The following is a 42,529-nucleotide window of genomic DNA, read 5'->3' as shown; positions in this document are numbered from 1 at the left end:
AAACCGCCGCCGCCCCTGACCGTGTCCCGCGTACTGCGGGGCTCGATCTTGGCCTGACGGATTTCGCGGCGATCACCTACAGCGACGGCACCAGGGAGAAAGTCCCCGCGCCACGCTTTGACCGGAAGGCGCAACGGAAACCCGCCCGCGCCCAACGGGAACTGTCCCGCCGCGTGAAGGGCTCAAAAAACAGGGCGAAAGCCCGTGCCAGGGTCGCGAAAATCCACGCGAAAACGCGTGACCTGCGCCAGGATTTCACCCGCAAGATCGCCGTCAGGCTGGCCCGCGAAAACCAGGCGGTCGCAGTCGAAACGCTCAACATCACGGGGCTGGCACGTACCAGACTCGCAAAATCGATCCACGACGCCGGGTGGGGTGTGTTCATCAACGAACTTACCCACGCGGGACTGAAGTACGGTTGCACCGTTCTGCGCGTCAGCCAATGGGAACCCACCAGCCAGGTATGCTCCGCATGCGGGATCAGGGACGGCAAGAAGCCGCTGTCGGTCCGTGTCTGGGCCTGCGGTGGTTGTGGCACTGTCCTCGACCGCGACTACAACGCAGCAGTGAATATCATGCTCGCCGCAGGACTTGCGGAGAGCCTAAACGACTGTGGAGGGGACGTAAGACTCCGGCTTGCCGGAGCGGTCCCTGTCGAAGCAGTAACCACCCAACTGGCTGCCGCCTGACGGCGGCGACCAGCCACGGGAATCCCCGTCCTTCAGGTCGGGGAGGATGTCAAGAAACCAGCCAGCCGGTCCCGCTTGACGGCCTCAAAGGCTCGCTGCGGCTGACCAGTACACCAAACTGGGGGTATCAGCTCCGCCGCGGGCTGGTGGAACTGACCCTCGAAGATGCCGCGCTCATCCGATCCGCGCTCTGCCAGGGCGGTACCCCGGTCTAGCCAAGGCAGTATGCGAAGCGACGACATAGGGGAGCCCGGACGTGCCTACTTCTTCCCGAAGAGGCCGCCCAGCAGCCCGCCGCCGCCGCCGTCGTCGTCGTCGTTCTTCTGGTCCTCCGGCTGGCTGCCAGGCAGATCGACGTCGATAAGCTCACCCGGCCGCGGCGCGCCCCCGGCCGGCTGGCCCTGGGGATAGGACCGGGGCTCGAGTCCGGCTTCCTGCGCCACCGGGTGCGACGACGGCTGGCCTCCGCCCCGGCCGCCACCGCTACCGCTACCGCCAAGCAGGCCGCCCAGGAGATCGCCGAGTCCACCGCCGCCCCCGGCAGCGCCACCTCCGAGGAGGCCGCCCAGGAGGCCTCCCAGATCGACCCCACCGGCACCCGCACCCGCACCGGCACCGCCCGGGCCGCCCGGGCCGCCGCGGCCGCCGAGCAGCCTTTTCGCAAGATAGGACATCACGATCGGGGCCAGGATCGGCAGGAGCTTCTTGACCAGGTCCCCGCCTGCGCCGCCCAGTTGCGCGGTCCCGGCCAGCTGGCTGGCCACCTGGTCCTGCTGTCCGCCAAAGACGTGGCTGACGATCTTTTCACCGTCCGCGGTGTCCACCCGCGAGACGTCGACTCCGCCGTCGACCAGCCCGTTCGGTGCTGGCCGAGCGCGGATTCCAGCGACGCTGCGCCGTCGGGGGCCTGGGCGTTGTTGTGCATGCCGGCCAGGAGCGTGGGCACCGCGGCCGCCACCGCGGCGTTGGCGGTCTCCTGGTCCGTGCCGAGCAGCCCTGCGATCTGCCCGACCGGAATGTGCCCGAGAATGTCCTGGAGCTCAGTCATGGGTACTCCTTCAGCCGCGCCGGGAGCGGCGGCGGCGTCGCAGGAAACGGCGCCCGGACCGGCACCGCCGAACTGCTGCCCGTGAATCGTAGTCCGGGCGCCCGGCACGCGGAAGGCCGCGGAAGACCGCTTCCGGCCGCCCGGCCGCACCGTCCCGGACGCGCCGTGAATGCGGGTAATCTTAGAGAGTTCCGGAGCCGGCACCGTCTCCGGAAGAGTTCATGGCAGGCAGCAAAAGGCGAGGTTCATGGTCCACATCTGGAACGATCCGTCCGAAGTCCCGGCGGACTTCGGTCCTACGGTCGTCACATTCGGCAACTTCGACGGCGTGCATCGCGGACACCAGCAGGTGCTCTCGCAGCTCGTCCGCATCGGCCGCCTGAACCATGCCCGTGCCGTCGCCATCACGTTCGACCCCCATCCGGCGCAGGTGCACCGGCCCGAATCCGCTCCTGAACTGATCATGGGGCTGGAGGACAAGCTGGTGGCACTCGGCGAGCTGGGCCTGGACTCCGTGCTGGTGCTGAAGTATTCACTCGAGCTGGCCGGCCTCACGCCGGAGGAATTCGTGGCCGACATCCTGATCGGCAGCCTCAAGGCGAGCCACGTGGTGATCGGCCACGACGCCCGCTTCGGCCGTGGCAATTCCGGCGACCTGGCCACCATGCAGGAACTGGGCCGGAAGCTCGGCTTCGAGGTGCTGGTCATCAGCGAATTCGGTTCCGAAGGCTTCCCCCTGCACGATGAAAAACTGCACAACGCGGTGCACGACGACGGCGGCACGGACCGCCGCTGCTCCTCCACCTGGGTGCGCGAGGCACTGCGATCGGGCGACGTCGCCACCGCCGCCGCGGTCCTGGGCCGCCCCCACCGGATGCGCGGTGAAGTCGTGCACGGCGCCGCGCGCGGCCGGGACCTGGGCTTCCCCACGGCCAACCTCGCGTTCACGGCGAGCGGCTACATCCCTGCGGACGGCATCTATGCCGGCTGGCTCGTGGACCAGGCCGGCACCCGGTGGCCCGCCGCCATCTCCGTGGGATCCAATCCCACCTTCGACGGCGTCAGCCGGCAGGTCGAGGCACACGTGATCGACCGTCCGGCCGAAGACGCCGACGCCTTCGATCTGTACGGCCAGACAGTAGTGGTGGAATTCGTCACGAGGCTGCGGGGCATGGTGGCGTACCGTGGGCCTGAAGCGCTGGTGGAGCAGATGCGCCTGGACGTGGTCCAGGCGCACGATCTCCTGGTCGCGCACCGCGGAAGGCACTGAGCCGCGGAAATCACCGAACCGCGGAAGGCACACTGTGGGCATTGAGAAAAACACGAGGGAGCTGGACCCGGACATTGTCCGCGACTTCAGTTCCCGGATGAGCTACGCGTCCTACCTGCAGCTGCCGACCCTGCTCAGCGCCCAGCAGCCGGTCAGCTCCCCCGAACACCACGACGAGATGCTGTTCATCATCCAGCACCAGACCACGGAGCTGTGGCTGAAGCTGGTCCTGCATGAGCTGCGCAGTGCCGCCGCCTGGCTGCGCACCGATGACCTCGGCTCGGCGCTGAAGGCGGTCGCCCGGGTCAAGCACATCCAGAAGACCCTGACCGAGCAGTGGTCCGTGCTCGCCACCCTCACGCCCACCGAGTATTCGCAGTTCCGCGGCTTCCTGGGCAACTCCTCCGGCTTCCAGTCCAGCCAGTACCGGGCAGTGGAGTTCCTGCTCGGCAACAAGAACCGCAAGATGCTGCCGGTCTTCGAGTCCGATCCCGGGGCGCACGCGATGCTGAAGGAACTCCTCGAAGAGCCAAGCATCTACGACGACTTCCTGGCCTACCTCAAGCGGCAGGGCTTCGACATCCCCGCGTCGGTGCTGGACCGCGACGTCAGCGAGGCGCACGAGTTCTGCCCCGGGCTGGTGCCGGTGTTCAAGTACATCTACGAGAACGCGGCCGACAACTGGGGCGCCTACGAGGCCTGTGAGGAACTCGTGGACCTCGAGGACAACTTCCAGCTCTGGCGCTTCCGGCACCTGCGCACGGTCCAGCGCACCATCGGGATGAAAGCGGGCACGGGCGGTTCCAGCGGCGCTGCCTTCCTGCAGAAGGCCCTGGAACTGACTTTCTTCCCGGAGCTCTTCGCCGTCCGGACGGAGATCGGCCGGTGAGCATCCCCGCCAGCACCGAAGCAACGGACTTTCTGTGGCAGCGGGCCCTCGAACTGGATGCCGCGGATCCGCTGGCCGGCTACCGCGAGCACTTCATCGGCACCGACACCGCACTGTCCTACCTGGACGGGAATTCCCTGGGCCGCCCGCTCAAGCGCACGGTCACCGACGTCGGCAGCTTCATCCGGGACAGCTGGGGCGGCCGGCTGATCCGCGGCTGGGACGAGGAATGGCTGGAACTGCCGCAGGTCATCGGCGACCAGTTGGGCCGGGCCGTCCTCGGCGCCGCCCCGGGCCAGACCATCATCGCCGACTCCACCACCGTCGTGCTGTACAAGCTGATCCGCGCCGCGCTGGCCGCCGTCCCGGACCCGGCCCGCACGGAAATCGTCCTGGACACGGACAATTTCCCCACCGACCGCTACCTGGTCGAGGGGATCGCGCGCGAAGAGGGTCTCACCTTGCGCTGGATCGACGCCGATCCCGCCTCCGGCGTGACCGTCGACCAGGTGCGGGCCGCCACCGGGCCGGCCACCGCCGTCGTACTCCTGAGCCAGATCGCCTACCGGTCCGGATTCCTCGCGGACCTCCCGGGGATCACCGCCGCGGTGCACGACGCCGGCGCGCTGGTGGTCTGGGATCTGTGCCATTCCGCCGGGTCCATTGAGATCGGGCTGGACGCGGCCGGCGTCGACTTCGCCGCGGGCTGCACCTACAAATACCTGAACGGGGGACCGGGCTCGCCCGCGTTCGCCTACGTCAACGCCCGGCACCTGCCCGGGCTGCGGCAGCCCATCTGGGGCTGGATGGGCCGGAAGGACGCCTTCGACATGGCGGCCGGCTATGAGCCCGCCGCCGGCGTCCGGGGTTTCCTGAGCGGCACCCCGGCCATCTTCGGCATGCTCGCGATGCGCGGCACCCTGGATCTGCTCGAGGAAGTCGGGATGGCCGCCGTCCGGGAAAAGTCCCGGCTGCTGACCGCGTTCGCCGTCGAACTCCACGACGCCTGGCTCGCCCCCGCGGGAGTGACGCTGGGAACCCCGCGGGACCCCGGGCTGCGCGGCAGCCACATCACCGTGGACCACCCCGCCTTCCGGGAAATGACCGCCGCCTTGTGGGAGCAGGATGTCATTCCCGACTTCCGTGCGCCGCAGGGCATCAGGATCGGGCTCTCACCGCTGAGCACGTCCTTCGCGGAGCTGTACCGCGGCGTGGCCGCGATCCGGGAGCGGCTGGAAAGCGGCGGTTTCGACAACCTTGGCGACAAGCCGGTAAACTAAACGTTGGATCCGGCTGCAGTCCGTGGCGGCTGGCTCTTGTTGTGTAGTGGAAGCCTTGCTTGTGGAGAGGGTTTCCGGCACCGGCACCCCGGCAGTGGAATTACTGTTTCGGGCCTCACGGCACATCTCTAGGAGTTATCGTGGCACTTGAAGCCGCTGTAAAGCAGTCCATCATCAAGGATTTCGCAACGTCCGAGGCCGACACCGGTTCGCCGGAGGTCCAGGTTGCAGTCCTGACTCAGCGGATCAAGGATCTCACTGAGCACATGAAGGTGCACAAGCACGATTACCACACCCAGCGCGGTCTGCTGGCCATGGTCGGTCGTCGCAAGCGCATGCTCACCTACCTCAAGAACACTGACATCGCCCGCTACCGTGCGCTCATCGAGCGTCTCGGCCTGCGCCGCTAGTCAGCTCTAAGGGGCGGCCCCTTCCGGAACGGAAAGGGCCGCCTTCTTCAAATACAACTCAACAGGAGGATCAACCGCATCACGCATTCGCGGTCCTCGGTAGTGATCCCCGGGAACGGTTTCGAAGAATGAAACCCCCGGCCCGTGGGTCTCGATCGATGACCGGGTGCAGTGCAGGCCAGTCGACAGATGCTGGCTTGGGTTGATGCGGCTGGGCTCCGTGAACCATGAAACGGAGGTGACTCTCTATGGAGGGTCCCGAAATCCAGTTCTCAGAGGCAGTCATTGACAATGGCCGCTTCGGCAAGCGTGTAATCCGCTTTGAAACCGGCCGGCTTGCCAAGCAGGCAGCCGGCGCAGCGATGGTCTACCTCGACGAAGAGACCGCACTGCTGTCCGCCACCACCGCCGGCAAGCACCCGCGTGAAGGTTTCGACTTCTTCCCGCTGACGGTCGACGTCGAAGAGCGCATGTACGCGGCCGGCCGCATCCCGGGCTCGTTCTTCCGCCGCGAAGGCCGCCCGTCCACCGAAGCGATCCTGGCCTGCCGCCTGATGGACCGCCCGCTGCGCCCGGCCTTCGTCAAGGGCCTGCGCAACGAGGTCCAGATCGTCGTCACCGTGCTCTCCATCAACCCGGACGAGCTCTACGACGTGGTCGCGATCAACGCTTCCTCGATGTCCACCCAGCTCTCCGGCCTGCCCTTCTCCGGCCCGATCGGCGGCGTCCGCGTTGCCCTCGTTGCCGACGAGAACGGCTCGCAGTGGGTTGCGTTCCCGAAGCACTCCGAGCTGCAGAACGCCGTCTTCAACATGGTCGTCGCCGGCCGGGTTGTGTCGGGTGCCGACGGAGACGACGTCGCCATCATGATGGTTGAAGCCGAAGCCACCGACAACTCCTGGAACCTCATCAAGGAACAGGGCGCCACCGCCCCGACCGAAGAGGTCGTCTCCGAAGGCCTCGAGGCTGCCAAGCCGTTCATCAAGGCCCTCTGCGAAGCCCAGGCCGACCTGGCTGCCCGCGCCGCCAAGCCGACCGTCGAATTCCCGGTATTCCTGGACTACCAGGACGACGTCTTCGCCGCCGTCGAGGCCGCCGGAGCCGAGAAGCTCGCCGCTGTCTTCCAGATCGCCGACAAGCAGGAACGCGACACCGCTTCCGACGCGCTCAAGGACGAGGTCATCTCGTCCCTGGCCGGCCAGTTCGAAGGCCGCGAGAAGGAGCTGTCCGCAGCATTCCGCTCGGTCACCAAGCAGGTTGTGCGCCAGCGCATCCTCAAGGACCAGATCCGCATCGACGGCCGCGGCCTGACGGATATCCGCCAGCTCACCGCCGAGGTTGAGGTCCTGCCCCGCGTCCACGGCTCGGCCATCTTCGAACGCGGCGAGACCCAGATCATGGGTGTCACCACGCTGAACATGCTCAAGATGGAACAGCAGATCGACTCGCTGTCTCCCGTGACGCGCAAGCGCTACATGCACAACTACAACTTCCCGCCGTACTCCACCGGCGAGACCGGCCGCGTCGGTTCGCCGAAGCGCCGCGAAATCGGCCACGGCGCCCTCGCCGAGCGCGCCATCATGCCGGTGCTGCCCTCCCGCGAGGAATTCCCGTACGCGATCCGCCAGGTGTCTGAGGCCCTCAGCTCCAACGGTTCGACGTCGATGGGTTCCGTCTGCGCCTCCACACTGTCCCTGCTCAACGCAGGTGTGCCGCTGAAGGCCGCCGTCGCCGGTATCGCCATGGGCCTGGTCTCAGACCAGGTCGACGGCCAGACCCGCTACGCCGCCCTGACCGATATCCTCGGCGCCGAAGATGCCTTCGGTGACATGGACTTCAAGGTTGCCGGTACGTCCGAGTTCGTCACGGCCATCCAGCTGGACACCAAGCTCGACGGCATCCCGGCCTCCGTCCTGGCGGCCGCCCTGAAGCAGGCCCGCGAAGCCCGCCTGCACATCCTGGACGTCCTGAACTCCGCGATCGACACCCCGGACGAGCTCTCCGAGTTCGCGCCGCGCGTCATCGCGGTCAAGATCCCGGTTGACAAGATCGGCGAGGTCATCGGCCCGAAGGGCAAGATGATCAACCAGATCCAGGAGGACACCGGCGCCGACATCTCGATCGAGGACGACGGCACGGTCTACATCGGCGCCACGAACGGCCCGTCTGCCGACGCAGCACGGTCCGCGATCAACGCCATCGCCAACCCGCAGATCCCGGAAATCGGTGAGCGCTACCTGGGCACGGTCGTCAAGACCACGACCTTCGGCGCCTTCGTGTCCCTGACTCCGGGCAAGGACGGCCTGCTGCACATCTCCGAGCTGCGCAAGCTCGCCGAGGGCAAGCGCGTGGACAACGTCGACGACGTCGTCTCCGTCGGCCAGAAGATCCAGGTGGAAATCACCAAGATCGATGACCGCGGCAAGCTCTCCCTGTCCCCGGTCGTGGCTGACGCGGAAGGCGCCGGCCAGACCGAGCGTGTTCACGCTTCGGCTCCGGCCGAGGGCGCTGACTCCGAGTAGCCAAGTAGCCGGCAACACGGAACGCAGCGGCGGGGCCGGTGGATCATCCACCGGCCCCGCCGCCGTTAAAGGGTAGGATGGCAGGCAGATTTGGCTCGTGTTTACTGAAAGGCCTTGATGACTGTCGTACCCCTGCCGCTAGAGCAGAACCAGCATGCTGACACCCTGATCCACGGAGCCGACGGCGGTTCCGAGGTGCGCCGCTCGGTCCTGCCCGGCGGCGTCCGCGTGCTGACCGAGGCCATGCCGGGCCAGCGTTCGGCCACCATCGGTTTCTGGGTCGCCGTGGGCTCCCGCGACGAGGCCCCCGGCCAGCATGGCTCCACGCATTTCCTCGAACACCTCCTGTTCAAGGGCACGAAGCGCCGCACCGCCCTGGAGATCGCCTCGGCCTTCGACGAGGTCGGCGGGGAATCGAACGCGGCCACCGCGAAGGAAAGCACGTGCTACTTCGCCCGGGTGCTGGACACCGACCTGCCCATGGCGATCGACGTCATCGCGGACATGATCACCGGCGCCGTCCTTGACCCGCAGGAGATGGAGCAGGAACGCGACGTCATCCTCGAAGAGATCGCCATGGACAGCGACGACCCCACCGACGTCGCGCACGAGCACTTCGTTGCCGCCGTGCTCGGAACGCACCCGCTCGGCCGTCCGATCGGGGGCACCCCGGCCGCCATCCGCGCCGTCGCCCGGGACTCCGTCTGGGACCACTACCGCCGCTACTACCGGCCCGACGAGCTGGTCGTCACCGCGGCCGGGGGACTGGACCACGACGTCGTCTGCGGGCTCGTGGTCGAGGCCCTCCACGCCGCGGGCTGGAGCCTTGAGCCGGCCGCCACGCCGGTGCAGCGCCGCCCCACCGAACGTGCGTCCATCACCGGCACCGCGGGCCTGCATGTGGTCAAGCGTCCGGTCGAGCAGGCGAACATCATCATGGGCTGCCCCTCGCTCGTCGCCACCGATGACCGCCGCTTCGTGATGAGCGTCCTCAACGCGGTCCTCGGCGGCGGCATGTCCTCCCGGCTGTTCCAGGAGGTCCGGGAGAAGCGCGGCCTCGTCTACTCGACCTACTCCTTTGCGTCCTCCTACGCCGACGCCGGCTACTTCGGCATGTACGCCGGCTGCACGCCGTCCAAGGTCCGGCAGGTCGTCGAACTCCTGGGCGCGGAGCTGGACAAGCTGGCCGAGGGCGGCATTTCCGAGGAGGAGCTCCGCAAGGCCGTGGGGCAGCTCTGCGGCGGCATCGTGCTGGCCCTCGAGGACACCGGATCCCGGATGTCCCGGCTGGGCCGTGCCGAGCTGGTGTCCGGCGAATACCAGGACATCGACGAGACCCTGCGCCTGATCAAGGCCGTGACCGCGGCCGAGGTCCAGGAACTTGCCCGCGAGCTCGCCGCAGCCCCCCGCACGGTCACCGTCGTCGGCCCGTTCGACGAAAGCGAAACCTTCGGACTCTGACGTGCACCTTAGCGGTACGTAGGGCCACCCCCCGGGGGAGCAACGGTTAGCCCTAAGGGAAGTCTGACGGATCTCGAGTGCCCGCTTGTAGCAGAAATGGGTACGATCTCTGCTCCACCTGGTTGCTAAGTGGCAATTGCGCTTGAGAAAAGCGCTGCCGCCACCAGCGCTAAAACGGAGGGAATTAGACCGAGTGAACTGCTCCAGTCCCCGAGGAAGCATGCATCTCGGGGTTACTCGCTGTGTCAAGCATGTTTTGTTATAACCACGTGAGGTTCCCGGTGACTGCCCCGCATGCCGTCCGCGTCACGAAGTAGTTAAGGTCCGATTATGGCTACGCCGATGGGGCGCCTAGGGCACGCCTTCTTTACAAGAACGCCCAGCCACCGCAATGAACCGTGGCTGGGCCCTTCTTGCATCCGGACCGGGCTACTTGGCCGGATACTCCCATTCCCATCCACCGCTGATCATTCCGGCGCCGTCATAGGCGATGCTGCCGGTGGGCGTGGTGACCTCGAGGACCACGATGCCGGTGGCTTTCTCGCCCATGCCGATGCTGTTGGGCAGCAGACGGCTCTCGTCCGCCAAGCAACGTTGGGCGGCAATCGTGTCGATCTTGTTCATGCGGGTCCCGTTGGCGGCGTACCCCTTCCAGTAGTGGGCGTCGAAACTGGTCAGGCCAGGCGCGCCGTTGACGTTCAGGCCGCCCTTGAAGTCAGCGGATGTTTCGACCTCGATGGCCACCGCCAAGGCGGTGCCGACTGGCTTGTCGGAGTACGGGGCGTCGCACGTGATGGGCTGGATCGAAGTGGGTTTGAATTTCAGGGCGGCATCGGTCATCGATGTTCCGCCGGCCCCGCCCAGCTCTCCGACCTTCTTCGGGATGTTGCCGTGGGCGTTGGTGACGAGACTGGAGCTGGGCGAGGGCGTGGGCGTAGACGTCTGGGCTGGCGCCACCGAGAGCGTGGGCTGGGCTTCGGCCTGGGCGCTGCTAGAGCAGCCGGCGAGCAGAAGTGCTGAGGCAGCGAGCAGCGGGAGGGCATAGCTTAATTTCATGGGTCCCCATTGGTAAAAGTGCGAGTTGACACCCAATCGTATGGGCGGATCTGGCAGCGGAGCGTCGGGGGCCGTAACACGGGCCGACTGGGCGTTCAATGCCTGCGACGTAGGGACACCACTCCTGCACAAAGGATCCTGACCGGAGAGCTCACCGACCTCGGTTTCGCCTGCCGGTTGCCAGCAGCGTGACCATTACCCCGGCGAGGACACGGAGGCCAGGTCCGTATGATCCGGCCCTGAACTGGCGCCCGCTGCTTCCGGTGCGCCATCGCCCGGCCCGGCGGGTGACGTGACATCAGCGCTGGCTGGTGCCCATTTCCGGGCCCTGAATACCTGAATGGACACGGCGAGTGAGGCAACGAGCAGGAACACGATAATGAGGACCAGGAACCCTGACGCTCAGAGCGTAGCGGTATCCGGGTACCTCCTGATCGACGTTTTGGTAATCGACGACGGTAAAGAACCCATCGTGGACTGAGGACTCAAAGGCGAATGGGGCCGATGTCGGGGGGGGGGGGGGGGGGATATTGGCCGCGGGTCGGGATGCCTGCGGGTTGGCGTGCTTGAGTCATGCCCTTCTATGAGTGGCAGAAGCGAACTTCCGTGAAGTGTTGACAAGGCCATCGCGCACGAGGACCCTCATCCACGACAACTCACTCCGTTCTGGCCCGTAGTGCCGGGACGACGAAGGAATCGAGGGTGGACATGGAAATCTTAGAAGCCGAAGAAAGAGAAGTCCGGATTGAGCTCTCCTCTGGCCCCGCGGGTTCCGCCGACCTTGTCAGGAGCGGTATGTTCCTTTACGGGAATGCATGGGTGGGTCCATGGATGGGCGGTAGGCCGCTGGCGGTCAAGGCGACGTTCGCCGACTCGCCCTTCAAGGTGCCGAGCCCCCGGGTCGTTCTATTGCAGCCGAGGCAGTTCGACAACAACGATTTTAGATATCCGGACCAGTTCGCCGTGATGGTTAACGAGACGGCTGAAAGCTATATCCGATTTACGGTCACTCGGATCGATACGTTCCAAAGAGGAGCAGGGTGGGGGCAGAACCTCATGGTCGATGTTTTTGTTGTCGACGACGGTACCGCGCCCACGGTCGACATGGGTTGAGCGAAAGCGGACCTGGCCATCTGCCTGCGGCCTAGACCGGGCCTAGCCCTGGCCGGTCGCCCCGATGACCGTGGCGCCCGGGTTGTCCCGCAGGCCCCAGTAGCCGTCGGCACCCGAGAGGATAAGACCTGCAGCAAGGTGCCCCCGGTGCCAGGCTTCGTCGGGGGTGCGCTTGAGCAGCTTGCGTCAGTGCTCCTGGTCTTCGAAGGAAAGTCGTCGTAGGTGGAATCCTTCGTCTCCAGGGCCCGGATCATCGCCCATTCGTGCCAGAAGTGGAAGGACCCGCGGCGCTGGGCGTTGAAGACACCCCGGGAGAGGTGCCCGCTGGCGTCCTCCCGGAACACCCACTCGGGCGGGCGCGGTTCCGGGCAGAGGGCGTGGCGGCCCAGGAAGCCGTCCCCAGACAGGGTGGTGAGGGAGACGCTTGGTTCGGTTTGGATCTGTGCTGCGAACTGGTCTCCGTCGGAGGTGCCGGCCGGCTCGTGTTTGGGTTCACCTAGACAGCGCACACAGCCCGGCGTGATGATGGTGGCGGGGTCATTCGGGAGGAACCATGGACCGGCCGTTGCCAGGCAGTGCACACGAGGCACTTGAGGCTTTCCTGGGACGCTGGGCCGGCACTACGGAGTGGGCGGCCTCACCGTGGGGCCCGGCACGGACAGCAGCGGTCGAGGTGACGTTCAGCCGCGCCGCCGCCGGACTGGCCGTCACTCATGGCTACCGCCACATCGACGCTGATGGGACCCTCTCCGAGGGGCATGGTGTCTTCACTGTGGACCCGGACCGCCCGGACATCCTCTGGTATCACGTTAATAGCATGGGGCTGCCGCCCGAGCGCCCCGCGCGCGCCAGCTGGCAGGGCGGTACGCTCACACTGGAACGGCGCAGCGATCACGGCACCGCGCGGCACACCTTCCGGGTGGACGACGGCGTGCTAACGCACTCCGCCGGGCTCCGGCTGGGCAAGGCGAGCGAGTTCAAGCCCTTCATGACGACAGTCTGCCGCCGCGTCTAAGTGTGCGGACGTCGATTTGGGCCGGATTCCCGTCGAGGGACAGTGCCGCCTCCTGGCTGCGTGTCGGCAAAGATCAGGCCCGGCACGGCATCCGCCAACCAGTCAATGGCCTGCTCCGGTGTCCAGCCCCTGTCTTCCACCAGGCCCAGGTACGTGCGGGGGCTTAGCATCACCAGGAGGATGTCCACAGCCTTGGCCCCGTCGACATCCGCGCGGAGCTCACCCTTGGCCAGGATGCTGTTCAGAAACTTGACGTAGGACTCGGTCCGGAGCCGCTCGACGCGGCGGAAATTGGCCTCGGCATCCGGATCCGATCGGGCCGCCGCCCGGACCACGTCGTTCAGGGCGCTGGCCCCGGCCATGATCGTGCTGCTCCCACGAATGAAATGGCGCAGCGCATCGCGGGCGTCGGGTTCGGCTTCGGCCGCAATGAACCAGTCACTCAGAGGCGGCGGCACGGAATCCTCTCCCTCCACGCTGTGGTCGACGACAGCGCCCAGCAGCTCGCCTTTGGTATGGAAGACGAAGTGGACCGTCTGTACGGCCACGCCCGCGCGTGCCGCGATAGAAGCCATCGTGGCACCGTGGTAGCCGGCGGTTGCGAATTCCTCTTTGGCAGCACGCAGGATCGTCACGCGCGTGGCCTTGGCGCGGTCGCGGCGGCTGGGCTTCTCGTGGCTATTGACTTCCTCCATGATGTGGATCACATTATCAGTATCACTCACTAGTGAGTGTCACTAATGAAATTGACTAGTGGGCCAACCATTTGAAATTCACGGAAATCGGCGGCAAGCCGGGCCGCCAGCAAGGAGAGGGCAATGTACGCAGTCGATGCAATGTGGAGTGTGCCGGGTGGCCAGGCGGAGTGGATGGCCGGTCTGGAAGCGAGTGTCATACCGTTCATCACGACTCTGCCCGGGTTCGTCAGCGCGCGCTTCACGCGAAACCTGAGTGAGCAATGCAACCACAGCTCGCTCGTGTTCGAGACCAAGGAAAACGCCGAGCGGTTCATCGAGGTTTCCTATCCGGCTCCGGAACGCACGGAGGCCAGGGATGACGCCGGGGTCAAACTGCTCGGGAAGATGGCCATCCACGAGGTCCTGGTTGAGGTCACGGCCGTGACGTCGGGGAGCGCCGGCTGACGCTCCGGAGCAGTGCCGAGGTCTGTTACAGAAGCTCAAAGGCCAGTTCAATTGCCACAGGCCCACGGACGTCCAGAGTGGTCCGGCGTGCTCAGGCTGCCGATTCCAGGATTCTGGTCTTCGGAGATCCCTGGAGAGCAGGGGCGGCCTCGGGGGAGTTCCAGACCTTGGACTGAAGGTTTTCCAGGAGGGCCTCCGCCTGGCTGCGCTGATCGAAATCGAGTTCAACGAGAACATAGTTTGGATCGTCCACCGGGCGGCTGATGCGGTGCGCCAGCACCCCCGAGGCAGCGCGGTTGACGGGATCCCGGTCGAAGGCCGCTTTCCACGTCCCGAAGTCCTTGATTCCATGCTCAATCTGCAGGGTGAACATGCCCTTGTCTCCTTCTGGCTGACCGTGCGTATCATGCTTGTGCTGCGCAGACACTGCCATGGTAGGCCTGCGCTGCCTGGCACGGTATAGCTGGGCGCCTTAGCCGCCGGCAAACGGCGGCAGGACGTCGACGACGTCGTCCGGCTTCAGCGTGGCTGTTTGGCCACGCACGGCGACCTCGTTGAGCAGGAAGCTGGAGCGGGACAGGATGCGGGCCAGCGGCGGTGTCCCGGCCGGGGGTTCGGGCCGATCGACGGCGAGGATCGCCGCCACGAGCGAGGCCATGGTGGCGCCGTCGGCCAGGTCGAAGAGTTCCTCTTCCTTCCCGGCGGCAGCGCGCGCGGCAGCGAAGTAACGTACGTGCACAGGTGTTTCAGCCTCCGATGGCGCTCATGCTGCGGTCCGGCTGGACGAAGTCCGGGGCATCCAGTCCGACGTGGTCCATGCCGTGGGCCTTGGGCTTGATCCACATGGCATCCTGCCAGCGTCCGGCGAGCTGTTCGTCGCTGGCACCCTCGCGCAGCAGCCCCAGCAGGTCGACCTCGTCGCGCGAGAACAGGCAGCTCATGATCTTGCCCTCCGCCGTGATGCGGGTGCGGCGGCAGTCCGAACAGAAGGGCTCGGTGACGGAGGCGATGATCCCCACGGTTCCCAGCACGGGACCGGTGGTCCCGGCGGTACCGGGCATCCGGCGTCGGACCTCGAAGCGTTCGGCGGGGGCGCCGTCGCGGGCCCGCGGATCCGGGCCCAGCACGAAGTCGGCGGAGAGCAGTTGGCGGATCTCCGCGGCGGTGATCATGTTCCGGCGGGTCCAGCCATGGTCGGCGTCGAGCGGCATCTGTTCGATGAAGCGCAGCTCGTACCCGCGGTCCAGGGCCCACGCCAGCAGGGCCGGCGACTCGGCGTCGTTGATCCCGCGCATCAGCACGGCGTTGAGCTTCACGGGACCCAGCCCGGCGGCCCAGGCGGCGTCCACGCCGGCCAGGACCTTGTTCAGGAAAGGCCGTCGGGTCAGCTGGGCAAATGTTTCCTCATGCAGGGAATCCAGCGAGACGTTGATCCGCGAGAGGCCCGCGGCCTTGAGCCCGGCGGCCTTCTTGTCGAGGCCGACGCCGTTGGTGGTCATGGAAATGGGCAGTTCAGGGTGGGCCTGGCGGAGGGCCGCGATGATGTCCAGCAGGTCGGCCCGGACCAGCGGTTCGCCGCCGGTCAGCCGCAGCTCCCGCACGCCCAGCATATCGACGCCGATCCGCACGATCCGGACGATTTCCTCCGCCGACATGACTGCCTGCTTGGACAGCCACTCCAGGCCTTCGGCCGGCATGCAGTAGGTGCAGCGCAGATTGCATTTGTCCGTGAGTGAGAGCCTCATGTCCGTGGCACGGCGTCCGTAGCGGTCCACAAGCCCGGCGGGTAGGCCGGCCGGGCGCCCGGACTGCGCGGAGGCGCCCGTTCCGGGGATGGCTGTCCCGCGGGGATGGGGCATGCCGAGCTGAACTGTCATGAATTCAGGCTACGCCACCTCGGCCCAAGCATCACGCCCGGGGGCCGGGGATCTGGCGGATGCCGCAGGGAATTCCCGACTTTCCCGTCCGGTGCCCGGAACCGTGCCCGAGAGCCGGCCGCGGAGCCCTGCCGTGGAGGCGCCGGTGAACCTATGCTGGAATCGTGAACACTACCCAGACAGCCCCGGCCACCGCGCCGACGGAAAACCGGCACGTCCTGGCGTGGGCGGCGGCTGCCGGGGTGGTGTCCGTCGGCACCGGGGTGGTGCTGGGAGAACTTGCCGCCGGGCTGGTGAGCCCCTCACTCTCACCCATGACCGCGGTGGGCGGCGCCGTGATCGACGCCGTCCCGCCGGGCGTGAAGGAATGGGTCATCTCGCTCTTCGGCACCGCCGACAAGGTGGCGCTGCTGGCCGGCATGGCGCTCGTCATCGCCGCGCTGGCGGCCCTCTCCGGGATCGTCGAGCTGCGGCGCCGTTTCGCGGGAGTTGCCATCATCGCTGTCTTCGGTGTGGTGGGCCTCGTGGCCGTGCTGGGCCGGGCCGAACTGACCGCGTACGCCATCCCCGTCCCGCTGCTCGTTGCCGTGGCCGGCATATCGCTGCTGCGCTGGCTGATCCGCCGGCTGGGGGAGTGGCAGCCCGTCCCGGGCGGGCGGGACGCCGGAGCAGCGGGGCAGCCCGTTGCGGGCGGGCAGGACGCCGGAGCAGAGGGGCTGCCCGTCCCGGGGCAGGCCGTCCCGGGGCAGCCCGGCCCTGCCCGGCGCCGCTTCCTGCAGATCCTCGGCGGAACGGCCGCCGTTGCCGTCCTGGCCGGCCTGCTCGCCTCGATGCTGCGGGGGGCGGCCGCCGCCGTCACGGAGGTGCGCAGCAAACTCGCGCTGCCGGCTGCCGCCTCACCTGCGGCGCCGGTTCCGGCGGGCGCCGAGATCCGGCTGGACGGCCTCGGCCCCCTCGTGACCCCCGACAAGGACTTCTACCGGATCGACACCGCGCTGCGCGTCCCGCTGGTCGAGCCGGAGAAGTGGACCCTGAAGGTGACCGGCCTGGTGGAGCGCGAGATCGAACTGGATTTCGCCACGCTGCTGGCCAAACCCCTGACGGAGCGGTACGTGACCATCGCCTGCGTCTCCAACGAGGTGGGCGGGGACCTGATCGGCAACGCCCGCTGGCTCGGCTGGCCCGTCCGCGAACTGCTGGCCCTCGCCGGCCCCAGGCCGGAGGCGGACATGGTGCTGTCCCGCAGCACCGACGGCTGGACGGCGGGCACCCCGCTGGAGGCCCTCACGGACAGCCGGGACGCGTTGCTGGCGGTAGGAATGAACGGCGAGCCGCTGCCGCTGGAGCACGGCTTCCCCGTCCGGCTGATCGTTCCCGGGCTCTACGGCTACGTCTCGGCCACCAAATGGGTCACGGAGCTGAAGGTGACCCGCTTCGCGGACGACGCCGGCTACTGGACGCCGCGGGGCTGGTCCGAGCGCGGCCCCGTCAAGACGTCCTCCCGCATCGATGTGCCCCGCGACGGGCGCAACGTGGCGGCCGGGACGGTGGCGTTCGGCGGCGTCGCCTGGGCCCAGCACACGGGCATCGCCAAGGTCGAGCTCCGGGTCAACGGCGGGCCCTGGCAGCAGGCCGGGCTCGCCCCGGGGATCTCCAAGGACACCTGGTACCAGTGGAAGCTGGCGCTGGAGCTGGCACCCGGGCAGTACGAGGTCCAGGTCCGGGCCACGGACCTCGGCGGCGTCCCGCAGGTGGAGGACCGTGCCCCGGTTGCCCCCAGCGGGGCCACCGGCTACCACACGGTTAGAGTTAGCGTGAAGTAGCCCCCGGAAGCAGCCCGCCGAACCAAAGGTCACCCAGCCATGCACCGCACCCAGACACGCCACGTCAGCGTGGAAGAGCACCGCGACAAGGTCCGCGGGCTGCTGGCCCCTCTACGCACCCCGGACCGGGTGGAGCGGCTCCCGCTCCTCGCGGCCCTGGGCCGGGGGCTCGCCGCCGGGATCACGGCACCGCTGGACCTCCCGCCGTTCGCCAACTCCCAGATGGACGGCTTCGCCCTCCGCAGCGCCGACGTGCCCGACGGCGGCGCGGAGCTGCGCGTCGTCGCCCCCGTTCCGGCCGGTGCCGCCCCGGCGGAACTCGCCCCCGGCACGGCCGCCCCGATCATGACCGGCGCCATGCTGCCCCCCGGCGCCGACGCCGTCGTACCGGTTGAACAGGCGGTGCCGGATTCCTTTCCCCCGCCCGGGCAGCCGGCCACCGTCCGCCTGCCCGCCGCCCCGGCCGGGAACTTCGTCCGCGACGCCGGCAGCGACCTCCGCGCCGGGGAACCGGCGCTCGCCGCCGGGACCTTCCTTGGTCCGGCCCAGCTGGGCCTGCTGGCGGCCCTGGGATTCACGGAGGTCCCGGTCCACCGCGCCCTGGCGATCCTCCTGGTCACCACCGGCGACGAGGTCGTGGAACCCGGCAGTCCGCTGGGGCCGGGCAAGATCTATGACTCCAACGGCACCCTGCTCGAGGCCTCGATGCGCCAGGCCGGCCTGGCGGTCACGAGGACCGGGATCTCCACCGACCGGCCGGAAGAGCTCGCCGCCCTGCTGCGCCGGCACGCCCCGGCCGTGGACCTGATCGTCACCACCGGCGGCGTCAGCAAGGGCGCCTACGAGGTGGTCCGGCAGGCGATGGACGGACACGACGTCGAGTTCGCGCCCGTCGCGATGCAGCCGGGCGGCCCGCAGGGCATCGGCAGCTTCGACGGCGTCCCCGTGCTGGGCTTCCCCGGAAACCCGGTCAGCTGCCTGGTCTCCTTCGAGATGTTCCTGCGCCCCGTGCTCTCGGAGCTGTTCGGCTCGCCCGCGCCGCGTCCCGTGGTCCGGGCGCGGCTGGCGGAACCGCTGGCGTCCCCGCCCGGCAAGCACCAGGTCCGGCGCGGCACGCTGGGCCCGGACGGCACCGTCCGGCTGGAAGGCGGCGCCGGTTCGCACCTGGTCCACGCCCTGGCGCACTCCAATGTGCTCATCCAGGTCCCGGAAGGAACTGCGGCGCTCGCAGCGGGCGCCGAGGTGGAAGTATGGATGTTGTGAACGAAGCAGAGAATCAACACGGTTTGACCCACCTGCGCCAGGACGGCACGGCCCAGATGGTGGACGTGTCCAACAAGGCGCAGAGCACGCGGGAGGCCACGGCCACCGCGACCGTCCAAAGCACGGCCGAGGTCCTGGGCCTCCTGATGGACGGGGAGCTGCCCAAGGGCGACGCCCTGGCCGTGGCCCGCGTGGCCGGGATCATGGCCGCCAAGAAGACCCCGGACCTCATTCCGCTGTGCCACCCGCTGCCGCTCGCCAAGGTGACGGTCGACTTCGAACTCGACACCGATTCGGTCACCGTGTTCGCCACGGTCAAGACCTACGGCGTCACCGGCGTCGAGATGGAAGCGCTGACCGCAGCCTCCGTCGCGGCACTGAGCGTGTACGACATGATCAAGGCCGTGGACAAGCACGCGGTCCTGACCGACATCAAGGTGCTCGCCAAAAGCGGCGGCAAGAGCGGGGACTGGAGACTGTGAGCATGCCCGAACCACACCGCCACGGCGAAGCGACGGGCCGGAAGGCCGGCGTCGTCATCGCCTCCACCCGCGCCGCCTCCGGCGTCTACGAGGACCTCACCGGCCCCGTCATCATTGACTGGCTCACCGAACACGGCTTCGAGTCATATCCGGCCATGGTGGTCCCGGACGGGGAGCCCGTCGGCGCAGCCCTCCGCGCCCTCCTGACCCAGCAGCCGGCCGTGATCATCACCAGCGGCGGCACGGGCCTGAGCCCCACGGACGCCACCCCTGAGCAGACCCTTCCGCTGCTGGACCGGGAAATCCCGGGCATCATGGAGGGCATCCGGGGCGCGGGGACCGCCAAGACCCCCATGGCCATGCTCAGCCGCGGCCATGCGGGGGCGGCCGGCCAGACCTTCATCGTCAATCTCCCGGGCTCCCCGAAGGGCGTCATGGACGGCCTGAGCGTGCTGGACCCGGTCATCGGACACCTCTGCGACCAGCTGGACGGCAGCCATGGGCACTGAATCAACCTTCGAAGTGGTGCACGCGGTACTGAGCGCCGAGCCGATCTCCGTGGACCAGGCCATTGCCGCGGTGGAGTCTGACACCGCCGGGGCCGTGGTCAGCTTCAGCGGCATCGTCAGGAACCACGACGGCGGCAAGCCGGTGGAGCGGCTCAGTTACAGCGCGCACCCGACGGCGCACCAGGTGATGGCCGACGTCGTCGCGGCCCTCGTGGCCGAGCACACGCCGGCCGGCGGGCCGGGCGGGGCGCCGGACAGTGAACGGGACAGGCCGGGCGGCGGTGGGAAGAGCCAGCCGGTGCGGATCTGGGCGGCCCACCGGATCGGCATGCTGGAGGTCGGGGACCCCGCGCTGGTCTGTGCCGTCTCGGCGGCGCACCGGGGCCAGGCCTTCGAGGTCTGCTCGGAGCTGGTGGACCGGATCAAGGCCCAGGTGCCCATCTGGAAGGAACAGTTCTTTACCGACGGAACCGTCGAATGGGTGGGCGCGGGCGAGTAGGGCCTGCCGGCGCCGGCGGGTGTGGCCTGCCGGCGGGTAGGGCGGGCCGCCGCCGTCGGCGCCGGGCTGTAACGCCGGGCCGCCGGTTCCAGGCCGCAGCGGCCCCGGCGGTAGGGTTGATGCCATGACCGAACAACTCGCAGTCGCCGTGCTGGGCGCGAACGGGCGCATGGGCGCCGAAGCGGTGAAGGCTGTCGAAGCCGCCGCTGACCTGAAGCTCGTGGCGGCCCTGGGCCGGAACGATCCGCTCGACACGCTGCTCTCGTCCGGCGCCCGGATCGTGGTGGACCTGACGGTCCCCGGCAGCACCGAGGCCAACGTCCGCTTCGCCGTCGAACACGGCCTCCACGCCGTCGTCGGCACCACCGGCTGGGACGCGGACCGGCTGGCACGGCTCGCGGATCTCCTCGCCGGCAAGCCCGGCGTCGGCGTCCTGATCGCGCCCAACTTCGCCCTCGGCTCGGTGCTGGCCTCGGCCTTCGCCGCCAGGGCCGCCAGGTATTTCGAGTCGGTCGAAATCATCGAACTGCACCACCCGGACAAGGTGGACGCCCCCTCGGGAACGGCCGTGCGCACCGCGCAGCTCATCTCGGCCGAGCGTGCCGCCGCCGGCGTCGCCCCGAGCCCGGATGCCACCAGCACCGGGCGCCCGGGCGCGCGCGGCTGCGACGTCGACGGCGTCCGCGTCCACAGCGTCCGCCTGCGCGGCCTCGTGGCGCACCAGGAAGTCCTGCTGGGCGGCCCGGGGGAGCAGCTGACCCTCCGGCACGACTCGTTCGACCGGGCCTCCTTCATGCCCGGCGTGCTGCTGGGCGTCCGCAACGTCGCCGCGAATCCGGGCCTCACCGTGGGCCTGGACGGCTACCTGGACCTGGGACTCTGAGCGCCATGGCGAATGTGCTGGCCACCCTGAAAACCAAGCGCACCAAGATCTGGGTCGGCGCCGTCACCCTGCTGCTGGTCTTCTACCTCGTGGTGTCCTTCCAGCGCTCGGTGCTGCTGATGTCCGACCCCAACCCGGTGGCCAAGGCCATCGGCGTCGCCTACCTCCTGCTGCCCGCCATCGGGGCCTGGGCCCTGGTCCGCGAGCTGCTGTTCGGCGCCCGCACCGAGCGGATGGCGAAAATTCTTGAAGCCGAAGGCGGTCTGCCGGAGGACAACCTGCCGCGGACGCCCGCCGGACGGATCATCCGCGCGGCCGCCGACCTCGAATTCGAAAAGTACCGGACCGAAACGGAAGCGGCCCCGGAGGACTGGCGCTCCTGGTTCCGGCTCAGCTGCGCCTACGACGCCGCCGGCGACCGCAAGCGCGCCCGCGCCTCGATGCGCGACGCCGAACGGCTCTTCCGCGCCAAGGCGCCGGCGGCCTGACCCCCTCGCCTGCCCCCGTCTTGCGCGGCCCCCTCTCTGGGCTGGCCCCGTCTCAGCGGAGGCGGGCCGGCTGGTAGCGGCCGAGCCGGTTGGCCGCATGCGCCGGCCATTCCAGCGGCCCGCGCCACCTGAGCGCGGCGATTGCCGTGCCGATCACCACGACGGCGGCGGCCTGGGCCCAGTAGACGGCCTCCACCGTCCAGCCGGCCGGCAGCGGCTGCCCGTACAGGGCCGCCATGACGCACAGGTGCGCGGTATACAGGCTCAAGGTCATCGCGCCGGCGCCGCGCAGCGGGAGCAACAGATCCAGCTCGACCCATTGGCCGAGCCTGCCGAGCAGCAGGCAGGCACCGATAACGGCCGCCGCGACACCGGAGGTGTGGAGCAGATCCAGCGTGGTGCCGGAATGCGGGGCGGCGGTCGCCAGCCACCACCATGACCCCGACTGTTCAATGCCGGCCAGGTTGACCTGAAGCAGGCTGTCGAGCGGGTACGCCGGGTCCGCGAACCGTGCCTGGAGGGCTGCCAGGCCACCCCAGTCCTCCATCATCACGATGCCGAGCCATTTGGCCAGGACCGCCACCACGGTCCCGCCGGCCAGCAGCAGGACCTGCACCACCGCCGTCGACACGGCCAGCCGGCCGACCGCGAGGCCGATCAGCAGATACGCGATCCACTGGAACACCGGATAGTAGCCGGTCAGGAAGAGGTCACCCAGCATTCTCGCGGGGGTGGACAGGTCCTCCCACCCGGGGTTGTGTCCCAGCTGCAGGGGCGGCCTGGCGGCCAGCAGCCAGGGCCGCAGCAGGTAGGCCAGCACCGGGGTGACGAGCACCCAGGCGGCCGCGAGTCCGAACAGGCGTTTCGCGCCGAGTCCGATGAACGGCAGGACGCAGAGGAACAGCGCGGCGTAGTGGACCAGGATGATGGCGATGTTGACTTCCAGCCCGCCCAGCGACAGTCCGACGGCGCCCACCACCAGTGCCCGGCACGCGATGCCCCGGCGGGCCGCCGCCAGCCCGGATCCCTCGAGCGGCTGCTGCTTCCCGGTGGACAGCGCCAGCCCGACGCCGGCCAGCACGGCGAAGAGCGCCGAGGCGCGTCCGGAAAATACCAGCCCGACCCAGGTCGGGGTGAGCTGCGCGTCTGATTCGAAGGTGGGCAGCACATGGGTCGCCATCATGCCCAGCAGGGCCAGTCCGCGGGCGGCATCGATGCCGGCCAGGCGGAGGCCGACTGGTCTGCCCTTGGCGGGCTTGGCGCCGCTGGCGGCCTTGCCCTTGGCGCCGCTGGCGGCCCGGCGTTTGGCGGTCCGGGCAGTGGAAGCCAATCCGCGCGGGGTCATCGTCCGATCGTCTCATATCCGGCTGTGCGGCGGTCCCGGGCTACTTTGAAGTCCCAAGCCACGGAAACCCGGCCCGGCGACGGCGTGTCGGCGCCAAAGCCCCCCCCGGACCGCGGGGACCAGATATGCAGACGGCCCCGCGCGCGCTGAAATTCCCCGGCTTTGACTTCGCGACCCCGGAAATCCCCGGTGCTTCCGGTGGCCGCGGTCCGAAGATGCCGACGGCCGTGGTCCGGGGCTACTTTGAAGTCCCAAGCCACGGAAACCCGGCCCGGCGACGGCGTGTCGGCGCCAAAGCCCCCCCGGACCGCGGGGACCAGATATGCAGACGGCCCCGCACGCGCTGAAATTCCCCGGCTTTGACTTCGCGACCCCGGAAATCCCCGGTGATTCCGAGGAACGCGCCGGACCAGCCCTTCAAAGGTGGGGGGCATGCCTATCCGGTTAGCTCAGCTCTTGTGATGTTGGCCCGGTCCGACCGTGATTATTTGGATGTAGGCGGTCGCCGATTCGTTAGCGCCGAGACCCAGCAGGGTCTGGAAGGCGGCCATGGGCACCGCGGGCGCCGAAGGCCTTCCGGCCAGCGACAAGCCGCCAGATAAGCCCGCCAAGCCCCATCATCGGGGAACCGGTGCTGAACTCCACAATCGACCGCGGAAAATCAGGACGAACCATAAATCCTCACACTCACTGAGTTAACCGGATAGGCATGGTGGGGAATTCCCGTGACGGAAGGGGTGTCGCCCCCGGTCTTGTATTCGAATATATGTTCGAATACCATGGGGCCATGGACAACGCATCAGAGCCTGCTATTCCGGACCCTGCTTTTCGGGACCACGCCTCTCCGGACCACGCTTCTCCCCGGGATGCATCCGGCGTGCTGAAGGCGATGAGCCCGGGCGTGGTGGATTTCCTCTTTCGGCGGCTCGTCGCTGGGGAAGCGGCGGAGGACGTCCACTGGCACAGGGAAGGCACGGCGCTCTCCGCCCAGACGCCCGGCGCCGAGCTTGCCCGGAGGCTGTCCGAGACAGACCTCGAGGCGCTCACGCCCGCCGAGCTGTTCCACTACGGGCGGGCCGCGCAACGGCTTGCCGCCTGGGCGGAAGCCCTGCGGGAGGGTGCGGTCGGCCGATACTGCGCGGCGCCCCCCGGCGGCGGCCCTCCGCCTGCCTGACTGGCCCCGGGGCGGCCCTCCGCCTGCCTGACCGGCCCCGGGGCGCCCCGCGCCTTGCCTGACCGGCCCCGGGGCGCCCCGCGCCTTGCCTGACCGGCCCCGGGGCGCCCCGGGCGCCCCCGCCTGCCTGACAGACTCCGCGCCTTGCCTGACAGGCCCGCGGGCGGCATGCCGGGTGACACCCCGCTGTAGGGCCTGCTGCCCGGGCCACGGCATGCCTAGGATGGCAGCATGACCACCGCGCTGACGCTCTCCGCGATCCAGTACCAGGCCCTTGGCGGCGGCCTGGCCGCCAACGTGCCCGAGCACATCCGCCTCATCGAGGACGCCGAATCGCACGGCGCCCGGCTCGTGATCTTCCCGGAACTGTCCCTCATCGGCTATCAGCTGGACCTGTTGGCGGATCCCCGGCAGTGGGTGACCACAGCGGACAACACGCTCGGCGGCCTCCGGGAGATCTGCCGGCGGACCGGCATCACCGCGGTCGTGGGCGCAGCCTTCAAGGAACCGGACGACACGCCGCGGCTGGCCTCGCTCGCCGTCCATCCCACCGGCGTAGTGGAGGCCGGCTTCAAAGCCAGGCTGCACGGACCCGAGCAGCAGCATTTCAGCGCCGGGGAGCGGGCAGCCGTACTGGACCTCGACGGCTGGAAGATCGCGCTGGCCATCTGCTTCGACGCAGCCCATCCGGACCACGCGGGGGACGCGTCGGCGGCGGGCGCGGATATCTACGCCGTCTCGGGCCTCTACACGGCCGGGCAGGACCACCGGCTCGCCCTGCACCTCGGGGCCCGTGCCATGGACAACCGGATGTTCACCGTGCTGGCCAACCTGGGCGGCACCACGCCGCTCGGTCCGTCCTGCGGGCTGAGCGGTTTCTGGGGCCCCGACGGGCTCCCGCTCCGCCAGGCGGGCGGGACGGGGACGGAGGTGCTGACCGCGACGCTGCAACACAGCGCCCTGGAACGCCGGGCCCCGGACGGAGTGCCCAAGGGTGCCGCGGCCGGACCGCAATGACGCGCGGACCGCCGACTTTGACGCGCATCACGCCGCCGCCATTGTCCTAACACGCCGTGGACAGGGTAACGTTTTTACCATGGCTGACTCTGACATTCGCTCGTACACGTTCGGAACCCTTGTGACCGCCATGGTCACGCCTTTCACCACCGACGGGCAAGTCGACTACCAGAAGTCCGCAGAGCTGGCCAGCAAGCTCGTCGACGATGGCAATGACGCCCTCGTCATCTCCGGCACCACCGGCGAAACATCGACGCTGGAGGACGACGAAAAAGAGCGGCTGTTCCGCGTCATCGTCGACGCGGTGGGGGACCGGGCCAAGGTTATCGCCGGCACCGGCACCAACCACACCTCGCACTCGATCGAGATGGCCAAGCGCGCCGCCAAGGCCGGCGCCCACGGGCAGCTGATCGTCACCCCGTACTACAACAAGCCGAGCCAGGCCGGTATCCAGGCCCATATCGAAGCCGTCGCCGACGCCGCCGACCTTCCCGTCATGGTCTACGACATCCCCGGCCGCGCCGGGGTCCCGATCCTGCCCGAGACCATGATCCGGCTCGCGGACCATCCCCGGATTGTGGCGCTCAAGGACGCGAAGGCTGACTTCGCGGCCGTGACCCGCGTCCTGGCGAACACCGACCTCGATGTCTACTCCGGCGATGACGGACTGACCCTGCCGTGGATGGCAGCGGGCGCCGTCGGCCTGGTCAGCGTCACGGCGCACGTGGCGACGCGCCAGTTCCGCGCCATGATTGACGCCGCACTTGCGGGCGATTTTGCTACCGCCCGCACCTTACATTTCGAACTGGACCCCGTGGTCCGTGCAGTGATGACCCATATCCAGGGTGCTGTAGCTGCCAAGCAGGTTCTTAAGTGGCAGGGAGTCCTGCCCAACTCGGTTGTCCGTTTGCCCCTCGTGGAGCCGGGCGAGGCCGAGATCGCAACCATCCGCGAGGATTTGGCGGAAGCAGGGCTGGTCTTTCCCTGATCGGGTGTTTTTCCCGATCGGCCAAGACCAGTCCAGTTTCCGCTTGGAAAGTAGTGCACTATGACCCAAACCGCCCTTCCCGGCCTTGTTACGCCGCCCAAACTCACCAAGGACACGCTGCGGATTGTGCCGCTCGGCGGCCTGGGGGAGATCGGCCGCAACATGACGGTCTTCGAAGTCGACGGCAAACTGCTCATCGTCGACTGCGGTGTCCTCTTCCCTGAGGAGACCCAGCCCGGCGTCGACCTGATCCTGCCCGATTTCTCCTACATCGAGAACCGGCTCGAGGACATCGTTGCCGTCGTCCTGACCCACGGCCACGAGGACCACATCGGCGCGGTCCCCTACCTGCTGCGCCTGCGCGCCGACATTCCCCTGGTGGGCTCCCGGCTGACGCTGGCCCTCATCGAGGCGAAGCTGCAGGAGCACCGGATCAAGCCCGTCATGCAGACTGTCACCGAGGGACAGGTTCAAAAGTTCGGCCCGTTCGAATGCGAATTCATAGCCGTCAACCACTCCATCCCCGACGCCTTGGCCGTGTTCATCCGCACCGCGGGCGGCACCGTGCTGCATACCGGCGACTTCAAGATGGACCAGCTGCCCCTCGACGGCCGGATCACCGACCTCCGGCACTTCGCCAAACTGGGTGAAGAAGGCGTGGACCTGTTCATGTCGGACTCCACCAACGCCGACGTCCCGGGCTTCACCACTGCCGAGAAGGACATCGGGCCCACCCTGGACCGGCTCTTCGGCCAGGCCTCCAAGCGCCTGATCGTGGCCTCGTTCTCCTCGCACGTGCACCGCGTCCAGCAGGTCCTCGACGCCGCCGCCAACCACAACCGCAAGGTTGCCTTCGTCGGCCGCTCGATGGTCCGCAACATGACCATCGCCGAGAAGCTTGGCTACCTGGACGTCCCGGCCGGCATCCTGGTCGACATCAAGAACATCGACAACCTGCCGGACAACCGTGTGGTGCTCATGTCCACCGGTTCCCAGGGCGAGCCGATGGCGGCCCTGTCCCGCATGGCCAACGGCGACCACCGCGTCGTCGTCGGCCAGGGCGACACTGTCATTCTCGCCTCCAGCCTCATCCCGGGCAACGAGAACGCCGTCTTCCGCATCATCAACGGCCTGCTCAAGCTCGGCGCCGACGTCATCCACAAGGGCAACGCAAAGGTCCACGTTTCCGGCCACGCCGCCGCCGGGGAACTGCTGTACTGCTACAACATCCTTGAGCCGCTCAACGCGATGCCGGTGCACGGCGAGACCCGCCACCTGATCGCCAACGGCAAGATCGCGCTCGACTCCGGCGTCCCCGAGGAGAGCATCCTGCTGGCGGACAACGGCACGGTCATCGACCTCCGGGACCACCAGGCCGACATCGTGGGCCAGGTCGAGGTCGGCTTCGTCTACGTCGACGGCTCCAGCGTCGGCGAAGTCACCGAAGCCGATCTGAAGGACCGCCAGACCCTCGGCGACGAAGGCTTCATCTCGATCATCACGGTCATCCACCGCGCCACCGGCAAGGTCGTTTCCGGGCCGGAGATCCACGCCCGCGGCGTGGCCGAGGATGATTCCGTCTTCGACGAGATCATCCCCAAGATCAACGCCGCCCTGGAGGAGGCCGTGCTGAACCGCACGGACCACACCACGCACCAGCTGCAGCAGGTTGTCCGCCGCGTTGTCGGCACCTGGGTCAACCGCAAGCTGCGCCGCAAGCCCCTGATCATCCCGGTGGTCCTGGAGGCGTAAGCGCCCACGCGCGCGCTCAGCGCCCAAGCCCAGCGCTCAAGCACAACCCAGACGCGGCCTTCCCGGCCTGCTGGCAGCCACCCGGCTGCCGCAGGCGGGGGAGGCCGTTCCTGCATGCCGGGGCGCCCCGGCCCTGGCGGGACGCAGATAGGACACAGTCGGGAAACCGGTGCCCGCCCGATCCAACATGGCTCCCGGAAAGCCCGGAAATCCGGGGTTTCCGGCCCGGGATCGGGTACCGTGGCAGGTATGGCGACACGTACTTCCCCCGCGCCTAGAGGAAACTCAAGCGGCAAATCAGGCAGCTCCACGGGCCGGAGCTCCGGCACGGCCGCATCCAAAACCGGCCGGCCGCAGGGAACCGCGCGCACCCGGCAACTGGCCGCCGTGGAGCCGAAGCAGCCCTGGCTGGTGCGGATGGTGGCCGGAGCCTGGCTTGGCCTGGGCCACGTCGTCGGTGCCGGCATCCGGCGGATCGGCCAGGACGTCAGCGATCTCGCCCCCGGGGAACGCCGCGATGGCGCCGCCCTGTTCAACCTTGCGCTCGGCGTCTTCATCGCCACCTTCGCCTGGTGGGGTTTCCGGGGCTGGCTCCCGGACCTGGTCTTCGGGGTCGTCAACGGCACGTTCGGCGCCATGGCCCTGCTGCTGCCGCTTATGCTCTTTGTCTGCGCCTTCCGGCTGTTCCGCCAGCCCGTTGACGGCCGCGGCAACAACCGGATCGGGATCGGCTTCCTGATCATGACCCTTGCCGGCTCCGGCCTTGCCCATATCATCGGCGGGCAGCCTGCCGTCGCCGACGGCTTCGACGGGCTGCGCCGCGCGGGCGGCATGCTCGGCTACCTGGCCGCCGCGCCTCTGGCTGCCCTCCATGCCTCGGTCCCGGTGGCGGTCTACAGCGTGCTCGCCTTCGTCTCCCTGCTCATCATCACGGCCACCCCCTTCGGCGCCATTCCCGGCCGGCTGCGGGACGCCTATGAACACCTGATGGGGATCGACCTGCAGGACGGCGACGGCGGTGGCCACGACCGCAGCTACCTGTACGAAAACGACGCCGCCGCGGCCCCGCCCAGGAAGAAGCGCCGGCGCCTCTTCGGCAAGGACCACGACGCCGATGCCCGCCTCGAAGGCTACGTCGGCGACGAAGCGTTCGAGCATGCCCTCATCGACGACGACGACGTTGCCGGGGAGGCAGGGGGAGCCGCGGGCTCCACCTCAGTGGCGCCCGGCGTGCGCCGGCCCACCCTGGCCGAGATCGCCGTCGGGAAGATCAAGGCGGCCCAGGGCCTTGGTACTGCAGCAGGCAGCACCGCCGGCAGTGTCTCCGGATTGGCGGGGGAGAACGCCACCGAGGCCATCCCGCTCGTCACCCCGGGCATGGTGGCCGCGGGATCGCTGAACCCGGCCGCCCCGGCGCCCGGTGCCGCGGCCGTTGCCGCCGCCGCGCAGGTTCCCTCCCGCCCGGCCGCCCCGCCCCCGCTGCCGACGCCGATTCCGCAGCGTACCGAACAGCTCTCCCTGGCCGGCGACGTCACCTACACGCTGCCGGCGTCGGATGTGCTGACCCCGGGCTCCGTCCCCAAGGAGCGCACCGAGGCCAACGACGCGATCGTGGCCTCGCTGACGGAGACCCTCAACCAGTTCAATGTCGAGGCCCAGGTCACCGGCTTCAGCCGCGGCCCCACGGTCACGCGGTACGAAATCGAGCTGTCCCCGGGCACCAAGGTGGAACGCGTCACCGCCCTGTCCAAGAACATCTCCTATGCCGTGGCCAGCTCCGACGTGCGCATCCTGAGCCCCATTCCCGGCAGGTCCGCGATCGGCATCGAGATCCCCAACACGGACCGCGAGACCGTGTCGCTGGGCGACGTGCTGCGCAGCCAGAACGCCCGCCGCACGGAGCACCCCATGGTGATCGGCGTCGGCAAGGACGTCGAGGGCGGCTACGTTGTCGCAAACCTCGCCAAGATGCCGCACCTCCTGGTGGCCGGCGCCACGGGTGCCGGCAAGTCGGCGTTCGTCAACGCCATGATCACCTCCATCCTGATGCGCGCCACCCCCGACGAGGTCCGCATGGTCATGGTGGACCCCAAGCGCGTGGAACTCACCGCCTACGAAGGCGTCCCGCACCTCATCACGCCCATCATCACCAACCCGAAGAAGGCCGCCGAGGCCCTGCAGTGGGTGGTCCGGGAAATGGACGCCCGGTACGACGACCTCGCCAATTACGGCTTCAAACACATCGACGACTTCAACAAGGGCGTCCGGGCCGGCAAGGTCATCCCGCCGGAGGGTTCCAAGCGGGTCATCCGGCCCTACCCGTACCTGCTGGTGATCGTGGACGAGCTCGCCGACCTCATGATGGTGGCCCCGCGCGACGTCGAGGATTCCATCGTCCGGATCACCCAGCTGGCCCGCGCGGCCGGCATCCACCTGGTCCTCGCCACCCAGCGCCCTTCAGTGGACGTCGTCACCGGCCTGATCAAGGCCAATGTGCCCTCCCGGATGGCGTTCGCGACGTCCTCCGTCACCGACTCCCGCGTGGTCCTGGACCAGCCGGGGGCCGAGAAACTGATCGGCCAGGGCGACGCGCTCTTCCTGCCCATGGGCGCCTCCAAGGCCATGCGCGTGCAGGGCGCCTGGGTCACTGAATCCGAGATCCACAATGTCGTCGAACACGTCAAGGGCCAGCTCAAGGCCGTCTACCGTGACGACGTCGCCCCCGACGCGCCCAAGAAGCAGATCGACGACGACATCGGGGACGACCTCGATGTCCTGCTGCAGGCCACCGAACTTGTGGTCACCACCCAGTTCGGCTCCACCTCGATGCTGCAGCGCAAGCTCCGCGTCGGTTTTGCGAAGGCCGGCCGGCTCATGGACCTGCTCGAATCCAGGGGAGTGGTGGGCCCCTCCGAGGGGTCCAAGGCCCGCGACGTCCTTGTGAAGCCGGACGACCTCGCCGCCGTCCTGGCCGCGATGAACGGCCTGGACGTGCCCGCCGTCGCCGATTCCCAGACGGCCGCGCTGAGCGATAACGCGAACGCCAACATCGCCCAGGGCGGCTACGCCGAGGACCTCGTCGCCGCCGATCTGGACCAGCGGGCCCAGTCGGTGCACTACTTTGACGGTGCCGACGGCGCCGACGGCGGGTCCGGCGGGGATGAAGACGGCTCCGAGGACGCCTGGTCGCTCACCGGACGGTAGCCTAGGAGGGTGACTAGCTCCGAAGCGAACAGCCCCGGGCCCGCCGCGCGGATCTGGAACCTGCCGAACATCCTGACGATGCTGCGGATTGTGCTGGTGCCCTTCTTCGTCTGGCTGCTCGTCGCCGATGCCCCCGGACTGCACCCGCAGAACGGACTCTGGCGCTGGATTGCCGCCGCGCTGTTCGCCGTGGCCATCTACACCGACAAGCTCGACGGCGACATCGCCCGCAGCCGCGGGCTCGTGACGGACTTCGGCAAGATCGCGGACCCGATCGCGGACAAGCTCCTGATCGGCTCCGCCCTGGTCATGCTCTCGCTGCTCCAGGAGCTTCCCTGGTGGGTCACCATCCTGATCCTGGTGCGGGAATGGGGCATCACGGCCCTGCGTTTCTTCGTCATCCGTTACGGCGTGATTCCGGCCTCGCGCGGCGGAAAGCTCAAAACCGTCGTGCAGACCGCGGCCATTTTCCTCTACATCATTCCGCTGGCCTCCCTCACGCCGTGGCTCGGCGGCCTCGCCTTCGCGGTCATGATGGTGGCCCTGGCCATCACGCTCTGGACCGGCGGCGAGTACGTCATCGAGGCGCTCAAGCTGCGTTCCAGCGGCATCAGGGCAAAGAAACAGGACGTCCAGGAGGGCAAGGCATGACCGATCTGAACCCCAATCTTCACCCCAACCTGCACCGCATCGCCGGCCAGGCGGTCGACGGCGCCATCGGCCGCGGGCTGACAGTGGCCACCGGCGAATCCCTCACCGCCGGCATGCTGGCCGCCATGCTGGCCGACACCCCCGGAGCCTCCGAAATGCTGCAGGGCGGCGTCGTGTCCTACCAGAACGCGGTCAAAGTCGATGTGCTGGGGGTGCCGCGCGAACTGCTCGACGCCGTCGGCTCCGTGGACGGGCAGGTCGCCGCGGCGATGGCCGCCGGGGCGCGGAGGATCTGCGGCGCCGACATCGGGGTGTCCACCACCGGTGTGGCCGGCCCGGAGCCGCACGACGGAAAGGCCGTCGGCACCGTCTTCATCGGCCTCGCCACGGCGGACGGGTCGACGTCGTACGGCTACGCCTTCGAGGGAAGCCGGCCGGAAATCCGTGCCCTCGCCTGCGCCGCCGCCCTGGAGCGCCTGCTCGAAGCCCTATCTTCCTGAAGCTGCCGGGCGTAATGTTGCCGGGAACAAAAGTTGATTCCTAATAGTTGTTACATTGTGTCGCCTCCGAATATAGGAGGCGCCTAGGATGAAGGCATCAATTGTTCGCTGTGATGGCGAACTCGACTTACGAGGGAGCAAGGCGATACAGATGGTAAAGCAGCCCGTATCCGTAAACGGCGTTGTCCGCTGGAAGGATGTGGGCCTCGCCGATCAGGCAAAGAGCGAACAGAAGGGGCGCAAGATGGTTGTACTTCGTCACGAAATCGGTGATGTGCTTCGCGATGTCCGCCAACGCCAAGGCCGTACCCTCCGCGAAGTCTCGCACAGCGCCCGCGTTTCCCTGGGCTACCTGAGTGAAGTGGAACGCGGCCAGAAGGAAGCCTCCTCGGAGCTGCTGTCCTCGATCTGCTCGGCCCTGGAAGTGCCGCTCTCGCTGATGCTCCGTGAAGTCAGCGACCGCGTCGCCGTCGCCGAGGGCGTCGCAGTTCCTGACACCGTTCCGCAGGAGTTCGCGCAGCGCTATGGCCGCGACCTGGACCGGGAACTCAACTCGGACCTGAACGAGGAACTGGCCAAGGGGCTGCTCTCCGGCGCACGCTAGGCCGAGTCCAAAGCCGCTACTACTCTGATGAGAAGGCCCCCGGCTACGTGCCGGGGGCCTTCTTCGTCGCGGGCCGTGCTGCGGGCCGTGCTGCGGGCCACGCCTCCGGCCAGCGGGTGCGCCGGGTAGTACGCTAGGCGGTCTCGTCCTTGGGGAAGCCGTCCCGTTCGTAGATGGCGTTCAGCTTTGCCATGTAGGTGGCGAGCGTCTGCAGTTCCTCCGGCGGCCACTCCGCCAGCCGTTCCCGGAAGACCTCGCGCCGGGCGTCCTGCACCTGGTGCATTTTCTCCTCGCCCCGGGGGGTGAGCCTGATGGACTGCGCGCGGCCGTCGAGGGGGTCGGCTTCCTTGGATACCAGGCCCAGGCTTTCAAGGAAAGCGATCTGCCGGCTCACGGAGGGCTTGCCGACGCCGATGCTCGAGGCCAGTTCGGTCAGGCGGATGGGACCCTGGCGGCGGATCACGCTGAGGAGGCCATAGGCGGCCGGTTCCATGTCCGGGTGGACCTGGCGCGACAGCTGATGGGAAACGGAACGGCCGCGGCGCCAGAGCACGCTTATCTGGTGCTCGACGGCGGTCAGCGCCGCCTCCGTGGGGTCCTCGGCACCGCCGGAGGCGCCGGGTCCTTCGATTGGGTTGCTCATGGCAACAATTCTAGGGTCCCGCGCCGTGAGAGACTTTATCGGTGCGAATCAGTGACTTTTGGCGGCTCATGGACGACGAGTTCGGGGCCGGATACTCCCGCGTCGTCGCCAGTTCCCTGGTCCTGGCGGGCGTCGGGGACCGTACGGCCGAGCAGGCCCTGGGTGCCGGTGTTCCGCCGCGGCAGGTCTGGCTCGCTCTGTGCGACGTCCAGGACGTCCCGCCCGAGCGGCGGCTGGGCCGCGACGTTAAACCGCGTTAAAACGCGTTAGACAACCTTTCACAACGGCGGCCGGAGGGCCGCCGGCGGCCCGGCCGAGGAAGGCCGGCGTTGACACACCCCCCGATTGTTCGAATATCTGTTCGGATAGGGCTATGCTTTTTTCAGAGCGTTTTCCACATGCGCGACGTCGGCCGGCAATATTGTCGGCGGGTGGCATTAGCGTCAGTGATGACAGAAAAACGGCCGCAACGGCCACTCCACAGCGAGAAAGCATTAGAGGTGTGAACCATGGCCGCAGCCCCGGATCGTGAAAAGGCGCTCGAAGCAGCGCTTGCCCAGATTGACAAGCAGTTCGGCAAAGGGTCCGTCATGCGACTGGGCGACGAAGTCCGTGCGCCGATCGAGGTCATCCCGACCGGCTCGATTGCACTGGACATAGCCTTGGGAATTGGCGGACTGCCCCGCGGCCGCATCGTTGAGATCTACGGTCCGGAATCCTCCGGTAAGACCACCGTGGCACTGCACGCGGTGGCCAGCGCCCAGCGCATGGGCGGCATCGCCGCCTTCATCGACGCCGAACACGCCCTCGATCCCGAATACGCTGCCAGGCTGGGCGTGGACACCGACGCCCTCCTGGTCTCGCAGCCGGACACCGGCGAGCAGGCCCTGGAGATCATGGACATGCTCATCGGCTCCGGCTCCCTCGACGTCATCGTCATCGACTCCGTCGCCGCGCTGGTTCCCCGTGCCGAAATCGAAGGCGACATGGGCGACAGCCACGTCGGCCTCCAGGCCCGCCTGATGAGCCAGGCCCTGCGTAAGATCACCGGCCGGCTTAGCCAGACCAAGACCACCGCCATCTTCATCAACCAGTTGCGCGAAAAGATCGGCGTGTTCTTCGGCTCCCCGGAAACCACCACCGGCGGCAAGGCGCTGAAGTTCTACGCGTCCATCCGAATCGACGTCCGCCGGATCCAGACCCTCAAGGAGGGCGCGGACTCCGTCGGTAACCGCACCAAGGCCAAGATCGTCAAGAACAAGATGGCTCCGCCCTTCAAGATCGCCGAATTCGACATCATCTACGGCCAGGGCATTTCCCGCGAAGGCGGCATCATCGACATGGGTGTCGAGCACGGCATCATCAAGAAGTCCGGTTCCTGGTTCACCTACGACGGCGACCAGCTGGGCCAGGGCATGGAGAACTCCCGCCGCTTCCTGCGCGACAACCCTGAGCTGGCCGCCGAGCTCGAGCGCCTCATCAAGGAGAAGCTCGGCGTCGGCGTGAAGCCGCCGGCCGAGACCGAAGCATCGCCGAAGCTGAAGGCCGTTGACGGTTTCTAACGGCAGGGCGCGTCAGCGGTCAGGGTTCCATGCACGGAATCCTGACCGCGGCCTCGCGGAAGGCGGCTTCGCGGAGATTGCCGGTCCTGCCGGTGAGGCAGCTGCCCGCGCGGTGTCCCGTACGGTGCCGCCGGACAACGAAGCAACGCCGGATTCTGCAGCGGTGCCGGAACCTGAAGCGGCGCCGGACCGCGACGCCGATCCGGCCGCCGTGGCCCGGGCCATTGTGCTCCGGCAGCTGACGAATTCACCGAAAAGCCGGTTGCAGCTTTCCCGCAAGCTGGCCGAGCGCAACGTCCCCGAGGACGTCGCCGAGGCTGTGCTGGACCGCTTCGAGGAAGTGCGCCTCATCAACGACGCCGAGTTTGCCGAGATGTGGGTGCGCAGCCGCTCCCAGACCCGCAAGCTCGCCAAGGGTGCGCTGCGGCGTGAGCTGGCCGAAAAGGGCATTGACCCGGATACGGCGGCCGGCGCCCTGGAACAGCTCAGCGACGAGGACGAGGAGTCCGCCGCCCGCGGACTCGTGGAACGCAAGCTCCGGGGAGCCCGCGGCCTGGAGGACCGCGCCGAGCGGGACAAGGCCACCCGCCGGCTGGCCTCCATGCTCGCGCGCAAGGGCTACCAGCCCTCGCAGGCGTTCCGGATTGTCGGCGAGGTCCTCGATGCCGCGGGCCGTACCGAACCGGATCTCTGATTCCGCCGCGGCACGGCAGGCACGGGCCCGCAGCGGCGCCGGCAGGACCCCCACGCGGCGCCGGTGCCGAACCGGTACCCTTAACAGGTGAGTTTGACCATTCCTTCCCCAGCAGCCGGCACCACTCCTTCCATCGATTCCGCCTCATCCCCTGACACGCCGCGGCCCCGCACTTACCAGGTACGCACCTTCGGGTGCCAGATGAACGTGCACGATTCCGAACGCATGTCCGGGATGCTGGAGGCCGCCGGCTACGTCCCCGCTGCCGGCGAGCAGGCCGACGTCGTCGTCTTCAATACCTGCGCGGTGCGGGAGAATGCCGACAACAAGCTCTATGGCAACCTCGGCATGCTGGCCCCGGTCAAGGCCGCCAACCCCGGCATGCAGATCGCGGTGGGCGGGTGCCTCGCGCAGAAGGACCGCGAGACCATCCTGAAGAAGGCCCCCTGGGTTGACGCCGTGTTCGGGACCCACAACGTCGGCGCCCTGCCGGCCCTGCTGGAGCGGGCGCGCCACAACAACGAGGCGCAGCTGGAAATCCTCGAGTCCCTGGACGTCTTCCCGTCCACCCTCCCCACCAAGCGTGATTCGGTCTATGCCGGCTGGGTGTCCATCTCGGTGGGCTGCAACAACACATGCACCTTCTGCATCGTCCCTGCCCTGCGCGGCAAGGAGAAGGACCGCCGCCCCGGCGACATCCTGGCCGAGATCCAGGCCCTCGTCGACGACGGCGCCATCGAAGTGACGCTGCTGGGGCAGAACGTGAACTCCTACGGCGTGGAATTCGGCGACCGGCAGGCGTTCTCGAAGCTGCTGCGCGCCTGCGGCGACATCCCCGGCCTGGAACGGGTCCGGTTCACCAGCCCGCACCCGGCGGCCTTCACCGACGACGTGATCGACGCCATGGCCGAAACGCCCAATGTCATGCCCCAGCTGCACATGCCGCTGCAGTCGGGCTCGGACAAGGTCCTCAAAGACATGAGGCGGTCCTACCGCTCCACCAAATTCCTTGGCATCCTGGACAAGGTCCGCGGGAAGATGCCGCACGCCGCGATTTCCACGGACATCATCGTCGGGTTCCCCGGCGAGACAGAAGAGGACTTCCAGGCCACCCTCGACGTCGTGGAGAAGTCCCGCTTCGCCACCGCCTTCACGTTCCAGTACTCCAAGCGCCCCGGCACCCCCGCCGCGGACCTGCCGGACCAGCTCCCCAAGGCCGTGGTGCAGGAACGCTTCGAGCGGCTGACCGCCCTGCAGGACCGGATCGCGGCCGAGGAAAACGCCCGCCAGCTGGGCCGCCGCGTGGAGGTCATGGTCACCGCGCAGTCCGGCCGCAAAGCCGGGGAAACCCACCGCCTCTCCGGCCGCGCCCAGGACCAGCGGCTCGTCCACTTCTCGGTGCCCGCCGGCGCCGACGTGCCGCGCCCGGGCGACCTCGTCACGGTAACCATCACGGCGGCCGCCGCCTTCCACCTTGTAGCGGACCCTGCCTCGGCCGCCGACTACAGCCTCCGCCGCTCCCGCGCCGGCGACGCGTGGGACCGCTCCCAGGCCGAGTCCTGCGGGGTTCCCGCCCCGGGTGCCAGCTCCGGCAGGACCGGCGTGTCCCTGGGTATGCCGGGCCTCCCGGCCCGCGGCCGCTAGCCTGGTGGCCGTCCCGCCGGAAGGCACGACGCCGACCACGCAAGGCGCGACGCGGACGCCGGATGCCGCGCCGCCCGCGCGAGCAGAGGGACCTGCCGCGCCCGACGCGCCGCCGGTGATCGCCGTCGTCGGGCCGACCGGCTCCGGCAAGTCCGATCTCGCCGTCTCGCTCGCGCTGGAACTCGGCGGCGAGGTCATCAACGCCGACTCCATGCAGTTCTACCGCGGCATGGATATCGGGACGGCGAAGATCACCGGGGCCGAACGCCAGGGCGTGCCGCACCACCTCCTGGACATCATGGACGTGACCGAGGAAGCCAGTGTCTCCGGCTTCCAGCAGCAGGCACGGGCCCTGATTGCCGGGATCCACGGCCGCGGGAAACGGGCGATCCTGGCCGGCGGCTCCGGGCTGTACGTCCGCGCGGCCCTCGACGTCCTGGAGTTTCCCGGCACGGACCCTGCCATCCGGCGCCGCCTCGAGGCGGAGCTGGCAGCGGCGGGAGCGGCGCCGCTGCGGGCCCGGCTGGAACGTGTCGACCCGGTGTCCGCGGGCAGGCTCGCCGACACCCGCCGGATCGTCCGCGCCCTGGAGGTGTTCGAACTGACCGGGCGGCCCTTCAGCTCCTTCATGCCCACCCGCGAGTACTTCGCGCCGGCCGTGCAGATCGGGCTGGAGGTGGACCGCCCGCTGCTCCACGAACGGCTCGGCCGCCGTGTCCACCGCATGGTGGACCAGGGCCTGCTCGAAGAAGTGAGGACGCTCGACGCAGCGGGACTCCGGCTGGGGAAGACCGCGCCCCGGGCCCTCGGCTACGCCCAGTTCCTCAAGGTCCTCGACGGCGAATCGGACGTGGACCAGGCCGCGGAGGCAACGATCATCGCCACCCGGCAGTTCGCCCGGCGCCAGCTCACCTGGTTCCGCGCGGATCCGCGCATCACCTGGCTTGACTGGCAGGATCCGGAGCTGGCGGCCAAGGCCGCCGCGCTCTGCCGTCAAGCCTTCACCGGACCGGTAACCTTGGAACATGGACGAATCCTTGGCAGTGGCCGCCGACCGTAACGCTGAGCCCGGCACTGCAGCCCTGAGCGGACTGAAGTTTTCCAAGGGCCACGGCACCGGCAACGACTTCGTGCTGATCGCGGATCCCACCGGCGCCCTCGCCGTCACTCCCGGGCAGGTCGCCGCGCTGTGCGACCGCCACCGGGGGATCGGCGGCGACGGGCTGATCCGCGCCGTCCCGTCCCGGCTGCTCCCCGAAGGCCAGGAGCTGCTGGCACAGCACCCGGAGGCCGAGTGGTTCATGGACTACCGCAACGGTGACGGCTCGCTCTCGGAAATGTGCGGCAACGGTGTCCGGGTGTTCGTGCACTTCCTGATAGCCGAAGGCCTGGTCGATCTGCCGGCAGGGAAGTCCCTGACCATCGGCACCCGCGGCGGGGCGAAGACGATCGTCCGCACGGCGGCCGGCTACGCCGTGGACATGGGCCCCTGGGAATTCATCTTCCCGGGCGAGGCCACCGCCCGGGCCATGGATTCGCTGGTCAGCGCCACGGGGCTGGAAGTGGCCAGGCCAGCGCTCTCGGTCAGCATGGGCAACCCGCATACGGTCGTGGCCCTCGCCGAACCGGCAGAGCTGGAAGCGACCCAGCTGTTCACCGCACCCCACGTTGACCCGGCGCCCCCGCACGGCACGAACGTGGAGTTCGTTGTGCCGTCCGAGCCGCTGGTCCACGACGGCGTGGGGACCATCACCATGCGGGTGCACGAGCGGGGAGTGGGGGAGACCCAGTCCTGCGGCACCGGCGCCTGCGCCGCCGCCGTCGCGATCCGCCACTGGGCCGGCCAGGGCGCACCGGACGCCTGGAACGTCCACGTGCCCGGCGGCGTCGTGAGTGTGAAGTTCTTCCTCGGCCCGGAGGGGCACGAGCACGTCGAGCTCAGCGGCCCGGCCGTGATCGTGGCTAGCGGGACGCTTTCCTGACCCGCAGGATCCGGAAGGACTTCGAGGTGCTCTCCCGGGTGACCGTGAAGCTGGAATCCAGCTCGGCCGCCAGCCAGCGCTGAAGTGAATCCGAGCCCAGGTTCTTCTGCACCACCAGCCAGGCAGAGCCGCCGGGTGCGAGCCGGGGCAGCCAGAGGAGCAACAGGGCGTGAAGCTCATCCTTGCCGATCCGGATGGGCGGGTTGGACCAGATCGTGTCGAAGCGAAGCTCCGGGTCCACGGCGTCCGGAGTGCTGGCCGTGACATTTCCCAGCCCCAGCAGGGCGGCGTTCTCGTTCGTCAGCGCCACGCAGCGCTCATTGACATCCACCGCGTAGACCTGTGCGTGCGGGGCCCGCAGCGCCAGGGTCAGCGCGACCGGACCCCAGCCGCAGCCGATGTCGAGCAGGTTTCCCTGCGGTGCCGGGGCGGGCGCCTCGGCGAGCAGCACCGCCGTCCCCTTGTCGATGCCGTCCGGGCTGAAGATCGCCGAGGACGTCTGCAGGTGGCGCGTTTCACCGGCAAGCTCCACGGTCAGTGGCTTGCGGGTGAACGGCCCGGCTGGCTGGGCGCTGAAATAGTGTGCAGACTCCATAACTGGCCAGATTAGTTGGCTGGCGGCCCCGATGGGAAACCGGGGCGCGGGCGGATCAGCGCGGTCTGCTAGGCTTAAATACATGATCTTGAACTTCAAGTAGCCGGCACGGGTTTCAACCACACGGCCTGAAACCCGTCCCCGCAGCGACGCAGGTTGATACCTTCCGCTCGGCGCCCCCACAGGGAACTCACAGCAGTGACCTCACCGGTCCGGCGCGCCTTTCACTTGGAGTCCCGTAATGCTGAACGCATAAATTCTTTCACCCCATCGCCGCCTTTTCCCTCCCTCAATTTCACAGCTCCGCCTCGGAGCCCACCCTGCCGCCGGCGCCGCCGCCGCAGGCATCCCAGGAGGCCCGGATGACCACCAGTCGTCAGCCCAGCGCGAATACCGCGCCACACAGCAACAATCGGCACTATTCTGAAAGTGCCGAACCTTCGAAGGAGACCATGACCAGTCAGCCCAACACCGGACCCGATTCAGCAGCCTCGGACATGAGTCCCGAGGAAATCCAGGCTGTTATCGACCGGATCCTCTCCAAGGACGCCCCCGCCCGGAACGCAGTCCGCAGTGCCGGTCCGGATGACGACGGCGCCGACCCCAGGACGGTGCTCGGCCGGGCCCAGGCGATCTCCGGGCTGGCGGAGGAACACGGCAGCTACGACGGCGACCAGCAGGACCTCGAGGAACGGCACGCCCTGCGCCGTACCGCCGGCCTGTCCACCGAACTCGAAGACGTCACCGAAGTCGAATACCGCCAGCTGCGCCTGGAGCGCGTCGTGCTGGCCGGGCTCTGGACCGAAGGCACCCTCGCCGACGCCGAGAACTCCCTGCGCGAACTCGCGGCCCTGGCCGAGACGGCCGGCTCGGAAGTCCTCGACGGGCTCGTCCAGCGCCGCCAGAAGCCCGATCCGGGCACCTTCCTCGGCTCCGGCAAGGCCCAGGAGCTCAAGGACATCGTGATGTCCACCGGCGCGGACACGGTCGTGGTCGACGCCGAACTCGCACCCTCCCAGCGGCGTGCCCTCGAAGACATTGTCAAAGTCAAGGTCATCGACCGGACGGCCCTGATCCTGGACATCTTCGCGCAGCATGCCAAGAGCCGCGAGGGCAAGGCCCAGGTCGAACTGGCCCAGCTCGAATACCTGCTCCCGCGCCTTCGCGGTTGGGGCGAATCGATGTCCCGCCAGGCCGGTGGCCAGGTGGGCGGCGCCGGCGCCGGCATGGGCTCCCGCGGTCCCGGTGAAACCAAGATAGAACTGGACCGGCGCCGGATCCGCACCCGGGTGGCCAAGCTGCGGCGCGAAATCGCCGCGATGAAGCCGGCCCGGGAAACCAAGCGCGCCAACCGCCGTCGTAATGCCGTCCCCTCGGTGGCGATCGCCGGGTACACCAACGCGGGCAAGTCCTCGCTGCTGAACCGGCTGACCGACGCCGGTGTCCTGGTGGAGAACGCCCTGTTCGCCACCCTGGACCCGACGGTCCGCAAGGCCGAAACTTCGGACGGACTGGGCTACACCCTCGCCGACACCGTCGGCTTCGTCCGCTCGCTGCCCACCCAGCTCGTGGAGGCATTCCGCTCCACCCTGGAAGAGGTCGCCGACTCTGATCTGATCCTGCACATCGTGGACGTCTCCCACCCCGATCCGGAGGGCCAGATTGCCGCGGTCCGGGCAGTCTTCAGCGAAGTCGACGCCCGCAAGGTGCCGGAAATCATCGTCCTGAACAAGGCCGACGCCGCCGATCCCTTCGTGATCGAACGCCTCAAGCAGCGCGAACCGCGCCACGTCGTGGTTTCCGCACGCACCGGCGAGGGCATTCCGGAGCTGCTGAAGGCCATCAGCGAGGGCATTCCCCGGCCCAGCGTGAAGCTGGAACTGATGATCCCGTACAACCGCGGTGACCTGCTCAGCAAGCTCCACGACACCGACGCCGAGATCATCAGCCTCCAGCACGAGGAAACCGGCACCCGGGCCGTGGTGATGGTGCGCGAAGGCTTCGCCGCTGAACTGGATTCGTTCATCAGCAATGACTGACGCGGTGACCGGGGCTGATGCGCCTGGACCTGACGCGCCCACACCGGACGGCGGCCCGGCCGGCGAGCGGTTCGTGATCGAACTGCTCGACCGGGCCGTGTCCGGCATGGGCGGGCAGAGCCGCAGCGGCCAGCACGAAATGGCGCGGCAGGTGGCGCACGCGATCGACACCGGCGACCATCTGCTGGTCCAGGCCGGAACCGGCACGGGAAAGTCCCTGGCGTACCTGATTCCGCTGATCGCCCACTCGCTCGTCAGCGACAAGCCCACCCTGGTTTCCACCGCAACCCTGGCCCTGCAGACCCAGATCGTGGGCCGCGACCTTCCCCGGCTGCTCCAGACCATCACCCCCGCCCTCGAACGTCCCGTCAAGGTCGCGCTCGTCAAGGGCCGCTCCAACTACGTCTGCCGGCACA

At 68.3% G+C, this 42,529-nt stretch carries 42 protein-coding genes and 1 pseudogene (1 of these 43 running past the window's edge); 33 read left to right on the top strand and 10 right to left on the bottom strand.

The window, feature by feature from the left end; translation table 11 throughout:
* Positions 1-689: RNA-guided endonuclease InsQ/TnpB family protein (locus J9611_RS07870; protein ID WP_211879119.1), on the top strand; the 689-nt coding region annotated here is incomplete at its 5' end.
* Positions 690-949: 260 nt separating this feature from the next.
* On the opposite strand, the gene J9611_RS07865 is transcribed toward J9611_RS07870, so the two are convergent.
* Both J9611_RS07865 and J9611_RS22305 read right to left on the bottom strand, forming a co-directional pair.
* The gene (locus tag J9611_RS07865; protein WP_307857043.1) at positions 950-1,513 is read right to left on the bottom strand and encodes a DUF937 domain-containing protein; all 564 of its coding nucleotides are present in this window, start codon (positions 1,511-1,513) and stop codon (positions 950-952) included.
* A gap of 92 nt (positions 1,514-1,605) precedes the next feature.
* Positions 1,606-1,737 (bottom strand): annotated as a pseudogene (locus tag J9611_RS22305) (DUF937 domain-containing protein); the annotation flags it as partial.
* 247 nt (positions 1,738-1,984) lie between these two features.
* Between J9611_RS22305 and J9611_RS07860 the strand changes: the two are divergent.
* The 6 genes from J9611_RS07860 to J9611_RS07835 all read left to right on the top strand — a co-directional run bounded on the left by J9611_RS07860 (position 1,985) and on the right by J9611_RS07835 (position 9,569).
* Positions 1,985-3,007 carry a bifunctional riboflavin kinase/FAD synthetase gene (locus tag J9611_RS07860; RefSeq protein WP_211879116.1) on the top strand — a complete coding sequence of 341 codons (1,023 nt, stop codon included), beginning with the start codon at positions 1,985-1,987 and terminating at the stop codon, positions 3,005-3,007.
* Between the two features lie 34 nt (positions 3,008-3,041).
* Positions 3,042-3,896, top strand: a complete 855-nt coding sequence (gene kynA, locus J9611_RS07855) for a tryptophan 2,3-dioxygenase (protein ID WP_211879114.1) — start codon at positions 3,042-3,044, stop codon at positions 3,894-3,896.
* Entirely contained in the window at positions 3,893-5,176 is a 1,284-nt protein-coding gene (locus J9611_RS07850; protein ID WP_211879112.1) for a kynureninase, read from the top strand. The genes kynA and J9611_RS07850 overlap by 4 nt, the downstream gene beginning before the upstream one ends.
* Before the next feature lie 140 nt (positions 5,177-5,316).
* On the top strand, positions 5,317-5,586 hold the full coding sequence (rpsO, locus tag J9611_RS07845; RefSeq protein ID WP_211879110.1) for a 30S ribosomal protein S15: 270 nt from the start codon (positions 5,317-5,319) through the stop codon (positions 5,584-5,586).
* Positions 5,587-5,834: 248 nt separating this feature from the next.
* Positions 5,835-8,108: a polyribonucleotide nucleotidyltransferase gene (locus J9611_RS07840; protein WP_211879108.1), complete on the top strand. Its 2,274-nt coding sequence runs from the start codon at positions 5,835-5,837 to the stop codon at positions 8,106-8,108.
* Between the two features lie 117 nt (positions 8,109-8,225).
* Positions 8,226-9,569: a M16 family metallopeptidase gene (locus J9611_RS07835; protein ID WP_211879106.1), complete on the top strand. Its 1,344-nt coding sequence runs from the start codon at positions 8,226-8,228 to the stop codon at positions 9,567-9,569.
* Between the two features lie 429 nt (positions 9,570-9,998).
* Here J9611_RS07835 and J9611_RS07830 read toward each other — a convergent pair whose 3' ends face one another.
* Positions 9,999-10,625, bottom strand: coding sequence for a hypothetical protein (locus J9611_RS07830; RefSeq protein WP_211879104.1), 627 nt, complete (start codon positions 10,623-10,625; stop codon positions 9,999-10,001).
* A gap of 702 nt (positions 10,626-11,327) precedes the next feature.
* Here J9611_RS07830 and J9611_RS07825 point away from each other — a divergent pair.
* Both J9611_RS07825 and J9611_RS07820 read left to right on the top strand, forming a co-directional pair.
* Positions 11,328-11,738 (top strand): hypothetical protein, encoded by a 411-nt coding sequence (locus J9611_RS07825; RefSeq protein WP_211879102.1) that lies wholly within the window; start codon positions 11,328-11,330, stop codon positions 11,736-11,738.
* A 565-nt stretch (positions 11,739-12,303) separates the two neighbouring features.
* A complete protein-coding gene (locus J9611_RS07820) occupies positions 12,304-12,753 on the top strand; it encodes a DUF1579 domain-containing protein (RefSeq protein WP_246527509.1) in 450 nt (149 codons plus the stop codon).
* Here the strand turns inward: J9611_RS07820 and J9611_RS07815 are convergent.
* Complete coding sequence (locus tag J9611_RS07815; protein WP_211879099.1) at positions 12,750-13,478, bottom strand: TetR/AcrR family transcriptional regulator; 729 nt, start codon at positions 13,476-13,478, stop codon at positions 12,750-12,752. The two genes, J9611_RS07820 and J9611_RS07815, sit on opposite strands and share 4 nt — an antisense overlap.
* A 93-nt stretch (positions 13,479-13,571) precedes the next feature.
* On the opposite strand from J9611_RS07815, the gene J9611_RS07810 reads away from it, so the two are divergent.
* Positions 13,572-13,895, top strand: coding sequence for a hypothetical protein (locus tag J9611_RS07810; RefSeq protein ID WP_211879097.1), 324 nt, complete (start codon positions 13,572-13,574; stop codon positions 13,893-13,895).
* 91 nt (positions 13,896-13,986) lie between these two features.
* Here J9611_RS07810 and J9611_RS07805 read toward each other — a convergent pair whose 3' ends face one another.
* From J9611_RS07805 to moaA, 3 genes are all read right to left on the bottom strand, one after another.
* On the bottom strand, positions 13,987-14,268 hold the full coding sequence (locus tag J9611_RS07805; RefSeq protein ID WP_211879095.1) for a hypothetical protein: 282 nt from the start codon (positions 14,266-14,268) through the stop codon (positions 13,987-13,989).
* 99 nt (positions 14,269-14,367) lie between these two features.
* Positions 14,368-14,634 (bottom strand): MoaD/ThiS family protein, encoded by a 267-nt coding sequence (locus tag J9611_RS07800; protein WP_211879093.1) that lies wholly within the window; start codon positions 14,632-14,634, stop codon positions 14,368-14,370.
* 7 nt (positions 14,635-14,641) lie between these two features.
* Positions 14,642-15,772 carry a GTP 3',8-cyclase MoaA gene (moaA, locus tag J9611_RS07795; protein ID WP_211879091.1) on the bottom strand — a complete coding sequence of 377 codons (1,131 nt, stop codon included), beginning with the start codon at positions 15,770-15,772 and terminating at the stop codon, positions 14,642-14,644.
* A 314-nt stretch (positions 15,773-16,086) separates the two neighbouring features.
* On the opposite strand from moaA, the gene J9611_RS07790 reads away from it, so the two are divergent.
* The 7 genes from J9611_RS07790 to J9611_RS07760 all read left to right on the top strand — a co-directional run bounded on the left by J9611_RS07790 (position 16,087) and on the right by J9611_RS07760 (position 21,719).
* Positions 16,087-17,595 (top strand): molybdopterin-dependent oxidoreductase, encoded by a 1,509-nt coding sequence (locus tag J9611_RS07790; RefSeq protein ID WP_246527526.1) that lies wholly within the window; start codon positions 16,087-16,089, stop codon positions 17,593-17,595.
* A gap of 39 nt (positions 17,596-17,634) precedes the next feature.
* A complete protein-coding gene (locus tag J9611_RS07785) occupies positions 17,635-18,858 on the top strand; it encodes a molybdopterin molybdotransferase MoeA (RefSeq protein ID WP_211879089.1) in 1,224 nt (407 codons plus the stop codon).
* The gene (gene moaC, locus J9611_RS07780) at positions 18,846-19,340 is read left to right on the top strand and encodes a cyclic pyranopterin monophosphate synthase MoaC (protein WP_211879087.1); all 495 of its coding nucleotides are present in this window, start codon (positions 18,846-18,848) and stop codon (positions 19,338-19,340) included. Before J9611_RS07785 ends, moaC begins: the two co-directional genes overlap by 13 nt.
* 2 nt (positions 19,341-19,342) lie before the next feature.
* On the top strand, positions 19,343-19,849 hold the full coding sequence (locus J9611_RS07775; RefSeq protein ID WP_211879085.1) for a MogA/MoaB family molybdenum cofactor biosynthesis protein: 507 nt from the start codon (positions 19,343-19,345) through the stop codon (positions 19,847-19,849).
* Positions 19,839-20,348 carry a molybdenum cofactor biosynthesis protein MoaE gene (locus J9611_RS07770; RefSeq protein ID WP_211879084.1) on the top strand — a complete coding sequence of 170 codons (510 nt, stop codon included), beginning with the start codon at positions 19,839-19,841 and terminating at the stop codon, positions 20,346-20,348. Before J9611_RS07775 ends, J9611_RS07770 begins: the two co-directional genes overlap by 11 nt.
* 124 nt (positions 20,349-20,472) lie before the next feature.
* Positions 20,473-21,231 carry a 4-hydroxy-tetrahydrodipicolinate reductase gene (dapB, locus tag J9611_RS07765; RefSeq protein WP_211879082.1) on the top strand — a complete coding sequence of 253 codons (759 nt, stop codon included), beginning with the start codon at positions 20,473-20,475 and terminating at the stop codon, positions 21,229-21,231.
* Between the two features lie 5 nt (positions 21,232-21,236).
* Positions 21,237-21,719: a hypothetical protein gene (locus J9611_RS07760; protein WP_211879080.1), complete on the top strand. Its 483-nt coding sequence runs from the start codon at positions 21,237-21,239 to the stop codon at positions 21,717-21,719.
* A gap of 52 nt (positions 21,720-21,771) precedes the next feature.
* Here J9611_RS07760 and J9611_RS07755 read toward each other — a convergent pair whose 3' ends face one another.
* Positions 21,772-23,064 (bottom strand): heparan-alpha-glucosaminide N-acetyltransferase domain-containing protein, encoded by a 1,293-nt coding sequence (locus tag J9611_RS07755; protein WP_211879078.1) that lies wholly within the window; start codon positions 23,062-23,064, stop codon positions 21,772-21,774.
* 787 nt (positions 23,065-23,851) lie between these two features.
* Between J9611_RS07755 and J9611_RS07750 the strand changes: the two genes are divergently transcribed.
* The 8 genes from J9611_RS07750 (at position 23,852) to J9611_RS07715 (ending at position 32,954) form a co-directional block, all read left to right on the top strand.
* Entirely contained in the window at positions 23,852-24,238 is a 387-nt protein-coding gene (locus tag J9611_RS07750; RefSeq protein WP_246527508.1) for a hypothetical protein, read from the top strand.
* Between the two features lie 231 nt (positions 24,239-24,469).
* Entirely contained in the window at positions 24,470-25,255 is a 786-nt protein-coding gene (locus J9611_RS07745) for a carbon-nitrogen hydrolase family protein (protein WP_211879076.1), read from the top strand.
* Between the two features lie 79 nt (positions 25,256-25,334).
* The gene (dapA, locus tag J9611_RS07740; protein WP_211879075.1) at positions 25,335-26,243 is read left to right on the top strand and encodes a 4-hydroxy-tetrahydrodipicolinate synthase; all 909 of its coding nucleotides are present in this window, start codon (positions 25,335-25,337) and stop codon (positions 26,241-26,243) included.
* Between the two features lie 60 nt (positions 26,244-26,303).
* Positions 26,304-27,995, top strand: a complete 1,692-nt coding sequence (locus J9611_RS07735) for a ribonuclease J (protein ID WP_211879074.1) — start codon at positions 26,304-26,306, stop codon at positions 27,993-27,995.
* 249 nt (positions 27,996-28,244) lie between these two features.
* Positions 28,245-31,199, top strand: coding sequence for a DNA translocase FtsK (locus tag J9611_RS07730; protein WP_211879073.1), 2,955 nt, complete (start codon positions 28,245-28,247; stop codon positions 31,197-31,199).
* A 9-nt stretch (positions 31,200-31,208) separates the two neighbouring features.
* Positions 31,209-31,850, top strand: coding sequence for a CDP-diacylglycerol--glycerol-3-phosphate 3-phosphatidyltransferase (gene pgsA / locus J9611_RS07725; RefSeq protein WP_211879072.1), 642 nt, complete (start codon positions 31,209-31,211; stop codon positions 31,848-31,850).
* Entirely contained in the window at positions 31,847-32,350 is a 504-nt protein-coding gene (locus J9611_RS07720; protein ID WP_211879070.1) for a CinA family protein, read from the top strand. Before pgsA ends, J9611_RS07720 begins: the two co-directional genes overlap by 4 nt.
* Positions 32,351-32,501: 151 nt before the next feature.
* Positions 32,502-32,954 carry a helix-turn-helix domain-containing protein gene (locus J9611_RS07715; protein ID WP_211879069.1) on the top strand — a complete coding sequence of 151 codons (453 nt, stop codon included), beginning with the start codon at positions 32,502-32,504 and terminating at the stop codon, positions 32,952-32,954.
* Between the two features lie 133 nt (positions 32,955-33,087).
* On the opposite strand, the gene J9611_RS07710 is transcribed toward J9611_RS07715, so the two are convergent.
* Complete coding sequence (locus J9611_RS07710; RefSeq protein ID WP_211879068.1) at positions 33,088-33,597, bottom strand: MarR family winged helix-turn-helix transcriptional regulator; 510 nt, start codon at positions 33,595-33,597, stop codon at positions 33,088-33,090.
* A gap of 41 nt (positions 33,598-33,638) precedes the next feature.
* Between J9611_RS07710 and J9611_RS07705 the strand changes: the two genes are divergently transcribed.
* The 6 genes from J9611_RS07705 to dapF all read left to right on the top strand — a co-directional run bounded on the left by J9611_RS07705 (position 33,639) and on the right by dapF (position 39,479).
* Positions 33,639-33,857 carry a DUF3046 domain-containing protein gene (locus J9611_RS07705; protein WP_211879067.1) on the top strand — a complete coding sequence of 73 codons (219 nt, stop codon included), beginning with the start codon at positions 33,639-33,641 and terminating at the stop codon, positions 33,855-33,857.
* A gap of 249 nt (positions 33,858-34,106) precedes the next feature.
* Positions 34,107-35,159: a recombinase RecA gene (gene recA, locus J9611_RS07700; protein WP_211879066.1), complete on the top strand. Its 1,053-nt coding sequence runs from the start codon at positions 34,107-34,109 to the stop codon at positions 35,157-35,159.
* Positions 35,160-35,322: 163 nt separating this feature from the next.
* The gene (locus J9611_RS07695; RefSeq protein ID WP_307857042.1) at positions 35,323-35,853 is read left to right on the top strand and encodes a regulatory protein RecX; all 531 of its coding nucleotides are present in this window, start codon (positions 35,323-35,325) and stop codon (positions 35,851-35,853) included.
* 87 nt (positions 35,854-35,940) lie between these two features.
* Positions 35,941-37,497 (top strand): tRNA (N6-isopentenyl adenosine(37)-C2)-methylthiotransferase MiaB, encoded by a 1,557-nt coding sequence (gene miaB / locus J9611_RS07690; RefSeq protein WP_211879065.1) that lies wholly within the window; start codon positions 35,941-35,943, stop codon positions 37,495-37,497.
* Positions 37,498-37,612: 115 nt separating this feature from the next.
* Positions 37,613-38,557 carry a tRNA (adenosine(37)-N6)-dimethylallyltransferase MiaA gene (miaA, locus tag J9611_RS07685; protein ID WP_211879127.1) on the top strand — a complete coding sequence of 315 codons (945 nt, stop codon included), beginning with the start codon at positions 37,613-37,615 and terminating at the stop codon, positions 38,555-38,557.
* Complete coding sequence (dapF, locus tag J9611_RS07680) at positions 38,523-39,479, top strand: diaminopimelate epimerase (protein WP_211879063.1); 957 nt, start codon at positions 38,523-38,525, stop codon at positions 39,477-39,479. Before miaA ends, dapF begins: the two co-directional genes overlap by 35 nt.
* On the opposite strand, the gene J9611_RS07675 is transcribed toward dapF, so the two are convergent.
* Positions 39,460-40,074, bottom strand: coding sequence for a class I SAM-dependent methyltransferase (locus tag J9611_RS07675; RefSeq protein ID WP_211879062.1), 615 nt, complete (start codon positions 40,072-40,074; stop codon positions 39,460-39,462). The genes dapF and J9611_RS07675 overlap by 20 nt on opposite strands.
* A 452-nt stretch (positions 40,075-40,526) precedes the next feature.
* On the opposite strand from J9611_RS07675, the gene hflX reads away from it, so the two are divergent.
* Positions 40,527-42,113: a GTPase HflX gene (gene hflX, locus J9611_RS07670; protein ID WP_211879061.1), complete on the top strand. Its 1,587-nt coding sequence runs from the start codon at positions 40,527-40,529 to the stop codon at positions 42,111-42,113.
* On the top strand, positions 42,106-42,529 hold the 5' end (the start) of the coding sequence (locus J9611_RS07665; RefSeq protein ID WP_281414539.1) for an ATP-dependent DNA helicase. 1,676 nt of this gene lie beyond the right edge of the window; 424 of the gene's 2,100 nt are visible here — the first part of the coding sequence; the start codon lies at positions 42,106-42,108; its stop codon lies off the right edge, out of view. Before hflX ends, J9611_RS07665 begins: the two co-directional genes overlap by 8 nt.

It is taken from the genome of Pseudarthrobacter albicanus (assembly GCF_018224015.1).
Lineage (GTDB): Bacteria > Actinomycetota > Actinomycetes > Actinomycetales > Micrococcaceae > Arthrobacter > Arthrobacter albicanus.
Note: the sequence above shows the minus strand (reverse complement) of the source record. Positions and strands in the feature narration are given on the sequence as shown.

Excerpts from the sequence above, each read along its gene's own strand:
- dapA (WP_211879075.1), top strand. The coding sequence starts at position 25,335 with ATGGCTGACTCTGACATTCGCTCGTACACGTTCGGAACCCTTGTGACC.
- J9611_RS07805 (WP_211879095.1), bottom strand. The coding sequence starts at position 14,268 with ATGTTCACCCTGCAGATTGAGCATGGAATCAAGGACTTCGGGACGTGG.
- J9611_RS07840 (WP_211879108.1), top strand. The coding sequence starts at position 5,835 with ATGGAGGGTCCCGAAATCCAGTTCTCAGAGGCAGTCATTGACAATGGC.
- J9611_RS07760 (WP_211879080.1), top strand. The coding sequence starts at position 21,237 with ATGGCGAATGTGCTGGCCACCCTGAAAACCAAGCGCACCAAGATCTGG.
- J9611_RS07755 (WP_211879078.1), bottom strand. The coding sequence starts at position 23,064 with ATGACCCCGCGCGGATTGGCTTCCACTGCCCGGACCGCCAAACGCCGG.
- J9611_RS07730 (WP_211879073.1), top strand. The coding sequence starts at position 28,245 with ATGGCGACACGTACTTCCCCCGCGCCTAGAGGAAACTCAAGCGGCAAA.
- J9611_RS07790 (WP_246527526.1), top strand. The coding sequence starts at position 16,087 with ATGACCGCGGTGGGCGGCGCCGTGATCGACGCCGTCCCGCCGGGCGTG.
- J9611_RS07675 (WP_211879062.1), bottom strand. The coding sequence starts at position 40,074 with ATGGAGTCTGCACACTATTTCAGCGCCCAGCCAGCCGGGCCGTTCACC.
- J9611_RS07830 (WP_211879104.1), bottom strand. The coding sequence starts at position 10,625 with ATGAAATTAAGCTATGCCCTCCCGCTGCTCGCTGCCTCAGCACTTCTG.
- J9611_RS07735 (WP_211879074.1), top strand. The coding sequence starts at position 26,304 with ATGACCCAAACCGCCCTTCCCGGCCTTGTTACGCCGCCCAAACTCACC.
- dapF (WP_211879063.1), top strand. The coding sequence starts at position 38,523 with ATGGACGAATCCTTGGCAGTGGCCGCCGACCGTAACGCTGAGCCCGGC.
- J9611_RS07750 (WP_246527508.1), top strand. The coding sequence starts at position 23,852 with ATGGACAACGCATCAGAGCCTGCTATTCCGGACCCTGCTTTTCGGGAC.
- J9611_RS07745 (WP_211879076.1), top strand. The coding sequence starts at position 24,470 with ATGACCACCGCGCTGACGCTCTCCGCGATCCAGTACCAGGCCCTTGGC.
- hflX (WP_211879061.1), top strand. The coding sequence starts at position 40,527 with ATGACCAGTCAGCCCAACACCGGACCCGATTCAGCAGCCTCGGACATG.
- J9611_RS07720 (WP_211879070.1), top strand. The coding sequence starts at position 31,847 with ATGACCGATCTGAACCCCAATCTTCACCCCAACCTGCACCGCATCGCC.
- moaC (WP_211879087.1), top strand. The coding sequence starts at position 18,846 with ATGGATGTTGTGAACGAAGCAGAGAATCAACACGGTTTGACCCACCTG.
- dapB (WP_211879082.1), top strand. The coding sequence starts at position 20,473 with ATGACCGAACAACTCGCAGTCGCCGTGCTGGGCGCGAACGGGCGCATG.
- J9611_RS07835 (WP_211879106.1), top strand. The coding sequence starts at position 8,226 with ATGACTGTCGTACCCCTGCCGCTAGAGCAGAACCAGCATGCTGACACC.
- J9611_RS07715 (WP_211879069.1), top strand. The coding sequence starts at position 32,502 with ATGGTAAAGCAGCCCGTATCCGTAAACGGCGTTGTCCGCTGGAAGGAT.
- J9611_RS07785 (WP_211879089.1), top strand. The coding sequence starts at position 17,635 with ATGCACCGCACCCAGACACGCCACGTCAGCGTGGAAGAGCACCGCGAC.
- moaA (WP_211879091.1), bottom strand. The coding sequence starts at position 15,772 with ATGACAGTTCAGCTCGGCATGCCCCATCCCCGCGGGACAGCCATCCCC.
- recA (WP_211879066.1), top strand. The coding sequence starts at position 34,107 with ATGGCCGCAGCCCCGGATCGTGAAAAGGCGCTCGAAGCAGCGCTTGCC.
- J9611_RS07710 (WP_211879068.1), bottom strand. The coding sequence starts at position 33,597 with ATGAGCAACCCAATCGAAGGACCCGGCGCCTCCGGCGGTGCCGAGGAC.
- J9611_RS07770 (WP_211879084.1), top strand. The coding sequence starts at position 19,839 with ATGGGCACTGAATCAACCTTCGAAGTGGTGCACGCGGTACTGAGCGCC.
- J9611_RS07860 (WP_211879116.1), top strand. The coding sequence starts at position 1,985 with ATGGTCCACATCTGGAACGATCCGTCCGAAGTCCCGGCGGACTTCGGT.
- J9611_RS07775 (WP_211879085.1), top strand. The coding sequence starts at position 19,343 with ATGCCCGAACCACACCGCCACGGCGAAGCGACGGGCCGGAAGGCCGGC.
- J9611_RS07810 (WP_211879097.1), top strand. The coding sequence starts at position 13,572 with ATGTACGCAGTCGATGCAATGTGGAGTGTGCCGGGTGGCCAGGCGGAG.